We start from the raw sequence: 57117 nt of genomic DNA on the forward strand, positions 1-57117 counted from the left end.
GATGAGGATCTCGCCGTCCTCGCCGGGGGCGAGGTCCTTGCCCGGGTCGTCCAGGGAGACGATCCGCATCTCGGTGCCGGCGATGAGTTTGCCGACGGTGCCGGCGGGGGCGTCGCGCATGGCGTCGAGGGGGACGACGTGGGTGCCGGGGGACAGTTCCGTCATGCCGTAGGCCTGGCCGAGGGGCGGCAGGTTCAGGCGGTCGGCGCAGGCGGCGGCGAGGTCGGCGTCGAGGGGTGCGGCCGCGCTGATGACGTACTTCAGGGACGACAGGTCGTACTGGGCGACCGCCGGGTGCTTGGCGAGGGCGAGGACGATCGGCGGGGCCACGTACAGGCCGGTGATGCGGTGGGTCTGGATGGCGGCGAGGAAGGTGTCCAGGTCGAAGCGGGGCAGGACGACGACGGTGGCGCCGTGGCGCAGGGGCGCGTTCATCAGGGCTGTGAGGCCGTAGATGTGGAAGAAGGGCAGGACGGCGAGGATGCGGTCGCCGGGGCCGGCCGAGATCGCGGGTTCGAGCTGGGCGAGGTTGGTGGCGATCTGCCGGTGGGTGAGCATGACGCCCTTGGGTACGCCGGTGGTGCCGGAGGAGTACGGCAGGGCGGCCACGTCCTCGGCCGGGTCGATGTCCACCTGGGGTTCGGGGGCGGCGGAGGCGAGCATGTCGATCAGTGAGCGGTGCCCGGGCGCGCTGTCGCAGACGAAGATCTCCTGGATGCCGCCCGCGAGTTCGGCGGCGCGGCGGGCGGTTTGCAGGAACGGTGAGGCGGTGACGATCCAGCGGGCCGCGCAGTCGCCGAGTTGCTTGGCGAACTCGTCGGCCGTGGCGAGCGGGTGCACGGTGGTGACGGAGGCGCCCGCGCGGGTGGCGGCGTAGAAGGCGAGGGGGAAGGCGACGGTGTTGGGGCTGTGCAGGGCCAGTACGTCGCCCTTGCGGACCCCGGCCTCGGCGAGGGCGGCGGCGACGCGCCGGTGGAAGCGGCGAACCTGCTCGTAGGTGAGGGTGGTGCCGTCCGTGCCGTCGATCAGCGCGGGCTGGTCGCCGAACGCGGCGGCGTGGCCCAGGACGGCGTCGTGGATGGGGAGTTCTACGGGCGGGACGTCTGCGTACTCGCTGCGGAACATGGTTCCTCCAAGGCGGCGGCCTAGTACGACTTGGGCAGGCCCAGGGTCTGGTGGGAGACGTAGTTGAGAATCATCTCCCGGCTCACCGGGGCGATACGAGCCACGCGTGAGGCCGTGATGAGCCGGGCGATGCCGAACTCGCTCGTGAGGCCGTTGCCGCCGAGGGTCTGCACCGCCTGGTCGACGGCCTTCACGCAGGCCTCCCCCGCCGCGTACTTGGCCATGTTGGCGGCTTCGCCCGCGGCCGTGTCGTCGCCCGCGTCGTAGAGGTGGGCGGCCTTCTGCATCATCAGTCGGGCCAGTTCGAGCTCGATGTGGGCCTGGGCGAGGGGGTGGGCGATGGCCTGGTGGGCGCCGATGGGGGTGTTCCAGACGGTGCGGTCGCGGGCGTACTCGACGGCTTTCGCGAGGGCGTACCGGCCCATGCCGATCGCGAACGCGGCGGTCATGATCCGCTCGGGGTTGAGCCCGGCGAACAGCTGCAGCAGGCCGGCGTCCTCGTCTCCGACGAGGGCTTCGGCGGGCAGTCGTACGTCGTCCAGGACCAGCTCGAACTGCTTCTCCGCGCTGTGCAGTTCCATGTCGATGCGGCGGTGGGTGAAGCCGGGGGTGTCGCGCGGGACGATGAAGAGGCAGGGCTTGAGGCTGCCGGTGCGGCCCTCTTTGGCGGACACTGTCGCCGTGCGGCCGACGATCAGGGTGGCGTCCGCGATGTCCACGCCGGAGACGAAGACCTTGCGGCCGGTGAGGAGCCAGTCCGTGCCGTCGCGGCGGGCCGTGGTGGTGATGCGGTGGCTGTTGGAGCCGGCGTCCGGCTCGGTGATCCCGAAGGCCATCAGGCGGGAGCCGTCCGCCAGTGCGGGGAGCCATTCCTGTTTCTGGGCTTCCGTGCCGTAGCGGGCGATGACCGTGCCGCAGATCGCCGGGGAGACGATCATCATGAGGAGGGGGTTGCCGGCGGCACCCAGCTCTTCGAGGACGAGGGAGAGTTCGGTGATGCCTCCGCCGCCTCCTCCGTGGGTTTCGGGGAGGTTGACGCCGATGTAGCCGAGTTTGGCGGCTTCCTGCCAGAGGCTCTTGGTGTCGTGCGGGTGGGTTTTGGCGAAGGAGGAGACCGCTTCGCGGAGTGCCCTGTGTTCTTCGGATTCGATGAGGGTGGTCATGGTGCTCCTTCGCCTGCGGGTCGTGTGTGGCTGGTCGCGCTCACGCGGTGGAGCCGCATATCGATGCAGCCCCGCGCCCCTTAAGGTCGGCTGCTCTCCACCACTGCCAAGAGCGCGCCCATCTGCACTTGCTGTCCTTCGGTCACCGGCACCGCCGTCACCGTCCCCGTCGCCGGGGCGGAAATGACGTGTTGCATCTTCATCGCTTCGAGCCACACCAGCGGTTCGCCCCTTTCCACACTCGATCCGGTGATGAGACTCGGCGCCAGCTTGACGACCGTTCCCGGCATCGGGGCCAGGAGGGAGCCGGGGGCGTGCTGGGTCTCGGGGGCGGGGAAGCGGGGCAGTTCCGTGAGGGTCGTGGTGCCCACGTGGACGCGGTCGCCGTAGCGGGCCACCTCGAAGCGGCGTCGTACGCCGTCGATCTCCAGGACGACCAGCGCCGGGTCGGCGTGCACGACCTGGACGCCCTGGGCCGTGAGGCCGGTGCGCCCGTGTGTGTACTCGACCTCGATCTCCTCGCCGCCCACCGCGTACCGCTTGCGCTGTGGCTGGGAGGGCAGGTTGCGCCAGCCGCCGAAACGGGAGCGGGTCCGTGCCTCGGCCAGCGCCGCCGCCAGTGGGGCGTGGGGATCCGCCGTCGAGGTGGTCAGCTCGGCGAGGTGGCGGTCGTAGAAGCCGGTGTCCATGCGGGCGGACGTGAACTCCTCGTGGCGCAGGGAGCGGACGAGGAGGTCGCGGTTGGTGGCCGGGCCGTGGACGGTGGTCCGTTCCAGGGCGCCCGCGAGCCTGCGGATCGCCTCCGCGCGGGTGGGGGCGTGGGCGACGATCTTCGCGAGCATGGGGTCGTAGTGGACGCCGATCTCGTCGCCGTCGTCGTAGCCGGTGTCCAGGCGGACGCCGGGCGGGACGGTCAGGCGGTGCAGGGTGCCGGTCTGCGGGGTCCAGTCGGTGGCGGGGTCCTCGGCGTAGAGGCGGGCCTCGACGGCGTGGCCACGCGCGTGTGGCGGCTCGGGGGCGAGGGCGGCGCCCTCGGCGACCCGGATCTGCTCGGCGACCAGGTCGAGGCCGAAGACGGCTTCCGTGACGGGGTGTTCGACCTGGAGGCGGGTGTTCATCTCCAGGAAGTGGGCGTGGCCGTCGGCGACGAGGAACTCGACGGTGCCGGCGCCGACGTAGGCGACCGAGCGTGCCGCGCGTACGGCGAGCGCCCGCAGTGCGTCGTCCAGTGACTCGGGGAGTCCGGGCGCCGGGGCCTCCTCGATCACCTTCTGGTGGCGGCGCTGGAGGGAGCAGTCGCGGGTGCCGAGCGGCCATACCGTGCCGTGGGTGTCGGCGAGGATCTGGACCTCCACGTGGCGGCCGTTCTCGACGTAGGGCTCGACGAACACCTCGCCGTCGCCGAAGGCGCTGGCGGCCTCGGCGCGCGCGCTGTCCAGGGCGGTGTCCAGCTCCTCCAGGCGGCGCACGACGCGCATGCCGCGCCCGCCGCCGCCCGCGGCCGCCTTCACCAGAACCGGCAGGTCCGCTTCCGCCACCTCACCCAGCGGTGCGAGTCCCATCAGCTCCTTCGCGCGCGTCTTGGAGGCCATCGCCTCGATGGCCTCGGGCGGCGGCCCGATCCAGGTCAGGCCGGCGTCCAGGACGGCGCGGGCGAAGTCGGCGTTCTCGGAGAGGAAGCCGTAGCCGGGGTGCACGGCGTCCGCGCCCGCGCTGACGGCGGCCTTCACCACCAGGTCGGCGCGCAGATACGTGTCGGCGGGCGCCGCGCCCGGCAGCCGTACCGCCGTGTCGGCCACGCGCGTGTGCAGGGCGTGCTCGTCGGCGTCCGAGTGCACGGCGACCGTGCGGATGCCCAGCTCACGGCAGGTGCGGAAGATCCGGCAGGCGATCTCGCCCCGGTTGGCCACGAGGACAGAAGCGATCACTGGTTTCCTCACATCCGGAAGACGCCGAAGCCGCCGCGCGCACCCTCGTACGGCGCCGTGTGGATGGCTGACAGGCACAGTCCGAGGACCGTGCGGGTGTCGCGCGGGTCGATGACGCCGTCGTCGTAGAGCCGCCCGGACAGGAACATCGGCAGGGACTCGGACTCGATCTGCTGCTCCACCATGGCGCGCAGGGCGGCGTCGGCGTCCTCGTCGTACGGCTGTCCCTTCGCGAGCGCCGACTGCCGGGCGACGATCGACAGCACGCCGGCCAGCTGCTGGGGCCCCATCACGGCCGACTTGGCGCTGGGCCAGGCGAACAGGAAGCGGGGGTCGTAGGCGCGTCCGCACATGCCGTAGTGCCCGGCCCCGTAGGAGGCGCCCATCAGCACCGACAGATGCGGCACGCGGCTGTTGCTCACCGCGTTGATCATCATCGCGCCGTGCTTGATGATGCCGCCCTGCTCGTACTCCTTGCCGACCATGTACCCGGTGGTGTTGTGCAGGAAGAGCAGCGGGATGTCGCGCTGGTTGGCGAGCTGGATGAACTGGGCGGCCTTCTGGGACTCCGCGCTGAACAACACCCCCTGGGCGTTGGCGAGGATGCCCACCGGGTAGCCGTGCAGGGAGGCCCAGCCGGTGGCCAGGCTGGTTCCGTACAGGGGTTTGAACTCGTCGAAGTCGGAGCCGTCGACGATCCGGGCGATCACCTCGCGCGGGTCGAAGGGGGTCCTGAGGTCGCCGGGGACGATGCCGAGCAGTTCCTCGGCGGAGTACTTGGGGGGCGCGGCCGGCCCGGGATCGCCGTACGCCTTGCGGTGGTTGAGGCGGGCCACCACGCGCCGTGCCTGGCGCAGGGCGTCCGCCTCGTCGACGGCGAAGTAGTCGGCGAGTCCCGACACGCGTGCGTGCATCTCCGCACCGCCGAGGGACTCGTCGTCGCTCTCCTCGCCGGTGGCCATCTTCACCAGGGGCGGACCGCCGAGGAAGACCTTCGCCCGCTCCTTGACCATGATCACGTGGTCGGACATGCCGGGGATGTAGGCGCCCCCGGCCGTGGAGTTGCCGAAGACGACGGCGACGGTCGGGATGCCGGCCGCCGACAGCCGGGTCAGGTCCCGGAAGACGGCACCCCCGGGGATGAAGATCTCCTTCTGCGACGGCAGGTCGGCGCCGCCCGACTCGACCAGGCTGATGCAGGGCAGCCGGTTGGCGAGGGCGATGTCGTTCGCCCGCAGGGCCTTCTTCAGCGACCAGGGGTTGCTGGCGCCCCCGCGCACGGTCGGATCGTTGGCGGTGATCAGGCACTCCACGCCCTCCACCACCCCGATCCCGGTGACGAGCGAGGCGCCGACCGCGTAGTCGCTGCCCCAGGCGGCCAGCGGCGACAGTTCCAGGAAGGGTGTGTCGGGGTCGAGGAGCAGTTCGATGCGCTCGCGCGCGAGGAGTTTGCCGCGCCCCCGGTGCCGCTCGACGTACTTCGGGCCGCCGCCGGCGAGGGCCTTCGCGTGCTCGGCGTCGAGTTCGGCGAGCTTGGCGAGCATGGTCTCGCGGTGGGCGCGGTAGTCCGGTCCCCGGGTGTCCAGGGCGGAGGTGATGACCGTCAAAGCAGGGCCTCCGGGATGTCCAGGTGACGGGAGCGCAGCCATTCGCCGAGCGCCTTGGCCTGCGGATCGAAGCGGTGCTGCGCGGCGACACCGGCGCCGAGGATGCCCTCGACGACGAAGTTCAGGGCGCGCAGACGGGGCAGCACATGGCGGGTCACGGTCAGCTCGCGGATCTCCGGGAGGAGTTCACGCAGGCGCTCGACGGTCAGCGTGTGGGCGAGCCACCGCCATGCCTCGTCCGTACGGACCCACAGCCCGACGTTGGCGTCCCCGCCCTTGTCCCCGCTGCGGGCGCCGGCGACCAGGCCCAGGGGGGCCCGGCGCGTGGGCCCCGCCGGCAGGGGGGCGGGCAGGGGCGGCTGCGGCACCTCGTCGAGTACGAGGGTGTCGGCGGCCGGGGCCACGGGGATCCGGTGTCCGTCGTCGAGGACGGCCAGCTGGGCGACCTCGTCCTGGGGGACGTGAGAGGCCTCGAAGACGCCGTACGGGGATCCCTTCCCGGGCGGGGCGAGCACATGGAAGCCGGGGTAGCTGGCGAGGGCCAGTTCCACGGCCGCGCCGCTCAGCGCCCGCCCCACGACGCCCTGTTCAAAGTCCCGTACGACGAGCCGCAGCAGGGCGCTGGCCTCCTCCTCGCTGTCGGCGTCGGGCCGGTCGGTCCGGGCGAGTTCCCACCGCACCTCGGACGGCCGGGACTTGGCGAACGCGTCCGCCATCTGCTCCCGCACGAGTTCCGCCTTGGCCTCGATGTCGAGGCCGGTGAGCACGAAGACGACCTCGTTGCGGAAGCCGCCGAGCCGGCTCCGGCCGACCTTGAGCGTGGGCGGCGGGGCCTCGCCGCGCACCCCGGTGATCCGCACCCGGTCGGGCCCGTCCTGGGTGAGCCGTACGGTGTCCAGCCGGGCGGTGACGTCGGGACCCGGGTACCGGGCGCCGCCCGTCTCGTAGAGCAGCTGCGCGGTGACCGTGCCGACGTCGACGAGGCCGCCCGTCCCGGGGTGCTTCGTGATCACGCAGCTGCCGTCCTCGTGGAGTTCGGCGAGCGGGAAGCCGGGCCGGCCGAGGTCCCTGCCGCCCTCGGCGAAGAAGGCGTAGTTGCCGCCCGTGGCCTGTGCCCCGCACTCCAGGACGTGCCCGGCGACGACGGCGCCCGCGAGCCGGTCGTACTCCCCGGGCCCCCAGCCGAAGTGGGCGACGGCGGGCCCGGTGACCAGGGCCGCGTCCGTCACGCGCCCGGTGACGACGACGTCGGCGCCCTCGCGCAGACAGGCGGCGATGCCGAAGCCGCCGAGGTAGGCGTGGGCGGTGAGGCTGCCGGGGTACCGGTCGGTGAGGTCGTCGCCCTCGACGTGCGCGACGCGTACGGGGACGCCGATCCGGTCGGCCAGCTTGCGCACGGCGTCGGCGAGTGCGGCGGGGTTGAGGCCGCCGGCGTTGGTGACGATCCGTACGCCCCGCTCCCGGGCGAGCCCCAGGGACTCCTCCAGCTGCCGCAGGAACGTGCGGGCGTACCCGGCGGACGGGTCCTTCAGACGGTCGCGGCCGAGGATCAGCATGGTGAGTTCGGCGAGGTAGTCGCCGGTGAGGACGTCGAGTTCGCCGCCGGTGAGCATCTCGCGCATCGCGTCGAAGCGGTCGCCGTAGAAGCCGGAGGCGTTGCCGATGCGGAGCGCGGTCACCCGGCGGCTCCCTTCGGGGAGCGGCCTTCGCCGGGCGGGCCCGCGAAGGCCTGGGCGATGTCCAGCCAGCGGTCGGCGTCCGGACCCTCGGCGTCCAGGGCGAGGTCGGCGCGGTGGGCGCGCTGGGTGACCAGAAGGCAGAAGTCGAGGGCGGGGCCGCTGACGCGGTCCGTGGCGTCCTCGGGGCCGTAGGTCCACACCTCGCCGGAGGGGGCGGTGAGTTCCACGCGGAACTCCTCGAAGGGCGCGGGCAGTCCGTGCACGCCGAAGGCGAAGTCCCGGGTGCGGACGCCGAGGCGGGCGATGTGCCGGAGCCGGTCGGTGGGTGCGGGCGTGACGCCCAGCGCGTCCGCCACGTCGAGGCCGTGGGCCCAGGTCTCCATGAGGCGGGCGGTGGCCATGGAGGCGGCGGCCATGGGCGGCCCGTACCAGGGGAAACGTGCCCCCGGGGGTGCCGCGCGCAGGGCGTCCTGGAGGGCCTCGCGCCCGGCCCGCCAGTGGGCGAGCAGCTCCGCGGGCGGCTTCGCGGCGCCTTCCTCCGCGCCGTTGTCCACGAAGTCGCCGGGCGCGGCGAGCGCCTTCTCGACCTCACGGGCGAAGGCGTCGTGATCGGTCACGGCCAGCACGGAGGAGTGGTCGGTCCAGGCGAGGTGCGCGATCTGGTGGGCGACGGTCCAGCCGGGGGCAGGGGTCGGGAGCCTCCACTGCTCGGGCTCCAACTCGGCCATGAGCAGGTCGAGTTCGTCGCTTTCGGCGCGCAGGTCGTCGAACACGGGCGTCGGGTCGGCCATGGGGTGGAGCATGGCAGGGGGCCCAGAAACAATCAAGCATGCTTGCATTAATTCCCGGGCGACGCCCAGGCGCTCCTACGCCTTCGCCTTCCCCCGCCCCACCTGGGTCCGCACCGCCCCCATGCTCGCCGCGACGACGAGGCCGATCGCCGCCACCTCCATGACGGAGAGGGCCTGCCCGAGGACGAGGAATCCCGCGGTGGCGGCGAGGGCCGGTTCGAGGCTCATCAGGACGGCGAACGTGGACGCGGGCAGCCGCCGGAGAGCCAGGAGCTCGAGGGTGTACGGGAGGACGGAGGACAGCATCGCCACCGCGGCGCCGAGGCCCAGCGTCACGGGATCGGCCAGCTTCGCGCCCGACTCGGCGATCCCCAGCGGCAGGAACAGCAGCGCACCGACCCCCATCGCCAGCGCGAGGCCGTCGGCCTGCGGGAAGCGGCGGCCCGTGCGGGCGCTGAAGACGATGTACGCCGCCCACATCGCACCCGCGCCCAGGGCGAACGCGACCCCCAGCGGGTCGAGGTCGCCGAAGCCGCCGCCGAGCAGGAAGACGCCGGCCAGGGCGAGGCCTGCCCAGATCAGGTTCAGCGCGCGGCGCGAGGCGACGACCGACAGGGCCAGCGGGCCGAGCACCTCCAGCGTCACCGCCGGACCCAGCGGGATACGGGCGACGGCCTGGTAGAACAGGCCGTTCATCGCGGCCATGGTGACACCGAAGACGATCACCGTCCCCCAGTCCGCCCGGGAGTGCCCCCGCAGCCGGGGCCGGCAGACGACGAGCAGGACGACCGCCGCCACGAACAACCGCAGCGCCACGACGCCCAGCGCCCCGGCCCTCGGCATCAGCATCACGGCCAGCGCGCCCCCGAACTGCACCGAGACACCCCCGGCGAGCACGAGGCCGACGGGGCCGAGGGAGCCGAAGCGGTTCGGGGCGCCCTGCGGAACGGGGGCGGCGACAGGGGCGGTGGTGGCGGCTTCGGGGGTGGTCACGGGCGGTCCAAGGGTTCGTACGTCCATCACGATGAACTGTCGAGTCCACAGTAGTGGACTGCGTCAGGCGTGTGAACCCGTTATGCCACTGTCTCGGGCGTGAGACGTCAGCTGCCGGACGCCCAGTACTGCTCGTACTGAGTTCCGTGGGTCTCGTGGGTCTCGTGGGTCTCGTGGGTCTTGTAGGTCTCGTAGGTCCCGTAGGTCCCGTACGCCTCGTACGCCGGCGGAGTCCAGGCCTGCGGGTCGTACCCGTGGGCGTAGGAGTCGCCGTACGCGGTCGGGTACGCCGCCGCCACCGGCACTGCCACCGGCACTGCCACCGGCTGTTCCACGAACAGCGGCAGCCGCAGCTCGCCCGTGTCCATGACCGCGTTGTTCTGGGAGCGGTGCAGACGGGCGTACGCGCCGCCCCTCGCCAGCAGTTCCTCGTGGCGGCCCGTCTCCACGATCCGTCCCGCGTCGACGACCAGGATGCGGTCGGCGTCGGGAGCGAGGTTGAGATCGTGGGTGATCATGATGGTCGTACGGCCGGTCATCAGGCGCCGCAGCGGCTTGACGATCCGCCGGGCGGCCATCGAGTCCAGTCCCGTCGTCGGCTCGTCCAGGACCAGGACCGGCGCGTCCCGCAGGATCGCGCGGGCGATCGCGAGGCGCTGGAGCTGGCCGCCGGACAGCCGGGCCGTCCCCGGGTCGATCCGCGTGTCGTAGCCCTCGGGCAGGTCGACGACGAAGCCGTGGGCGTCGGCCGCGCGCGCCGCCTCCTCGATCGCCTGGTCGCTCGCGCCGGGGCGCCCGCAGGCGATGTTCGCGCGGACGGTGTCGTGCAGGACGAGCGTCTCCTGGGGCAGCAGGGTCACGTACTCCCGCAGCCGCGCCAGCGGGAAGTCCCGCAGGGGCACGCCGTCCAGCAGCACCTCGCCGACGTCGGGGTCGTAGAACCGCAGCAGCAGCTTCGAGACCGTGGACTTCCCGGCGCCGCTCGGCCCGGTGATGATCACCAGTTCGCCCGGGCTCACCGAGAAGTTCAGCCCGTCCAGGGCCGTGCGGTCCGCGCCGGGGTAGCGGAAGGAGACGTCCCTGACCTCGACCGTGCCGTCCGGGCGGCCGGGGGCCTCGACCACGCGCCGGGGGTCCGCCACCGACGGCCGTACGTCCAGGATCTCGATCAGCCGCTCCGCCCCCGCCGTGGCCGCCGTGACCGTGAGCCCCAGCTGGGCGAGGCCCCGCACCGGCGGATAGAGGTAACCGAGGAAGGCCGCGAAGGCGAGCAGTTGGCCGAGGGTCATCCGCCCGGTGGAGATCTCCCAGGCGCCGATGCCGATCACCGCGAGCACACACACCGTCTCGATGACCTGCACGAGCTGCTCGTAGGCCTCGTTCAGCCGCGTCGAGCGGACGGAGGCGCGGAACCAGGCGTTCGCCTCCTCGTTCAGCCGCCGGCGTTCCGCGTCCCGCCGGTCATACGCCTGGGTCAGCACGATGTTGCCGAGGGACTCCTCGACCACCGACGTGATCGCGCCGTCGGCGACCCGGCCCTCCCGGGACACGTCCTTGATCGAGCCGGAGAAGCGGCGGGCGGCCAGCCAGAAGAGGGGGGCGAGGACGAAGGTGGCGGCGGCCAGGTCCCAGCGCAGCCAGAACGCGGCGGCCGCGTAGAACAGCGCGCTGAAGGCCGCCGACGCGGCGCCCACCAGGCCGGACACCACCAGCGTCTCGATGGCCTCGACGTCACTGGTCAGCCGGGACAGCAGGTCGCCCTGCCGGTGGCGCTGGAAGAAGTGCGGCGGCAGCTGCTGTACGTGGTCGAAGACGTGCTCGCGCAGCCGCATCACGAAGCGTTCGGTCGCCCAGGCGGCCAGGGAGTTGCCGGCGTAGGCCACGATCGCACCGGCCACGGCGACGCCGAGCCACTTCACGGCCGGCGCCCAGAACGCGCCGAGCGAGCCCTCGCGGAGGGCGTTGTCGGTGAGGTCGCCGAAGAGCAGGATGGCCTCGGTCTCGGCGAGCGCGGCGAGGATCGTGCACACCCAGACGATGAGCAGCCATTTTCTCAGGCCCTTGGTCAGCGGCCAGAAACGGCGGAACGCTGCGCGCGCGGGAATGGTGGGGGTGTCGTACTCATATTCTTCGTCCTCTTCGTCCACCGAGAATTCCCCTCCTTGAAAAAATCCCCCTGATTTCCAAAAGGAAAGGGGCCGACGGTGCACCGTCGGCCCCTTTTCAGCATGTCAGCGTGGGCTCAGCTGTCCTGGCCCGGCACCGGCGGAACCGGCTTGAGCTTCTTCTTGGGCTTCGGCTTCGGCGGGGGCGGGAGCTGCTTCGACTTGGGCTTGGGGGGCAGCGGGGCAAGCTTCTTGAAGCTCATTCCAACTCCTTGCGGGGATTGCGCTGTGCTTTCGTCGTTTTCGGGCTTTCCGCGTCCGGCTCCCGACATCGAGAAACGTACACGCTTCTCATCTCTGTAAACGGCAAAAAGAGCAAAGGTGCGCTGTGAATACCCTGGGAGAAGCTGGCAGTTGCTTGAGCAACCCGTGGAACCTTAATCAGTGCGGATTCCGTCCAGCGCGTCCGCCAGGACCTCCGCCAGGTGCCGGGCCCGGACCCCCGCCAGCTGCTCCAGCTGGGTCCGGCAGGAGTACCCGTCCGCGAGGACGACCGTGCCGTCGGGGGCGGTCCGCACCGCCGGCAGCAGCTGCTCCTCCGCGCAGGCCACCGACACCTCGAAGTGGCCTTTCTCGAAGCCGAAGTTGCCCGCCAGGCCGCAGCAGCCGCCGCTCAGTTCACCGGTGAGTCCGGCGGCCTCGCGCAGTCGCCGGTCGGGGGCGTCTCCGAGCACCGCGTGCTGGTGGCAGTGGGTCTGGCCGACGACCGGACGGTCCAGCCTCGGCGGCACCCAGCCCGGCGCGAACCGCTCCAGCGCCTCCGCGAAGGTCATCACGCGCGCCGCGAGGCGCGCCGCGCGCGGGTCGTCGGGCAGCAGCTCCGGGAGGTCCGTGCGCAGGGCGGCGGCACAGCTGGGCTCCAGGACGACGAAGGGCGGCTCTTCGAGGGCGTCGTACGGGTCCTCCTCACTCTCCTCCTCAGCCGCCGCCTCCCCGACGTCGACGGCGGCCGGCGTGAGGCCCCTCAGCAGCTCCTCCTCCGGCACCAGGAACGGTTCCAGCAGATCCAGGGTCCGCCGCATGACCTCCCGCGCACGGTCGAGCTGCCCCGTCGACACATACGTCAGTCCGCAGCACACCCGGCCACGCCTGGCCGTGAGCGGGTTGAAGACGTACGACACCCCGTCGCCGACGGCCGCCTTCGTCCACCGGTGCGCGGGCGGGGTGAGCACGTCCAGGCCCGCCACCTCCAGGACCCGTACGGCCGCCTGGCCGACGGACGGGGAGAGGTGCTCGGTGAAGGTGTCCGGCCAGAGGAAGACCGCCTGCCGGGGCCCGCCCGGCCGCCGTTGCCCACCCGCCTCCGCCGCCGCCCGCGCCCGCGCCACCAGCCGCCGTCCGAACCACCGGCTGAACGTCTCCCGGGCCAGCGGCGGGATGTCCCGCTCGGGCGTGATCCCGCCGGCCCGTTTCGCAGCCCACGCCAGCGGCCGCACGCGCGCGAGGGCGTTCACGAGCGCCGCCGCGCGAAGGCGGGACGCCCAGCGCAGCCACTGCGGCAGCCGGCCCATCGTGCGGTGGGCAGCCGGGCGGCGCCGGCCCGCGTAGTGGTGGTGCAGGAACTCCGCCTTGTACGTGGCCATGTCGACGCCGACCGGGCAGTCGGAGCGGCAGCCCTTGCAGGACAGGCACAGGTCCAGCGCGTCCCGCACCTCCTCCGAGCGCCAGCCGTCGGTCACCACCTCACCGGCGAGCATCTCGTGCAGCAGGCGGGCACGCCCGCGCGTGGAGTGCGCCTCCTCGCCCGTCGCGCGGAACGACGGGCACATCACGGCGGGCCCGGTCGCCGTCGTCGTACGGCACTTCGCGACCCCGACGCAGCGGCGGACGGCCGCCGAGAAGTCGCCGCCGTCGGACGGGTAGCCGAAGACCACCGGCACGGGCTCGCGCGGCAGGACCGAGAAGCGCAGACCGGCGTCCAGGGGCGCGGGGCGCACCAGCATGCCGGGGTTGAGCAGGTCGTCGGGGTCCCACACGCCCTTCGCGCGCTCGAACAGGGCGACCGTCTCCGCGCCGTACATGCGGGGCAGCAGTTCGGCCCGCGCCTGCCCGTCGCCGTGCTCCCCGGACAGTGAGCCCCCATGGGCGACGACCAGGTCGGCGAGGTCCTGCGAGAAGCGGCGGAAGCGGCCGACGCCCGGCTCCGTCAGCAGGTCGAAGTCGATGCGGACGTGGATGCAGCCGTCCCCGAAATGGCCGTACGGCGTCCCGCGCAGACCGTGCGAGGCGAGCAGCGCCCGGAAGTCCCGCAGGTAGGGGCCGAGCCGGGCCGGCGGTACCGCGCAGTCCTCCCAGCCGGGCCACGCCTCGGAGCCGTCGGGCATCCGGGTCGCCGTACCGCTGGCGTCCTCGCGGACGCGCCACAGGGCCCGCTGCCCGGCCGGGTCCGTCACGATCAGGGAGTCCACGGTGTCCGGGGCGCCCCGCACGATCGTCTCCGCACGCGCGCGTGCCTCGCGTTCCGACTCCCCGCCCGTCTCCACGAACAGCCAGGCCCCGCCCCTGGGCAGCACGGCCGCCGCCCGCGCCGGCACCAGGTCCGCGGCCATCCCCTCCACCGTCAGGGGCCGGTACGGCAGCAGTCCGGCCGCCGCTTCGGCCGCGGCGCCCTCGTCGCCGTAGCCGAGGACGGCGAGCGCACGCGCGCGTGGGGTCTCGACGAGCCGGACGACCGCCTCCGTCAGGATGCCCAGCGTGCCCTCCGAACCGCAGAAGGAGCGGGCCACGTCGGCGCCCTTCTCGGGCAGCAGCGCGTCCAGCGCGTACCCGGAGATCCGGCGGGGCAGCTCGGGGAAGCCGGTGCGCAGCCGTGCCAGATGGCCGTCCACCAGCTCCCGCAGCCCGTCCGGGGCTCCGGCCCAGCCCTGTCCGAGCCGCAGCCGCCGCCCGCGCGCGGTGACGACCTCCAGCTCGCTCACGTTGTCCGCGGTCGTCCCCCACGCCACCGAGTGCGCGCCGCACGAGTTGTTGCCGATCATCCCGCCGAGCGTGCAGCGGCTGTGCGTGGCCGGGTCGGGGCCGAAACGCAGCCCGTGCGGGGCGGCGGCCTCCTGGAGCCGGTCGAGGACGAGCCCGGGCTGCACGACGGCCGTGCGCGCCGTCGGATCCAGGGTGACCAGCCGGTTCATGTGCCGGGTGAAGTCCAGCACCACGCCCGTGCCCGTCGCCTGCCCCGCGATCGACGTGCCCCCGCCCCGTGCGACGACCGGCACCCCGTGGGCCCGGCACACCTCCAGGGCGGCGGTCACGTCGTCGGCGTCCCGGGGGGCGACGACACCCAGGGGGACACGGCGGTAGTTCGACGCGTCCATGGTGACGAGCGCCCGGGAGGTGACGTCGAAGCCGACGTCCCCTTTCACGGCCTTGCGCAGCTCGGCCTCAAGCTGTGTCATGACATCCACCCAATCAGCCCACCTGTCGAACACACCGTCTCACCCGACGGACGAGGTTTCGCCGAGGTTTCCTCCACCCGATAACCTCCCCCCGTGGCTGAGATCCAGATTCCCGCTGACATCAAGCCCGCCGACGGTCGATTCGGCGCGGGCCCCTCCAAGGTGCGGACGGAAGCGCTGGACGCGCTGGCCGCGACCGGTACCTCCCTGCTCGGCACCTCCCACCGCCAGGCTCCCGTCAAGAACCTGGTCGGCAAGGTGCGCGAGGGCATCTCCGAGCTGTTCTCCCTGCCCGAGGGCTACGAGGTCATCCTCGGCAACGGCGGTTCCACCGCGTTCTGGGACGTCGCGACCCACGGCCTGATCGAGAACAAGTCGCAGCACCTCACGTTCGGTGAGTTCTCGTCGAAGTTCGCGAAGGCCGCCAAGCTCGCCCCCTGGCTGGCCGAGCCCACCGTCGTCTCCTCCGACCCGGGCACGCACCCCGAGGCGCGGGCCGAGGCGGGCGTCGACGTCTACGCCTTCACCCACAACGAGACCTCCACCGGTGTCGCCGCCCCGCTGAAGCGGGTCGCGGGCGCCGACGAGGGCGCGCTGGTCCTGGTGGACGCCACCTCCGGCGCCGGCGGCCTCCCGGTCGACATCGCCGAGACGGACGTCTACTACTTCGCCCCGCAGAAGTCCTTCGCCTCCGACGGCGGCCTGTGGATCGGTGTGTTCTCCCCGGCCGCGATCGAGCGCGCCGAGCGGATCCACGCCTCCGGCCGCCACATCCCGGAGTTCTTCTCGCTCCCCACGGCGATCGACAACTCCCGCAAGAACCAGACGTACAACACCCCGGCCCTCGCCACCCTCTTCCTGCTGAACCAGCAGCTGGAGTGGATCAACGGCCAGGGCGGTCTGGCGTGGTCCACGGCCCGTACGAAGGACTCCTCGGCGCGCCTGTACGGCTGGGCGGAGGAGTCGAAGCACGCCACCCCGTTCGTCACCGACCCGGCCAAGCGCTCGCAGGTCATCGGCACGATCGACTTCAGCGACGACATCGACGCCGCCGCGATCGCCAAGGTCCTGCGCGCCAACGGCATCGTCGACACCGAGCCCTACCGCAAGCTCGGCCGCAACCAGCTCCGGGTCGCGATGTTCCCGGCGATCGACCCGGCGGACGTCGAGGCGCTGACGAAGTGCATCGACTACGTGATCGAGAAGCTCTGACCGCTTCCGCTACGACGTGAAGGGCGCCCGGCGAACACCGGGCGCCCTTCTCGTTTCAGCTCGGCCGCGAAAGCCGAGACAGCTCAGCCGCGAAAGCCGGGTCGGCTCAGCCGCGGAAGCCGAGCAGCCCGTGCAGGGTGTCGCCGCCCGCCGCGGTGGCCGGCTGCTGCGTGCTCAGCGCGGACTGCGACGTGCTCGGCGGCACGGGGTCGGCGGTCTTCTTGCAGACGGCGTCGGCCACGCCGCTGCCGCGCGGCACCGTGCCGTCGGTGAGGTACTTCGCCAGGTACTTGTCCAGGCAGGCGTTGCCGCTCAGCGTGATGCCGTGGTTGCCGCCGCCCTGCTCGACGACCAGGCTGGAGCGCTTGAGCAGGCGGTGGACGGCGACGCCGCCCTGGTAGGGGGTGGCCGCGTCGTTCGTCGCCTGGAACAGCAGCACCGGCGGCAGCTTGCTGTTGGCGACGTTCACCGGCTTCATCGACTTCGTGGGCCAGAAGGCGCACGGCGCGTTGTACCAGGCGTTGTTCCAGGCCATGAAGGGGGCCTTCGCGTACACGGACCAGTTGTCCTTGCGCCACTGGTTCCAGTCGCGCGGCCAGGAGGCGTCACGGCACTGCACAGCGGTGTAGATGCTGTAGCCGTTGTCGCCGGAGGCGTCGATCGCCGCGAAGTTCTCGTACGCCTCGACCAACGGCTCGGCGTTCTTGTCGTTCACGTAGGCCGCGAACGCCTCGGCGAGATAGGGCCAGTAGCCGTTGTAGTACCCGCCGGGTATGAAGGTGTCCTCCAGCTCGGAGGCGCCCACCTTGCCGCCGGCCGGGGTCTTGGCGAGCTCCGCCCGCATCGCGTACCACTCGGCCTCGATCTTGGCCGGGTCGGTGCCGAGCTTGTACGTGCTGTCGTACTTGGCGATCCACTTCATCAACGCCTTGTGACGGGCGTCGAAGGCGTAGTCCTGGGAGATGTTGGCGTCGTACCAGACCCCGCCCGGGTCGACGATCGAGTCCAGCACCAGGCGGCGCACCCGGGTCGGGAAGAGCTTGGCGTAGACCTGGCCCAGGTAGGTGCCGTACGAGTAACCGAAGTAGTTGATCTTCTTGGCGCCGAGCGCCTTGCGGATCTGGTCCATGTCCTTCACGGCGTTGACCGTGTTGATGTACGGCAGGACGTCCGCGTACTTCGTACCGCAGGCCTTGGCGAAGGACTTGGCGCGCGAGAGGTTGGCCTTCTCGATCGCGGGCGTGCCGGGCACGGAGTCCGGGCGGACCGGGTTGAAGTAGCCCGGCTTGCAGTCCAGGGCGGGCTTGCTCTTGCCCACGCCGCGCGGGTCGAAGCCGATGACGTCGTACTGGGCCGCGACCGTCTTGGGCAGCGAGGAGGCGACGAACCCGGCGAGGGTCAGGCCGCTGCCGCCGGGGCCGCCGGGGTTGACCAGCAGCGGGCCCTGGTACTTGCGCGCGGTGTGCGGGACGCGGGACAGGGCCAGGGTTATCTTCCGGCCGTTCGGCTTGGCGTAGTTCAGCGGCACCTTCACCGACGCGCACTGGAGGGTCGGGTAGTCGTCCGTGGCGCACTTCTTCCAGGTGACCTTCGCCGCCTGGACGGCCTGCGCGGACTGCGACGTGGTGGCCTCGGCCGGGACGGCCGTGAGTGACCCGGCCAGGACGACGGTCGCGCCGCACAGCACGGCTGTGCTTCTTCTCATGAAGTTCCCTCAAGGCATGGGGGGTTGGGTAAGGACCGCAAGGTTCACGACCCTGGCGGGATCCTTTCGAAGAAGCACGTCTGAAAGTAGCGTTTCGACCGAAGATTTAAATTTCCTTTGAACCGAGGGGCGCCTGACGGGTCACCAGCCGGGCGCCCCTCGGAGTCTCACTCGCCGGCGATGAGCTTTTCGTACGCCTTGGCGTCCAGCAGGCCGTTGGACGAGGCCCCGGCCTTGACCTTGATCTTGACGAACCAGGTCTCGTACGGCTCGCTGTTGATCTCCTCGGGCTCCGAGGAGATGTCCTGGTTGACCTCGACGACCTCACCTTCGAGCGGACTGAAGATCTCGGACACCGCCTTGACCGACTCGACGGTGCCGAAGGCGTCGCCCACGGCGAGCTTCCTGCCGACCTCGGGCAGTTCGACGAAGACGATGTCGCCGAGGTTCTTCTGGGCGTGGTCGGTGATGCCGACGGCCGCGACGCCGTTGGCCTCGGTGCGGACCCACTCGTGGTCCTGGGTGTAGCGGAGATCGGCGGGCACGTAGGACATGGCAGCTCCATGGGCCGTGGTGATGCGGTCGGCAACAGCCTGGGGCACCGGCCCGCGAAGGCGTGTATTTCGGGCATGCCGGTCCACCATGCGGGTGACGATCACTCCATTCACCGGGCGGCCGAGGCGGGCAGCCCTCACGCCGCCGTACAGCTCACGCTCGGCACTCCCCCGCCCCCGGGCGCGCCTCCGAAGCCGAAGGACGCCGAGGCACCCACGGCGACGGTGCCGTTGTGCGAGGCGTTGACCGCCGTCACGGTCGCCCCGGCCTGGGTGTACGAGGCGTTCCACATGGTCGTCACCTGCTGGGCGCCGCTCCAGGTCCAGGTGACCTTCCACGAACCGATCGCGGTCGTCCCGGTGTTGGTCACCTTCACCTCGGCGTTGAAGCCGCCGCCCCAGTCGCTGGTGACGGTGTAGGCGGCGGAGCAGGCGGCCGTGCTACCGCCGCCGCCTCCGCCACCTCCGCCGCCGGTGCTCGGGAAGCCCGGCGCCTTGACACTCGCCAGGTACCCGTCCTTCACCGTGTCCACGGTCTGCCAGTCGTCCTTCAGGATCCCGCCGGTGTCACCGGAGTTGGGGTTCCAGGACCAGAAGGTCCAGTGGAAGGAGTCGGAGCCGTACGTCGACGTCGGCCGCAGGTAGCTCACCAGCGCGGCCAGCCACTGCTGGTCGACGGTCGACTGCAGCGTCGTGCCGAACTCGCCCACCCACACGGGCGCGATGTTCTGCTTGAAGATGTAGCCCCAGTACTTGTCCCAGATCCCCGGCATGTTGGCGGGGAACGCCGGGTCGCTGAACCAGCTCTGCTGGGCCACGCTCGTGGCGTAGTCGTGGGCCGAGTACACCACCCGGTTGGCCACGTTCAGCTGCACCGGGTACTGCGCGACCCCCATCAGGTTGCCGCCCCACCAGCCGGAGACGCCGTTGAAGGTCTGCACGCCCTCGACGAGGACCAGCAGATCGGGGTTGACCGACAGGACCGCGTTGCCGGCCCGCTGCGCGGCCAGCCGCCAGTCCGTCGCCGTGTCCCCGCAGCCCCAGCAGGCGGGGTCGTGGGGCTCGTTGTGCAGATCGATCCCTACGACGGTGTTCTGGCCCAGGTAACGCGCCGCGAGCGCCTTGAGGTTGGCGATCCACGTCGACTCGGGGACGGCCGAGGTGTACCAGAGCGCCGACTGCCCGCCCGCGTCCGGGCGGTGCCGGTCGAGGATGACCTTGAGGCCGTCCTGACCGGCGTACGAGACGATCTTGTCCAGGACGCCCAGTGAGCTGAGACCTTGCAGGTCGGCGTTCTTGCCGCCGCTGAAATCGATGCTGTTGGGGACGGTCGAGCTTTTGAAGATGTCGTCGCTGTACGGGATGCGGATCGTGTTGTAGCCCAGCGACTTCATCTGGTCGATCATGCTCTTGTAGTCGCGGGACCAGAGGCCGTGGACGACGTAGTTGCCGGTCTCGAAGCCGAACCAGTTGATTCCGGCGATCCGGACCGGCTGTCCGGCGGCGTCCAGGATCTGCCGGCCGCTGGTGTGCCAGTAGCCGGCGCCGGCGTCGGCCGCGCCGGCCTCGGCCGCGTGGGCGGACTGCGCGCCTGCCGCCAGGGGGAGCAGCAGGGCCGCGACGGCGGCGCACAGCACTCTGCGGAGGTTGCGGAACATGGCGTTGCTTCCTCTCGGGGGCGGCGCGGGCCCGGAACATGGGAGCGCTCCCACACGCCGCGCTCCCTCCAGAGAACCGACAGTGCATGAACGCGTCAAGGCACGCGGCAGCGGCGGCACCGGGAAAGGGTGCCGCCGCCGGGGCCGGGGCCGGGAACGCTCACCGGCCGAGCTTCTGGAACCTCCGTACCGCCAGCGGCAGGAAGATCGCCGTCAGGAGCGCCGGCCACACCCCCGCCATCAGCAGCGCGTGCTGCTCGACCCAGGAGTCACCGCCGCCGACCGGCGTCCCGAACAGGTCCCGGGCGGCCGCGGCCGTGGACGAGATGGGGTTCCAGGCGGCCACGAAACCCAGCCAGTCGGGCATCAGCTGGGGCGCGACGAAGATGCTGGAGATCATCGTGAGCGGGAAGGCCACCGCGAACAGACCGCCCGCCGCCTCCGGGTTGGGCACGATCAGACCGAGCCAGACGCCGACCCAGATCAGCGCGAACCGCAGCCAGAGCAGCAGCCCGAACGCGGCGAGGAAGCCCCAGCCGCCGTCCGGCCGCCAGCCCATGGCCAGTGCGGTGAGCATCATGATGCCCAGCTCGGCGCAGGCGACGAGGAGATCGGTGAGGCCCCGGCCGGCGACCACCGCCGAGGACGCCATCGGCATGGACCGGAACCGGTCGATGACCCCTCTGGTGGAGTCGTACACCACCACGGTCGCCGTGTTGATGAAGCCGAAGGCCATCGTCATCACGAACATCCCGGGCATCAGGAAGTCCTTGTAGTCCCCGCCTCCGGGCACGGTCATCGCGCTGCCGAAGACATAGCCGTACAGCAGCACGGAGAGGATCGGGAAGCCCAGCTGCCAGGCGACGTTGACGGGCTGGCGCTGATAGTGGGTCAGACCGCGGCGGACGATGTTCCAGCTGTCGGAGAGCAGCCAGTGGACCCGTCCCCGGGTGCCGTCGACGAGGGTGCTCGTGCTCATGCCGCCGCCTCCTTCTCCGCGCGGTGTCCGGTCAGGCGCAGGAACACGTCGTCGAGGCTCGGCCTGCGCAGTCCGAGGTCCTCGGCGCGGACACCCTCGTCGCGCAGGGCGCGGGCGACCTCAGTGAGCGCGGCCACCCGGTCGGTGACCGGGGCGTGCACCCGCAACTCCCCCTCGTCGGCCTCGGGTTCGCCGTCCGTGACGCGGGCGACGACCTTCACCACGGCGGGGATCTCGGACCGCTCGGCGACGACGACCTCGATCCGGTCGCCGCCGACGGTGTCCTTGAGGCCGTCCGGGGTGTCGTCGGCGATGGCACGGCCGCGGTCGATGACGGTGATGCGGGAGGCGAGCCGGTCGGCCTCCTCCAGGTACTGGGTGGTGAGCAGCACGGTGGTGCCGCCCGCGACCAGCGCCCGTACGGACTCCCAGACCTCGCCCCGGCTGCGGGGGTCGAGACCCGTGGTCGGCTCGTCGAGGAAGAGGACGGCCGGGGCGAGGATCATCGAGGCGGCGAGGTCGAGGCGGCGGCGCATGCCGCCGCTGTAGCCGCCGACGCCCTTGTCGGCGGCGTCGGTGAGGTCGAAGCGTTCGAGGAGTTCGGCGGCGCGCGCCTTGGCCCGTTTCCCGCCGAGGTGGAACAGGCGCCCGAACATCTCCAGGTTCTGCCGACCGGTGAGCACCTCGTCCACGGCCGCGTACTGGCCGGTGAGCCCGATCCGGGCGCGCACCTCGTGCGGCTGCCGGGCCACGTCGAGCCCGGCCACCTCCGCGCGACCCCCGTCCAGCCGGACGAGCGTGGACAGGATGCGTACGGCGGTGGTCTTTCCGGCGCCGTTCGGTCCGAGCAGGCCGTGCACGGTGCCCTCGCGGACGGTCAGGTCGAAGCCGTCGAGGGCGTGTTTGTCGCCGTAGCGCTTCTCCAGTCCCTCGGCGCGCACGGCGTGTCCGTCGGCCATCGGTCCCCCTTCTGGTCGTCTGTGCGGCGGTGTCGTAACTGGGTACACCGTACCCGATTGCGCGTACACCGTACCCAGTATTTTTTCCCGGAACTAAGCTGCACCCATGACGAGCGGTACGGAGACCAGCGGCAGCGGGGACATCACGCGCACCCTCGAGCTGCTGTGGGACACCGGGCGGCGGCCCGGGCGCGGGCCCAAGCCGGGGCTGACGCTGGAGCGGATCGTGGAGACGGCGGTCGAGGTCGCCGACCGGGACGGGATCGCCGGGGTCTCCATGCGCCGGATCGCCACGGAGCTGGGGACGGGCGCGATGTCCCTCTACCGGTACGTCCCCGGCAAGGCCGAGCTGCTCGACCTGATGCTGGACCGGGTCCAGCGGCCCTCCGACAACCCCGCCGACCTGGGCGACGGCGGCTGGCGGTCCGCCCTGGAGGCGATGGCCCGCGCCACGCTCGCGCTCTACCGGCGCCACCCCTGGCTGCTGGACGTCAACCAGTCCCGCCCGCTGCTCGGCCCGAGCGCGCTGGACGGCATGGAGAAGGTGCTCGACCGCATCCGCCCGATGGGCCTCGCCGACCCCGAGCTGGTGTCGGCGGTCCTCATGGTCGACGGGTACGTCGTCGGGGCGGCGCGCACACAGGTCTACCAGGAGGCCGCCGAGCGCACCTCGGGCATGACGACCGCCGACTTCTACGCGGCCCAGGCCCCGTTCCTGGAGGAGGTCATGGCCACCGGCCGCTACCCGGTGCTCGCCTCCCTCGCCGAGGACACCTGGAGCCCCGCCTTCGACCACTTCGAGTTCGGGCTCCAGCGGATCCTGGACGGGCTGGAGGTCCTCGTCGCCCGGCGGCGGGCGTGACGGGGGATCAGTTACGGCGCCGCAGTCGGCGGAAGCCGAAGAGGGCGGCGAGGACGGCGGCCACGGCCAGGGCGCCGAGCTTGACGTTGCCGGTCGTCGCCGAGGATCCGGAGGACCCGGAGGCGGAGTCCGCACCGCCCTTGCCCGACGGTGACGCGGAGGCGGCGCCCTCGGGAGCGTCCTCCGCCACCACCGAACTGCCCGTCCCCTCACTGCCGTACATCAGCTTGCTGCCGTCGGCGGAGTAGCTGATGGACTCCCCCTGCCGCTGCAGGGGCACGTCGAGCCGGCCCTCGCGCTTGATGTCGCCGCCGTTCCAGTCGTAGAGGATGCCGCCGAAGTAGCCGCGTACGGCGAGCTGGGTGCCGTTCGGGGAAAAAGCGGCGTCGGTGGCCCACAGGTCGACGGTGGCGACGGGCTTGAAGACGTTCGTCCCCGACGCGGACAGCTTGGCGGGCCCTTCGTAGAGATGCCCGCCGTCCTCCTGCTTGTCGATGATGTAGACGCGCCCGGTCTCGGGGTGGACGACCATCGACTCGGCGTCACGGGACCCGTCCGAGTACTTCACGACGTACTGCGTGGCGCGGATGGTCTGGTCTTTGAGGTCCTTGGGCTCGGGCAGCTGATAGATCCACACATAGGGCCAGGTCACGCCGTCGTTGTCGCCGATGTCACCGACGTAGATCTGGTTGTCGGGCCCGATGGCGACGGCCTCGACGTCCCGCTGTTGGCCCACTCCGCTCAGGGTGATCCGCGCGACGGTCTCGCCGGTGCCGCTGTCGACGGCGTAGAGGTAGCTGCCGCTGTCCTGGTCGTTGTGCGTCCAGTAGATGCCGGGGTGCTGCCGTGAGGCGGCCAGGCCGCTGGACTCGGTGATGCGCTGGTCCTCGATGGTGAACCCCTGGTCGCCCTTGCCGTCGGCGGCGGAAGCGGTGGCGGGCACGGCGAAGGCACCCACGAGGAAGGTCGCGGCGAGGAGGACTCCGGCGCGGCGGGCGAAGGGTCGGCGCATGCACTCAAGCCTGCCATCCCGCTCGGGCGTTCAGTGACCGTGGCCGGTCTCACACGCCAGGAGCCACCTTGATCCCCCATGATGAGCGGATGCTCAGGTTCATGCCCGTAGGCGACTCGATGACGATCGGCAGCGCGGGCGAACACACCTGGCGTTACCGCATGTGGCAGCACCTGTGCGCGACGTACGGCGGCCCGTTCACCCTGGTCGGCCCGCGCGAGACGCTCCACGACAAGACGACGGACGCCCCCACGTCGTACGCGTACGCCGACCCCGGCTTCCCCCGCGCCCACCTGGCCGGCTGGGGCGAGGGCTGGCTGCACATGGCCCCGCTGATCGGCGAGGCGGTCCGCACGTCACGGGCGGACGTCCTGCTCGTGTCCCTGGGCCTGATCGACCTCGGCTTCTACACCAACGCGGAACAAACGGCCGAGAACACCCGCGCGTTCGTGGCCGCGGCCCGCTCGGCCAACCCCCGGATACGCATGGTCTGGCTCCCGGTGATCCCGAACATCCGCGCCGCGAACGACGAGCCCTTCGCCACCCAGGTCGCCCTCTTCAACGAACTCCTCGCGAAGACCGCGGCGGACCTGGACGAGCCGGCCTCCCCGATCCTCCTGGCCTCGATCCCGGAGGCCTGGGACATCCACACCGACACCTACGACGGCACCCACCCCAACGGCAACGGCGAACACCGACTCGCGGCGGCCTTCGCCGAGGCGATGCATCAGGGCTGGGGGCTGGGCGAGGAGTACGGCGACTGAACGGCCCGCGCCAGATACTCGGCGCAGGGTCCGACCCGGTCCCGCAGATCGTCCCACCCCTCCTCGGCCTCCCCCAGATAGATCGCCCGCGCCCGCGCCAGCACCGGCCGATGCTCCTCCGGCAGCCGGGCCAGCACCCAGTCGGCGGCGGCGTCCTTGGACCGTACGGCGCCGGTCGCGAGGGTCGTCCGGATCCGGGCCAGGGTGAGCAGCACGTTGCGGGTGTCGTGGGCCAGGTCCGCCATCAGCTCCGGCACCCCCGCGGTGATGGCGCGCACCAGGTCGTCGTACGGGACGGGGTCGAGGACCTCGGCGGGCGGGGGCCCGTACAGGGGCGTGTCGCCGAGCAGGGTCATGGTCAGGAGTGGCGCGAGGTCGGGCATGGGCTCCGGCTCGGGGACGGTCCCGCGCTCGTAGTCGCCGCGCAGCCAGTCGCCGTAGAGGAAGTCGCAGACGGGCGGGTACCGCCAGGGCCGTACCTCCGACCGCACGACGACGGTCAGCTCGACGTACCGCCGCCCGTCGCGGCCGGAGAGGACGAGCAACTCGTCGAGCAGCCGCCGCCTCTGGCGGGTCGTCAGCGACTTCCGCGCGACGACCAGCACGTCGACGTCACTGTGCGGCCGGAGTCCGCCGAGGACGGCTGAGCCGTGGAGGTAGACGCCGAGGAGCAGGTCGTCGCCGAGGGTGGTGCGGACGAGGTCGAGGAGTTGGTCGGTGGTGGGGCCTTCTGGCATATGCGTCTCCCGCCGTGTCCTGGTCACCGTGCGTATCGTTGTACTGCGCGGCGGCACCCGTCCGTGGGGGCAGCCGGGGAGGAGCGCCAGATGACCGTCCTGGAAGACAGGATCGAGATCGACATGGCCGATGAGAACACCGAGCGCTTGGACGACTGGTTCGAGCGACTCGAGCGGATGCCCGTCCCCGAGGGATTCAAGGTCGAGATCGTCGGGGGCTGCGTCTACATGACTCCACAGCGGGACATCCACTGGGAAACCATCCGCGAGATCCTCTGGGCCCTCGAGGACCACTTCGGGAGGCGGCAAGCACGGGTTTTCTCTGATGTCCGGGTCGACTTCCCCGGTAATCAGAACGGCTTCTGCCCTGACGTGGCCAAGTTCCGCGACGGTGCGACGAAGAACGAAGAGGGTCGCTGGCGATACGAGGACATCGAGTTCGTCGGAGAGGTCATCTCCAAGGGGACGGCACCCAACGACTACGGCCCGAAGAAGACGGCCTACGCGGTCGCCGAGATCCCGGTGTACCTCATTGCCGACCCCTACAAGCGCAGGTGCACCGTTTACACCGAGCCCAAGGACGGGGAGTACAAGTGTGAGCTACGCGTCGACTACGGAACCGACGTCGACATGACCACCACCCCCCTCGGCCTCACCCTCAAGACCGACGACTTCCCCCGCGACTGACCGGTTCCCCTTGCATGGAGCGCACTCCAAGACGTTGGCTTGGGCTCCATGAAGTACACGCAGCTCGGACGTACCGGACTCAAGGTCAGCCGACTCGTCCTCGGCACCATGAACTTCGGCCCGCAGACCGACGAAGCCGACTCCCACGCGATCATGGACTCGGCGCTGGACGCGGGCATCAACTTCTTCGACACCGCGAACGTGTACGGCTGGGGTGAGAACAAGGGCCGTACGGAGACGATCATCGGGAACTGGTTCGCGAAGGGCGGCGACCGGCGCGACAAGGTCGTCCTCGCCACCAAGGTGTACGCCAACATGGCCGCCGACGACAACGCCTGGCCCAACCACGACAAGCTCTCCGCGCTCAACATCCGGCGGGCCGTCGACGCCTCGCTGAAGCGGCTGCAGACCGACCACATCGACCTCTACCAGTTCCACCACGTCGACCGCAGCACTCCCTTCGAGGAGATCTGGCAGGCCATCGACGTGCTGGTGCAGCAGGGGAAGATCCTCTACGCCGGGTCGTCCAACTTCCCCGGCTACAAGATCGCCCAGGCCAACGAGATCGCCGCCCGGCGCGGCGGCACGATCGGCCTCGTCAGCGAGCAGTGCCTCTACAACCTCGCCGAGCGCCGCGCCGAGATGGAGGTCATCCCGGCCGCGCAGGAGTACGGGCTCGGGGTCATCCCCTGGTCGCCGCTGCACGGCGGGCTGCTGGGCGGGGTGATCAAGAAGGAGGTCGAGGGCGGACGCCGAGCGTCCGGACGAGCCGCCGACACCCTGGCCAACCCCACCGAGCGTGCGCGGATCCAGGCCTACGAGGACCTCCTCGAGAAGCACGGCGTCGAACCCGGTGAGGCCGCCCTGGCCTGGCTGCTCACCCGCCCCGGAGTGACCGGCCCGATCGTCGGCCCGCGCACGGCCGAGCAGCTGGACTCCGCGATCCGGGCGGCCGAGCTGGAGCTGAGCCAGGAACTGCTGGAGGGCCTGGAAGAGATCTTCCCGGGCCCGGGCCCGTCACCGGAGGCCTTCGCCTGGTAAGGCGGGTGCTGTTCGGTCTTGAGGGGCGCGGGGCCGCATCAATGTGCGGCTCCGCCGCGGGGCGCGACCAGCCACAAACGGCCCGCACCCGGCGTGCGACGCGCAGTCCCCCGACGCTCCCGCCTGCTCAACCGCTACTTACCGAGCGCCGCAGCCAACGCGACGACAACGAACATCAGAACAAGCGCACCGGCCATGATCCGGTTCCGGGTCTTCGGGTCCACACCCCGAGCCTAACCGGCCCCGCCGAGCGCCCACCGACCGACCGGCTCGTAACGGGGCTGCTCCCCCGGCACCCCGGACCGCGGCAGGTTGCTGCGGACCAGCACCAGCTCCCCCACGGTCCAGGTACGCCCCTGGAACGCGTGCAGTGCCTCGACGTACGGCCGCACGTCCACCGCGTTCCGGCTGCGGGCCACCGTGAGGTGGGCCTTGTAGCGGCGGTGCTCCCCCATGTCCAGGCCCGCCTTCCGCGCCGCGGCCTCCGCCCGGTCGGCGAGGAGCCCCAGCGCCGGCAGGTCCCCGCCCGCCCCCGCCCACAGGGCCCGCCCGTGCCCGAACTGTCCCCCGCTCCGCACGGACAGCTCGAAGGGGGCGCTCCGGTGCGCGGCCCGCTCCAGCCGGGCCGACAGGTCCGGTACGACGTCGTCGTCGACCTCGCCGTAGAAGGCGAGGGTGAAGTGCCAGCCGGGGCGGCCGGTCCAGTGCAGCCCGTCCGCACCGGGCAGCGTGTGCAACAGCGCGACCTCGGAGGCGAGTTCGTCGATGACATCCTGCGGCGGGAGCACGGCGGCGAAGAGTCTCATACGGACCACCCTGCCACCATGGGGGCATGGAGATCACCATCAGGAACGGCGGTCCGGACGACGTCCCCGCGATACTCGGCATGCTCGACAGCTGCGTGGAGTGGCTGGTCGGACAGGGGCGCACGGGACAGTGGGGGATCGAGCCGCTGTCCGGGAAGCCGAAGACCGTGGAGTCGGTCGCCCGGTACGCGCGGGAGGGCGAGGTCTACATCGCCGAGATCGACGCCGTGCCGGTCGGCGCGCTCACCCTCACCGACGGGCCCGGCCCCTACCTCGCCCACCTGCGGCCGCCCGGCGAGCCCGAGCGGTACATCCACTGGCTCGCCTCCGACCGCCGTTTCAAGGGCCACGGCGTGGGCAGCGCCCTGCTCGCGCACGCCGCCGACGAGACCCGGTCGGCCGGGGTCGCCCTGCTGCGGGTGGACTGCTACGCCGGTGACGACCGCAAGCTCGTCGCGTTCTACGAGGCCAACGGCTTCGTCCCGACGGAGGCGTACACGGCGCAGGGCGACTGGCCGGGGCAGGTGCTGGCGCGCCGGGTGTAGGCACGTACGGGAGGGGGCGGTCAGGCCACGGACGCCAGCTCCTCGCCGTCCTTCAGGCTCTCCTTCGGCACGAACCGTACCCGCGGATGCCCGTCGTTCCAGCCCACCGACAGCCGTAGGTTGCCGACGCGGGCCAGGATCAGGCCGATGGTGACCGCGGCCCCCGCGGCGATCGCGCCGCCCACCGCGAGGCCGGCGCGGACGCCGTACGCGTCGGTGATCCAGCCCGCGATCGGCGCGCCCACCGGGGAGCCGCCGAGGAAGACCATCATGTAGAGGGCCATGACGCGGCCACGCATGGCCGGGTCGGTGCCCATCTGGATGCTGGTGTTGGCGGTGACGTTGATCGTCATGCCGAACATGCCGATCGGCGCCATGAGCAGGGCGAAGAGCCAGAGGGAAGGGGCCGTCGCGGCGAGCAGCTCGACCGCGCCGAACAGCACCGCCGCGGCGATCATCACCCGCATCCGGGCCGTGCCGCGCCGGGCGGCGAGGAGGGCGCCGGCCAGGGAGCCGACCGCCATCAGCGTGTTGAAGAGGCTGTAGGAGCCGGCGCCGGCGTGGAAGACGTCGTCGGCGAAGGCGGAGAGGTAGACGGGGAAGTTGAAGCCGAAGGTGCCGACGAACCCGACGAGGACGATCGTCCAGATCAGGTCGGGGCGGCCGGCGACGTAGTGCAGTCCCTCCCGCAGCTGGCCCTTGCCGCGCGGTGCGCGCTCGACGACGTGCAGGTCGCGGGCCCGCATCAGCAGCAGGCCCGCTATGGGGGCGACGAAGGACAGGCCGTTGAAGAGGAACGCCCAGCCGGTGCCCACGCCGGTGATCATGAGGCCGGCGACGGCGGGGCCGACGAGACGGGCGGACTGGAAGTTCGCGGAGTTCAGACTGACCGCGTTCTGCAGCTGGTCCGGGCCGACCATCTCGGAGACGAAGGACTGACGGGCCGGGTTGTCGACGACCGTGGCGAGGCCGACGGCGAAGGCGGCCAGGTAGACGTGCCAGACCTGGACGTGGCCGGAGAGCGTGAGCGCGGCCAGCGCGATGCCGGTGACGGCCATCGCGGACTGGGTGACGAGCAGCGTGGGGCGCTTGGGCAGGCGGTCGACGAGGACGCCGCCGTAGAGCCCGAAGAGCAGCATGGGCAGGAACTGCAGGGCCGTCGTGACGCCGACGGCCGTGGCGGAGCCGGTGAGGCTGAGGACCAGCCAGTCCTGCGCTATGCGCTGCATCCAGGTGCCGATGTTGGAGACGACCTGGCCGGCGAAGAACAGGCGGTAGTTCCTGACCTTCAGGGAGCCGAACATCGAGGACTTGCGGGTGGTTCTGGGGGTGGGCGGGGTGTCGTGGGTGGTCGGTGCGGGTGCGGAGTCTGCTCCGGGTCCCGTACTCAAAAAGGTTCGCCTCCTCGGGTACTGCGGCTTACAGGTGTGCGAGCTTCTCCAGCACGGGGGCGGCGGCGCGCAGTTTCGCCCACTCGTCCTCGTCCAGGCCGTCCACCAGGGTGGCCAGGAAGGCGTTCCGCTTGCGGCGGCTCTCCTCGAGCATGGCCTCGGCCTGCTCGGTCTTGGTGACGACCTTCTGGCGCCGGTCCTCGGGATGCGGCTCCAGCCGGACCAGGCCCTTGGCCTCCAGCAGCGCCACGATGCGGGTCATCGAGGGGGGCTGGACGTGCTCCTTGCGGGCGAGCTCGCCGGGTGTGGCGCTGCCGCAGAGGGAGAGGGTGCCGAGCACCGACATCTCGGTGGGGCTCAGCGACTCGTCGACCCGCTGGTGCTTGAGCCGACGGGACAGCCGCATCACGGCGGACCGTAGCGAGTTCACGGCGGCTGCGTCGTCGCCATGGGTGAGGTCAGGCATCTCTTTAGCGTAACTCATTACTCTGGCTAAACAAGCTGGGGCGCGCCAGGATTCCCGTGAGCCTGGCCACGGAAACCCCATCGTCACTCGAACGAGTGAGGAGGACGCGGAAAGTCACTGACGTGTGCCACCGGCCCGCGACCCTCGTCTCATGGGGACCACTGTGCTCAGTCTGCGGATAGACCATGAACTGCTCGAACGGCTCCGACAGCACGCCGCCAAACGCGGAATGAGCGTCCAGGACTATGTCGTCCGGACGCTCATTCGCGATGACTTCGACCAGCGGTTCCAGACCGCCGTCGAGGAGACGGAGAAGTTCTACGGGCACACCTGACCGGCCTCACGGCCGTCAGGTGAGACCGAGGGCCGGCATCAGGTAGTAGAACGCGAAGACCGCGGAGACCACGTACATCGGGACCGGGATCTCGCGGGCCCGGCCCACCGCCAGACGCAGCAGGACGAACGTGATGAAGCCCATGCCGATGCCGTTGGTGATCGAGTAGGTGAACGGCATCATCACCATCGTGATGAAGGCGGGCATGGCGATCGTGTAGTCGGCCCAGTCGATCTCCTTGACCGAGTTGGCCAGGATCAGGAAGCCCACCGCGAGCAGCGCGGGAGTGGCGGCCTGTGACGGGACCATGGTGGCGACCGGCGTGAGGAACAGCGCGACGGTGAAGAGGCCGCCCGTGACGAGGTTCGCGAAGCCGGTGCGGGCGCCCTCACCGACACCGGCCGTGGACTCCACGAACGCGGTGGTGGCGGAGGAGGAGCTGGCGCCACCGGCGGCGACGGCGAGACCGTCGACGAAGAGGACCTTGTTGATGCCGGGCATCTCACCGTGGGCGTTGGTCAGCTTCGCCTCGTCGGAGACGCCCATGATCGTGCCCATCGCGTCGAAGAAGCACGACAGCAGCACCGTGAAGACAAACAGGACACCGGTCAGCACGCCGACCTTGCCGAAGCCGCCGAACAGGCTGAACTCGCCGATGAGCCCGAAGTCGGGGGTGGCGACCGGGTTGCCGGGCCACTCGGGCGTGGTCAGACCCCAGGAGGGGATGGTCGCGACCGCGTTGAGGACCAGCCCGAGCACGGTCATCGCGACGATCGAGATGAGGATCGCGCCGGGCACCTTGCGGACGATCAGGGCCAGCGTGAGCAGGGCGCCCAGGATGAAGACCAGGACCGGCCAGCCGGTGAGGTGACCGTCGGCGCCGAGCTGGAGCGGGACGGTGGTGTGGGCGGCGTCCGGGATGCGGGTGACGAAGCCGGAGTCGACCAGACCGATCAGCATGATGAACAGGCCGATACCGATCGAGATCGCCTTGCGCAGACCGTACGGGACGGCGTTCATGACGCGCTCCCGCAGGCCGGTCGCGACCAGGAGCATGACGACGAAACCGGCCAGGACGACCATGCCCATGGCGTCCGCCCAGGACATCCGCGGGGCGAGCTGGAGGGCGACGACCGAGTTCACGCCGAGCCCCGCCGCGAGCGCGATCGGCACATTGCCGATGACGCCCATGAGGAGCGTGGTGAAGGCCGCGGTGACACAGGTGGCCGTGACCAGCTGACCGTTGTCGAGCTGGTGACCGTACATGTCCTTCGCGCTGCCGAGGATGATCGGGTTCAGCACGATGATGTAGGCCATCGCGAAGAAGGTGGCGAAACCGCCGCGGATCTCGCGGGACAGCGTGCTGCCGCGCTCGGAGATCTTGAAGTAGCGGTCGAGTGCGCCGTAGGCGGGCCTGGCTCCCGGCGTTTCAGGGGCGGGGACCTTGGCGGGGGCCGAGGTGGGCATGTATTTGGTGTTTCCTACGAAGAGAAGTGGTCAGACGCAAACGGTTTCAGTATGAACATATAACGTTGGGATCGGCCATCTGCGCGCGTAGATGTGACCACCTCGTAAGCTGGGCCCATGGCGAAGTGGACCCCCAAGCACGAGGCGCCGGAGCCCCTGGAGGGCCCTGTGGTCGCGACCATCACCGGCGGCACGATCCTCTGGTTCGTCCTCTTCCTCGTCCAGCTCCCCTTCTACGGCTGGTTCGACGACCACGGCCATCTGTGGTGGCTGTGGACCTGCCTGGCCGGGGGCGGGCTGGGGCTGATCGGCGTCTACTACGTCCGCAGGCGCGACGCGGCGATCAAGCGGGCGGAGGCAGCGGCCGAGCCGACCGAGCAGGCCGCCGCCAAGCAGACGGCCGCCGAGTAGCCGTACGACCGGCGTACTACGCCCGTCCTACCCCGGCGCCGCCCCCGTCCTCCCCAGGTCGGATCTTCGGCACCTTCGGGGGGTGAACCCCCAAATCCGCACGTACCGTCGATTCCATGACCCATATCGACGCACCCGCCACCGCGCCGCCGGCCACCGGACTCACCGCGGCCGAGGTCGCGGAGCGCGTCGCACGCGGTCAGGTCAACGACGTACCCGTGCGCAGCAGCCGGTCCGTGGGGGAGATCGTCCGCGCGAACGTCTTCACCCGGTTCAACGCGATCATCGGCGTCCTGTGGCTGATCGTGCTCGTCGTCGCCCCCTTCCAGGACGGCCTGTTCGGGTTCGTCATCCTCGCCAACACCGGGATCGGGATCATCCAGGAGTGGCGGGCCAAACAGACCCTGGACTCCCTCGCCGTCATCGGGGAGGTCCGGCCGACCGTGCGGCGGGACGGGGAGGCGGTCCAGGTCGCCACCTCCGACCTCGTCCTCGACGACCTGGTCGAGATCGGTCCCGGCGACAAGGTCGTCGTCGACGGGGTGTGCGCCGAGGCGGACGGGCTGGAGATCGACGAGTCGCTGCTGACGGGTGAGGCGGACCCGGTGGTGAAGCGGCCGGGCGACCAGGTGATGTCGGGCAGTTTCGTGGTCGCGGGCAGCGGCGCCTTCCAGGCCACCAGAGTCGGCCGCGAGGCCTACGCCGCCCAGCTCGCCGAGGAGGCCTCCCGCTTCACCCTCGTCCACTCCGAGCTGCGCTCCGGCATCTCCACGATCCTCAAGTACGTGACGTGGATGATGATCCCGGCCGCGATCGGGCTGATCGTCACCCAGCTGTTCGTGAAGGACAACGACCTCAAGGGGTCCATCGCCCGGACCGTCGGCGGGATCGTCCCGATGGTCCCGGAGGGCCTGGTCCTGCTCACCTCCGTGGCCTTCGCGATCGGCGTGATCCGGCTCGGCCGCAAACAGTGCCTGGTGCAGGAGCTCCCCGCCATCGAGGGCCTCGCCCGCGTCGACACCGTCTGCCTGGACAAGACCGGCACCCTCACCGAGGGCGGCATGGACGTCACCGGGCTGCGCACCCTCGACGGCGCCGACGAGACGTACGTACGGAAGGTGCTCGGCGCGCTCGGGGAGTCCGACCCGCGGCCGAACGCCTCCCTGCGGGCGATCATCGACGCCTATCCGGACGCCGAGGAATGGCGCTGCACCGAGTCCCTCCCCTTCTCCTCCGCCCGCAAGTACAGCGGCGCCACCTTCAGCGAGGGCAACGGGGAGACCAGCACCTGGCTGCTGGGGGCGCCCGACGTGCTGCTGGACGACGGCGACCCGGCGCTCGCCGAGACCGGGCGGCTCAACGAGCAGGGCCTGCGCGTGCTGCTGCTCACGCGCGCCGTACGGGACCTGGACGATCCCGACGTCGCCAAGGGGGCCGGGCCGGCCGCCCTCGTCGTCCTGGAACAGCGGCTGCGGCCCGACGCGGCCGACACCCTGCGCTACTTCGCCGAGCAGAACGTCCACGCCAAGGTCATCTCCGGGGACAACGCGGTGTCGGTGGGGGCGGTGGCCGCCAAGCTGGGGCTCAGCGGCCGTACGGTCGACGCGCGGCGGCTGCCCGCCGAGCGGGAGGCGATGGGCTCGGCCCTCGACGAGGGCACGGTGTTCGGGCGGGTCACCCCGCAGCAGAAGCGGGACATGGTCGGAGCCCTGCAGTCCCGGGGGCACACGGTCGCGATGACCGGCGACGGCGTCAACGACGTGCTCGCCCTCAAGGACGCGGACATCGGAGTGGCGATGGGCTCGGGCTCCGAGGCCACCCGCGCCGTCGCCCAGATCGTGCTGCTGAACAACAGCTTCGCCACCCTGCCGTCGGTGGTGGCGGAGGGCCGGCGGGTGATCGGCAACATCACCCGGGTGGCGACCCTGTTCCTGGTGAAGACGGTCTACTCGGTGCTGCTGGCGCTGCTGGTGGTGTGCTGGCAGGTCGAGTATCCGTTCCTGCCCCGGCACGTGACCCTGCTGTCCACCCTCACCATCGGCGTCCCGGCCTTCTTCCTCGCCCTCGCCCCCAACACGGAACGGGCCCGGCCGCACTTCGTACGGCGCGTGATGCGGTACTCGATCCCGGGCGGGGTGGTGGCGGGCGTCGCCACCTTCGTGACGTACCTGACCGCCCGTCACTACTACACCGGCGAGGGTGCCCTGGACGCGGAGACCAGCGTCGCGACCCTCACGCTGTTCCTCATCTCGATGTGGGTGCTGGCGATCGTCGCCCGGCCCTACACCTGGTGGCGGGTGCTGCTCGTGGCCTCGATGGGCGCGGGGTTCCTGCTGGTGCTGGCGGTGCCGTGGCTGCAGGACTTCTTCGCGCTGAAGCTGGTGGGGATGACGATGCCGTGGATCGCGGTGGGGATCGCGGGGGTGGCGGCGGCCGCCCTGGAGTTGGTGTGGAAGTGGGTCGACCGCCGTTTCCCCGCCTGAGGAGGCGTACCGCTTACTGCACGTCGACGAAGTCGCCCGCCGAGTTCACCGGCGAGGTGGTCGTGGTGCCCGCGAAGCTGTAGCGGAAGTAGCCGTCCGCCGACGCCGTGACCGTGGTCTTCAGGGTGCCGGTGGAGCTGGTCTTGATGGTCTTCAGGGTGGTGTAGGTGGTCGTGCCCGCCTTCCTGAACTGCAGCTTCACGTACTGGTACGCATACCCGGCGTACTTGTTGGTGTCCCAGTTGGCGCGGGCCAGCTTGCCGGTGACCGTGATGGTCCTGCCCTTCTTCACCGGCTCCGGGGTGGCGTCGGTGGTGAGGGTCGCCTTGCGCTGGATGTGGGTGGTGCCGAAGCCGGCCTGCCAGGTGAGCCCGCCGCTGTCGCCCGCGGCGAGGGCGCCGATCTTCCAGGTGCCCGCCGCGCTGTTGGTCAGGTCGTCGTCCGCGGAGGTCGCCGGACGGAACTGGATCTTGGCGGTGCAGTTCAGGACCGTCGAGGAGGCGGCCGTGCAGGTACCGGGGTCGTCACCGAGGACGATCTCGGCGTTCTCGTCGAGCGTCGTGCCGCGGTAGAGGACCGGGCCGCTTTCGAAGGAGCTCGCGCTGAGGGTGGCGGGCTTGGTGACGGTGTACGACGCGGAGACCGTGACCGTCGTCGTGGGACCGACCACGATGGCCTTGCCGCTGTTGACCTTCACGGCGGAGAAGGTGACGGCGGGACCCGCGGGAGCGGCCTGCGCGGCCGGTACGGCGAGAGCGGAGAGGGCCACGGCGCCGGAGGCGGCGAGGACGATGGCGCGTATGCGCATGTGCGTTCCCCATGAGGAGAGAAGTGATCTCGGGAGTCTGTTGACTCACTCAGTAGATCCGTGACGCATGGGGCGAGTTGTGCGAAGAGAGGTAAGGAGAGGGTAGGGGGACGGAAAGAGGACGGCCGTCCCCCGGTGGCTCCGGGGAACGGCCGTTCGCTGCCTGGGTTCTGCGTCCTACCGCACGTCGATGAAGTCGGCCGCGGAGTTGACCGCCGAGGTGGTCGTGGTGCCCGCGAAGACATAGCGGAAGTAGCCGTCGGCGGACGCCTTGACCGTGGTCTTCAGCGTGCCGGTGGAGCTGGTCCTGATGGTCTTCACGGTGGTGTAGGTGGAGCTGCCCTTCTTCTTGAACTGCAGCTTCACCGACTGGCTCGCGTAACCGGCGTACTTGTTGGTGTCCCAGTTGGCGCGGGCCAGCTTGCCCGTGACCGTGATGGTCTTGCCCTTCTTCACCGGCTCCGGGGTGGCATTGGTGGTGAGGGTCGCCTTGCGCTGGACCTTGGCGGTGCCGAGGTTGCTCTTGATGACCGGGTTGTCGTCGCTGAGCGAGGCGGCGACGGCGCCGATCTTCCAGCTGCCCGCCTGGGCGTTGGTCAGGTCGGCGAACTCCTCGTCGGTGGACTTCGGGCGGAGCTGGATCTTCGCCGTGCACTTGAGGACCTTGGCGGAGGCCGACGTGCAGGTGCCGGGCTCGTCGCCGACCAGGACGTCCTTGTCGGGGGTGTTCTCGCTGAGGGTGGTACCCCGGTAGAGGACCGGGATGGTGAGGGTGGTGTCCGGGTCCAGGTCGACCGAGCCGGTGACGGTGTACGAGGCACTGACCGTGACCTTGGCCGTGGAGCCGACCACGATGGGCTTGCCGCTGTTGACCTTCACGCTGGAGAACGTGTAGGTGGTCGCCGCCGGAGCGGCCTGCGCGGCCGGCACGGCGAACGCGGAGAGGGCGACGGCGCCGGTGGCGGCGACGACGAGGGCGCGTATGCGCATGTGCGTTTTCCTCAGTGTTCGAAAGACGTGGGTCTCGAGGGACGTGGGACTTACTTGACGTCGACGAAGTCACCCGCGGTGGTGACCGCCGGGGTGGTCGAGGTGCCCGCGAAGCTGTAGCGGAAGTAGCCGTCCTGCGCCGCCTTGACCGTGGTCTTCAGGTTCCCGGTCGAGTTGGTCTTGATGGTCTTCACGGTGGTGTAGGTGGAGCTGCCCTTCTTGCGGAACTGCAGCTTCACCGGCTGGCCCGTGTAGCCGTGGTACTTGTTGTCGTCCCAGTTGGCGCGGGACAGCTTGCCCGTGACGGTGATGGTCTTGCCCTTCTTCACCGGCTCGGGGGAGGCGTTGACGGTCAGCTTGGAGTAGCGCTGGAGCTTGGTGGTGGCGAGGTTGTCCTGCTCGGCGTAGCCGACCTTGGACCAGTCGATGTCCTCGAACTCCCGGCCGAGCTGGTCGTTGAAGTCGTAGACGTAGCCGCCGGCCTTCCAGGTGGTGGCGTCGACGTTGTTCAGCTCCTGGGACGGAAGGACGTCGATGGTCCCCTTGCAGGTGGCGGTGGTGGTCGAGGTCACCGTGCAGGTCGGCCAGTCGTCGCCCCAGAGGCGGTTCGCGGCGTTGACGTAGTCGGCGCCGCGGTAGATGTCCACATCCAGGAAGACGTCCGGGGCGGTGATGTCGAGGTCCGCGGAGTGCGTGACCTTGTACGTCACCGGGACGGTCACCTTGTTGGTGGTGCCCGCGACGATCGGCTTGCCGTTGTTGATCTTCACGCTGGAGAACGTGAGGTCCAGCGGGTACGGCTCGGCGGCGTCGGCGGTCGTGCCGGTGTACGCCGTCTTCCCGGAGGCGGCCCACGCCGCCTTCTGGATGTCTTCCTTGCCGTAGGAGGAGCCGCCGGCGGCCTGCGCGGCCGGCACGGCGAGAGCGGAGAGAGCCAGGGCGCCGGTGACGGCGGCCACGGTGGCACGGATGCGCATGCTTTCCCCCGGTGGATAAGAGGACCCTGGCGGTGGGCGTTCCCAACGGCTCGTCGTCGCACAGGACCCAAGTGAGTGTGGAGCCTGTTGGCTCGTCGAGTCAGATCCGCGGCGGGTGTGAATGGTTGTACGAAGTGATGAAGATTTTCTGACGGACCATCCGCTGCCGGCCCTCCTGCGCGAGAGGGCCCGTCCCGGGGTCGCCCGGGACGGGCCCTCGTCCGCCGATGCCCGGGGTGCTAGACCTTCGGCCACATCGACTTGCCGGCCGCGAGTGCGCCCTTGCCGTCACCCACGTACAGGCGCAGGTCGCCCGCGGTGGTCACAGCGGCGAGATCGCCCTTGCCGTCGCCGTCGAAGTCGCCGCCTGGAGCCCGAGGCGGACTGATCGCCCCCATGGCGTGGCCGAAGGGCCGCCCCACCGGAGCCTCTCCGGTGGGGCGGCCCTTCTCGTGTGCCGGGCTCAGTCGAACCAGCGGTCCCGCGCCAGCTCCCCCGTCCGGGACGGATCCTCCAGCAGCGCCGCCACCTCGAAGCGCCGCGGCCACTGGCCCGCCGCCCAGGCGAGGCCCGCGGCGACGCCCTCCAGGGTCGCGGCGTGCAGGACGCCGTCGTTGGTCAGGCGCCAGTCGATCTCGACGCCGTCGACGACGAGTTCCTCGTGCTCGACGTAGGTGGCCGGGGTGCGCGCGCCGAGGAGGACCCGTACCGACTCCGGTACGGCGTGTTCGGTGCCCTCGGAGTCGACCGAGCCGGTGACGGACTCGCTCAGACGGCGGACCTGGAAGAGTTCGGCCAGCTCGGCGGCGCGGGACGGCCGTACGGGCAGGAGGGGGACGCCCTCCGTGAAGGGGAGCAGGTCGGGCGAGTCGACGACCACCGCGTCGGCGGCGTCCACCACCTCCACCCGGCCGTCGACGACCGCCCGCAGGTCGTCGGGGAGGGTCACCTGCTCGGGGTCCAGCTCGGCCAACGCGCCGTACAGCCCGTGCAGTTGGGCGGCGCCGACGGGCCGGTCGGGGTCGGCGAGCCGCTCCAGCAGCTCGGCCGCGCCGCCCGGCTCGTCCAGCAACGCCGCCACCGAGGTCCGTACGCCCAGCGCCCGCAGGACCTGCTCGTCGTCGAAGCCGGTGGCGTCGGCCTCGTCGTACAGGCCGTGCAGGAGGGGGTCGCCGCCGGCCGCCAGCAGACCGGCGGGGCGGCGGCCGTCGAGGACCGGGTGGCCGCGCAGCCACCAGGCTGTGTACGGGCGTACGACCTCGTGGGTGCCGTCGGGGAGGAGGATGCGGACGGGCTGGGTGAGGGCGTCGCGCAGGGGCGGCTGGGCGAGCAGGGCGAGGGCCTGCGGCCAGCGGTCGTCGTCGACGAGGTCGAGGTCGCGGACGGCGACGAGTTCGGTGGCGACCGGCGGGACCGGCGAGTCGGGGAAGCGGTCGAGGATGTCCTCGGACCAGACGTCCACCGCGTCCAGCAGGCCCGCGTCGTCCGGCTCGGCGAAGTCGCCCTCGCGCGGCTCCAGTTCGTCGGGGTCGAGGACCACGTCCGTGGCGCGGACCAGCGCGAAGTTGGCCAGGACACCGCACGCGGCGAGCGGGCCCTCCCCCCACTTCTCCGCCAGCTCGGCATCGACGAAGGCCAGTTCGTCCTCGCGGATGACGGAGGCGAACGGGCTTCCGGGGAAGACGAGTTCGCCCGCCGGGACGAGTTCCCCGTCCTCGTCGGGCAGGGCCAGCGCGCCCAGCCACGGCTCGTCGCCGGACTCCAGGCCCGCGTCGCGGACGAGGGTGAGGACGGTGTCGGCGAGCTCCTCGGCGTCCGGGGTGTCCTGCTCGTCCCAGGCGCCGCCGTCGTCGTCCAGGGAGGCGGCGACCGCGGCCCGCACCTGCGGGGTGGTCAGCACCGCGCGGGGCGTGGCGGGCAGGGCGCCGAGCTTCTCCAGGAGGGGGTGCGCGGCGTCGGGGTGGGCGACCTTGAGGCCGAGGCGGGCGAGGACGTCCGGGTCGGCGCTCGCCGCGTCCGGGGTCGGCAGGAGCACCTGGCGGGGGCCAATGGTCGTCCGGCCGTCGGCCAGGGGAACCGGCAGCCCGGAGAGCCGGTCGGGGTCGACGCCGGCGAGGCTGTCGTAGAGCCGGTACCACCAGTCCGGGTCCTTCTCCAGGCCGGCGAGGCGGTCGATGGCGTCGGAGAGCGGGATGCGGGCGACGCCCAGGGTGCGCAGCTCGACGCGCCGCTCGAGACCGGCGGGCAGGAGGGTCGGCAGCACCTCGGCGAGGACCCGTACGGTGTCGGCGCCCGCGCCCTCGACCACCTCGGCGTCCCGGGGGCGCAGGGCCTCGGGGAGGTCGTCCTCGTCCTTGACGGGCGTGACGGCCGGCGGCAGGAAGGCGGTCCGGGGCAGACGGTCCAGGACGGCCCGGCGCAGGGCCCCGTCCAGCTCGCCCTTGCCGAGCGGACCGGGCACGAGGTCGATGACGCCGGGGGTCACCGGCCGCCATTCGGCGAGGAGTTCGGCGTAGGCGTCGGCCGCGCGCTGCACGAGGTGCTCGGTCAGCGGGCCGGGCGCGGCGTGCCGGCGGGTGGTGTCGAGCGGGAAGGACGCGATGAGCAGGGCGGGCACGCCGAGGGGCTCGTCGCTGGGGGTGGGGGCGTGCACGACGGGGCTGGTGCGGGGGCGGGCGGGGGCGCCCTGCTCGTCGACGGGCACGGCCCAGGTGACCGACCAGTGCGGCCGCAGCCGCTCCTCGACGGGGCGGTCGGCGAGCAGGTCGGGGGTGAGGGGGCCGTGCGCGGCGGTCGTACGCCAGCGGGTGGTGCCGTCCCGGGAGTCGTCGACGACGGTCAGGGCGCCGTCGATGGAGCGGCTCAGGGTGCGGGGGGCGCCGCCGTCGATCTCGATCACGACCTCTTCCAGGCCCGGCAGGGCGAGCACGAGGGCGTCGTCGACGGCGGTGAGGAGACGCTCGGCGAGGTCGGCGGCGGCCGTGTCGCGCAGCGGGAGGATGACCGCGGTGTCGTACGGGTCCGGGGCGGTGCCCTGGGCGGCGAACGGGAGACGCAGCAGCGGGACGTGTCCGTCGCGGCGGCGGATCTCGTCGCCGAGGCCGGGGCTGTGGCGGGCGGTGTCCTGGGCCAGTTCGCGGGCCTCCGGCAGGGACCAGCGGACACCGCCGTGCCGGCCGACGACGGCGGGCTCGTCGGTGACGGCGAGGACGGCGGCGAAGCCGACGCCGAAGCGGCCCACGGCCGACTGATGGGTGTCGCGCTTGGCGGAGGCGCGCAGGGTAGCGAGGGACTCGACACCGGCCGCGTCCAGCGGGGCGCCGGTGTTGGCGGCGACGAGGACGCCGTCCTGGAGGGTGAGACGCAGCCCCCCGGGGACGCCCGCCCTCGCCGCCGCGTCGGCCGCGTTCTGGGCGAGCTCCACGACGAGACGGTCACGGTAGCCGCCGAGGACGAGATCCTCCTCGGCGTTGGCGTCCTCGCGGAAACGAGCGGGACTGGTGGCCCAGGCGTCAAGTACACCGCGGCGCAGACGGGCCGTCCCGAAAGGATCGGCGCCTTCGGGGGCGGGCCGCACGAACTTGCTCACTGTCACTCTCCTCATCGGGCGTGACCACGAAGGTACCGCGAGCACGCACACGGCCCGTCCGGCGTTCGATGACGAGACTCCTCAGGGCGACGGGGGCCGGGGGCGAAGCCCTGGAGGGCCGGGGTCTGGGGGCGAAGCCCCGGGGCCGGGCCAGGGCCCGGGCGCAAAGCCCCGGCCGGGCCGGGGTCTGGGGGCAAAGCCCCCGGAGGACCGGGGGCTGCGGGCGAAGCCCCGGAAGGCCGGGGGCCAGGCGCGAAGCCCCGGAGGCCGGGGGCTGGGGGCAAAGCCCCGGCCGGGCCAGGGCCCGGGCGCAAAGCCCCGGCCGGGCCGGGGTCTGGGGGCAAAGCCCCGGCCGGGCCGGGGTCTGGGGGCAAAGCCCCCGGAGGACCGGGGGCTGCGGGCGAAGCCCCGGAAGGCCGGGGGCCAGGCGCGAAGCCCCGGAGGCCGGGGGCTGGGGGCAAAGCCCCGGCGGGACCGGGGGCTGGGCGCAAAGCCCCGGCGGGACCGGGGGCTGGGCGCAAAGCGGCGGGACCGGGGGCTGGGCGCAAAGCCCCGGCGGGACCGGGGGCTGGGCGCAAAGCCCCGGCGGGACCGGGGGCTGGGCGCAAAGCCCCGGCGGGACCGGGGGCTGGGCGCAAAGCCCCGGCGGGACCGGGGGCTGGGCGCAAAGCGGCGGGACCGGGGGCTGGGCGCAAAGCCCCGGCGGGACTGGGGGCTGGGCGCAAAGCCCCCGGAGGACCGGGGGCTGCGGGCGAAGCCCCGGCGGGACTGGGGGCTGGGCGCAAAGCCCCCGGAGGACCGGGGGCTGCGGGCGAAGCCCCGGCGGGACTGGGGGCTGGGCGCAAAGCCCCCGGAGGACCGGGGGCTGCGGGCGAAGCCCCGGAGGCCAGGGTCCAGGCGCGAACCCCCGGAAGGCCAGGGTCCAGGCGCGAACCCCCGGACGGCCGGGGCCGGGAGCAAAGTCCGGGGGCCGGGGGCGCAGCCCTCAGGGACGCGCGCCCCGTGCAGCCGTGGCCGAGAACCGCCTACGAGTGTCCCAGTTCCGCCGCCGCCTCGTCGGAGACGGGCGGTACCGAGCCCGAGTCCGCCGCCGGGCGCAGCGGGAAGGGGTCCACCCTCGTCTCGTCGATCACCGGCGGAGCCGGCTGCGGGGTCTTCGGCATGACCGCCGCCTCCGAGTGGCCGCCGCAGCCGTACGCCAGCGACACCACCCGGCCGTCCGCCGGGGAGAACTCGTTGGCGCAGACGCCGAAGGCCTGGCCGAGGGAGCCGCCGATGTGCTGGAGGAAGCCGCAGCTGACGCAGGTCGCGGGTGCCGCCTGGGCCATGGGGGTCTTGGCCCCGTAGGACTCCTCCCAGCGGTCGGCGGCGGTGTGCAGGCCGTACCGGGAGAGGACCCGGGCGCGGCGCAGGCCCAGCTCCTCCGCGAGCGCCGAGATCGAGCCGCGCGTCGGAGCCGTGGGCAGGGCGGCCGGCGGGGCCGCCGTCACCTCCGCGTCCTCCGCCTCCACCAGTTCCGCCATCTCGTGCGAGACGGGGGAGTTCGGCGGCGGCTCCTCCTCGCCCGACCAGCCGGGCTCCAGGCGCAGGTCCTCGGCGTCGGTGGGGAGCAGGTCGCCCGGGCCCATGTCGCCGGGGCGCAGCCGCTCGCTCCAGGGGACCCACTCGGGGGCCAGGACCGCGTCCGGGCCGGGCAGGAGCACCACCTCGTCCAGGGTCACGATCTTCGCGCGGGAGGCCCGCGCCACCGTGGCCGCCCAGCGCCAGCCCCGGTAGCCCAGTTCCTTGCACTCGAAGAAGTGCGTGACGACCCGGTCACCCTCGGAGAGCAGGCCTACGTGCTCGCCGACCACGCCGGGCGCGGCGGCCTCCTCGGCTGCGGCGCGGGCGAGGTCGACGGCCTCGGCGCACAGGCGGTCGGGGGTGCGGCTTCGCGTGGTCGCTGCGCTCACAGGTATCGCTTCTCTCCTACGCCGTCTCTCGGGTGCGCCGGCCTGAAGGCTGCGGGTGCGGACGGAGCGGACCAGGGGACCGCGTCGACGTCCGCGCCCGATCGCGCTCGGGCGCACCTGCTGTCATCCATTCTGCGGGATGTCCGGGAGGCGCGCGGCCGAGAACAATCGCCACGGCGCGCTACGCACGCTACCTGTTCCCGGACGCTCGGCCTACACCGACGGGATGTTTCTCCCCGCCGGTCCGCCTCCATCCGGTCACCGGATCCCCTCCATCCGCGCGGTAACCGCACTACGCACGCCTTTCTCGGGGCACTATGACGGAGTGGCAGCCGCGAAAGCACCCCAAGGTGCCACCGGGACCGGTGGGACGAAGGGGTTCAAGGGGAGGAGCCGGATCAGCGGTTCGGGCCGGGGCGGGTCCGTCCGCGCGGTCGGCCGTGCCCTGCACCTCCCGTTCACCGGCACCGCCCGCGGCATCAGGAAGGCCACGCACGCGCACGGCGCCGGGGAGTCCGGCCTCGGCAAGCTGATCGAGCTGCACGCCGTGAACGGCGCCGGGGACGTGATGATCACGGTCGCCCTCGCCTCCACCGTCTTCTTCTCCGTGCCCACCGACGAGGCCCGCGGCCGCGTCGCGCTCTACCTCGCCATCACCATGGCGCCCTTCACCGTCCTCGCCCCCGTGATCGGCCCCCTCCTCGACAAGCTCCCGCACGGCCGCCGGGCCGCCATGGCCGGCGCGATGCTGGCCCGCGCCCTGCTCGCGCTGATCATCGCCGGGGCGGTCGCCACCGGCGGCATCCAGCTGTACCCGGCCGCGCTGGGCGTGCTGGTCGCGTCGAAGGCGTACGGCGTCGTACGGAGCGCCGTGGTCCCGCGCCTGCTCCCGCCCCGCTTCTCGCTGGTGAAGGCCAACTCGCGCGTCACCCTCGGCGGGCTCCTCGCCACGGGGGTGGCGGCTCCGGTGGCGGCCGGGCTGCAGGCGATCGGGGAGCGCTGGCCGCTCTACGGCGCCTTCGTGATCTTCATGGCGGGTATGTTCCTGTCCTTCTCGCTCCCGCCGAAGGTGGACTCGGCGAAGGGCGAGGACGTGGCGCTGCTCGCGGCGGACGAGCAGCATCTGCACGGCCCGCACCGGCAGCCGGTCAAGCGCCCCGGCCTGCGGACCGTCGGCATCGCCGTCACCCACGCCCTCGGCGCCAACGCGGCCCTGCGCTGGCTGTCCGGCTTCCTGACCTTCTTCCTCGCCTTCCTGCTGCGCGAGCATCCGCTGACCGGGTCCAGCGCGGCCGTGTCGCTGGGCATGGTGGTCGTCGCGGCGGGCGCGGGCAACGCGCTCGGTACGGCGGTGGGGGCCTGGCTGCGGTCCCGGGCGCCGGAGATCATCATCGTGACGGTGCTGGCGTTCGTGCTGGGCGCGGCGATCACGGCCGCGGTCTTCTTCGGCGCGTTCCTGGTGGCGTGTCTGGCCGCGTGCGCCGGGTTCTCGCAGGCGCTGGCCAAGCTGTCGCTGGACGCGCTGATCCAGCGGGACGTGCCCGAGCTGGTGCGCACCTCGGCGTTCGCGCGCTCGGAGACCATGCTGCAGATGGCCTGGGTGCTGGGCGGCGCGATCGGCATCGTGATGCCGCTCAACGGCACGGCGGGCCTGTGCGTGGCCGCCGGGGTCCTCGCGCTCGGCTGGGTCACCACGGCCCGCGGCCTGCTGAGCTCGGCCCGCCACGGCGGCCACACCAAAGCCCGCGTGGCGTAACACACAGCCACGCCGCCCCCCACGTAGAGAGACCGCCGGACGTGCCCGATAGCCTTCGCCCCATGACCTCGATGCCCCGCGGCATTGCCGCTGATGCGCACAGCGCTGTGCGACGCCGCCGCGCCGTCGCCGCCGCCGGCGCCGTTTCCGCCGGACTGCTCGTCCTGTCGGCCTGCGACAAGCCGACGCCGATCTCCACGCTCACCGTCGGCCGCACCTCGGTCAGCTCCGAGGCCACCTGCGGCGGCGAGGGCGAGACCCTCAACGCCGCCGCGCTGACGAAGTGCCTCGCCGACAAGGACATCAAGTCCATCAAGGTCGACCCGGACGAGACCGTCCGCTTCGGTGTCGACCCCGACATCGCGGACAAGCGCTGGACGATCCTGATGAACGGTCAGCCGCTCACCGAGGACAGCGACAAGACGTACCGCACGATCCCGGGCAGCGTGTTCTTCAACGCCCAGTACGGCGCCCAGGGCGACTCGACCCTGGTCACCATCAAGGCCGGCGACGGCAAGAAGGACAGCCAGACCGCGACCGGTCTGTGGTCGTTCAAGCTGGAGAAGGACGACTAGTCACGTCCTCCGCCCGCATCCTCGTGGCCACCGCGGTCCCCGCCGAGCGGGACGCGGTGGCACGGGCGTTCCCGCAGCCCGGCCGGCCGGTGTTCGGGCCCGGTGTGGAACTGCATCGCGTCGACGACACCTTCGACCTGCTCGCCGCGGGCGTCGGCCCGGCGCTCGCCGCCGCGTCCGTCGCGGCCGCGCTGACCGCCGCCAGGCTCCAGGACACGCCGTACCACCTGGTCGTCTCGGCCGGCATCGGGGGCGGGTTCCTGCCCGAGGCCCCCGTCGGCTCCCTGGTCGTCGCCGACCGGATCACCGTCGCCGACCTGGGCGCGGAGAGCCCGGACAGTCCCGGCGGCTTCCTGCCGGTCACCGAGCTGGGCTTCGGCAGGGTCACCCATTTTCCGCCCAGGTCCCTCACCCGGGGCGCGGCGGCCGCCACCGGGGCCGGCCTCGGCACGATCCTGACCGTCTCCACCGTCACCGGCACCGCCGCCCGGGCCACGACCCTGCGCGAGCGCCACCCCCGGGCCCTGGCGGAGGCCATGGAGGGCTTCGCGGTCGCCGAGGCGGCCGACGCGCACAGCGCGGCCGTCCTGGAGATCCGCGCGGTCTCCAACCCGGTGGGTCCCCGTGACCGTGCCGCCTGGCGCATCGGCGACGCCCTGGCGGCCCTGACGGAGGCCTTCGGGAAGCTCGCACCCTTCCTGGAGAGTTGGAACCGACATGACCACCAGTGAGCAGCCGCTGCGGATCGCGTACTCCCCCTGCCCCAACGACACCTTCGTCTTCGACGCCCTCGCCCACGGCCGCGTCCCGGGCGCACCGGTCCTGGACGTGACGTTCGCGGACATCGACATCACCAACGGCATGGCCGAGCGCGGCGAGTTCGACGTACTGAAGGTGTCGTACGCCGTGCTGCCGTACGTCCTCGGCGAGTACGCGCTGCTGCCGTGCGGGGGCGCGCTGGGCCGGGGCTGCGGCCCGCTGGTGCTGACGAAGGAAGCGGGGCTGGACCTCACCGGCCGGACGGTCGCGGTCCCGTCCGAGAGGTCGACGGCGTACCTGCTGTTCCGGCTCTGGGCGGCGGACACCGTGCCCGGCGGGGTCGGCGAGATCGTCGTCATGCCGTTCCACGAGATCATGCCGGCCGTGCGGGACGGCAAGGTCGACGCGGGGCTCGTCATCCACGAGGCCCGCTTCACCTACCAGAACTACGGCCTGCACAAGCTCGCCGACATGGGCGAACACTGGGAATCCACGACCGGCCTGCCGATCCCCCTGGGCGCGATCATCGCCAAGCGCTCGCTGGGGTCCGAGACCCTCACCCGGCTCGCCGACTCGATCCGCACCTCCGTACGCGCCGCCTGGGACGCCCCCGAGGTCTCCCGCCCCTACGTCATGGAACACGCCCAGGAGATGGACCCGTCCGTCGCCGACCAGCACATCGGCCTGTACGTCAACGAGTTCACAGCGGACCTGGGCGAGGACGGCTACGCCGCCGTACGGGGGTTGCTGACACGCACGGCGGCCGAAGGGCTGGTGCCCGCCCTCGGACCCGAAGCACTCGCCTTCCCCTGACCCACCGGGCCACGCCAGCCGCCGACGGAGTCGGCACAGCCGCCCGCAGCCCGCGAAGCGGCGCAAGGACGGCAGAAAAAGATGCCGCCGCCGTACGGGGGTTGCTGACACACACGGCGGCCGAAGGGCTGATGCCCGCCCCTCGGACCGGATGCGCTGGAGTTCCCCTGAGCGGTCAGACGTCCAACTGGTCGGCGACCGCCCGCAGCAGGCCGGCGATCTTCTTGCCGGAGGCCTTCTCGGGGTAGCGGCCCTTCTCGAGCATCGGCGTGATGTTCTCGAGGAGGGTCGTCAGGTCCTGCACGATGGAGGCCAGTTCGTCGGGCTTCTTGCGCTGGGCCGCGGCGACCGACGGGGTCGGGTCGAGGAGGACGACGGAGAGTGCCTGGTCGCCGCGCTGGCCGGCGACGACACCGAACTCCACTCGCTGGCCCGGCTTCAGTGTCTCGACTCCGGCGGGGAGGACCGAGGAATGGACGAAGACGTCACCGCCGTCGTCGCGGGAGAGAAAGCCGAAGCCCTTCTCGCTGTTGAACCACTTGACCTTGCCGGTAGGCACGTCTGTCCTCGTCCTCGTACTCGTCGGAAACTTGCTTCTGGAAAAATCAGTTCTGGAACGGCTCTTGATAGCAGTCGGGCGGGTCGTCCATGACCCGCCGGTACCAAGGCTAATGGTCTTCGGGCGGGTGACAAGACGTCGCCGGGTTGTTCCTTCGCGCTGGGAACTACCCTGGTCCGGTGCGTGACAAAACCCAAACGAATTCCGCCGCTCCCGGTGACCGACTGATCCGTGCCGGCGCCATCGTGTTCTTCGTCGGCGCCGTGGCCACCCTCGTCACGGTCGCCCCGCTGTTCTTCGGTACGACGCCTTTTCCGACGTACATGTTCGGACTGAGCATGCTCATGGGCGTCGGGTTCCTGGTCGCGGGCGCGGGTGTGCTGCGGTCGGCCGCGGCGGGGCGGCGTCAGGCGCGGGCCGGAAGTCAGCCCTCGTAGTCCGCGAACCACTCCCCGAACTGGTTCAGATCGTCGAGTACGACGTCCGCCCCGGCCTCGGTCAGTTCCGCCGCGCTGCACGGCCCCGTGGCCACGGCGACGGACAACGCCTCCGCGAGGCGTGCGCCGCGTACGTCCCCGACATGGTCGCCGACGTAGACGGACGCACCGTGCTCGCGCAGGGCCTCCGCCTTCCGCTCGGCCCACAGGTTGCCGATCACCGCGTCGGGCGCCATGCCCAGGTGCCGCATGTGCAGCTTGGCGTTGGGCTCCCACTTGGCGGTGACGACTATGACGCGGCCGCCGGCCGCCTGTACGGCGGTGATCGCCTCCCGCGCGCCGGGCATCGCGAGCGTGCCGGTGACGGCGTACTCCGGGTAGATCTCGCGGTAGAGGTCGGCCATGGCCGGGATCTCCTCCGCCGCGAACCAGTACGCCATCTCCTCCTCCAGCGGTGGCCCCAGCCGTGTGACCACCAGGTCGGCGTCGACGTACGTCCCCGTCCGCGCGGACAGTTCCACCCAGCAGGCGCGGATGCCGGGCCGGGAGTCGATGAGGGTCATGTCGAGGTCGAAGCCGACGGTGAGGGCGGGAGCGGGAGCGGCGGTCATGGGGGCCATTCTGCCGGTCCGGTGTACCCGCCCTATTTCTGCCGCTGGGACCGCCAGACCAGGAACAGCGCCGACGCCACGGCCGCGCCCCGGACCACCCACGGCCAGGTCTCGGCGATCGCGTCGTTCATGTGGCCCTCGGCGATGGGCGCACCCCAGCGGCCCTCGCCGCGCCCCCACAGCCACACCACCCCGGCCGCGACGGACAGCCCCGGCAGCCATACGACCGCCAGCTTGGTCTCCCGCTCGGTCAGCCGGCGCGAGACGTACGCGACGGCCCACCCGGCCAGCAGCACAAGCAGGTTGCCGAGCACCGCGCCGACGACGAGGGCACCGGCGGCGAGCAGCAGCAGGGGGTTGCTCCAGCCGCCGCCGGAACGCAGGGAGGGCAGGAGCCGGCGCCGGCCGGCGGGGGCCGCCGCCGCGTCACCGGCCGGTTCCTCCGCCTCCGCGGCCGGCTCCTCCTCGGGCTCCTCCTCCTTCTCGCGCCGCGGCGGCTTCAGCATGTCCGGGATCTCGACCCCGCCGACGAACCCGGGCACTTCGTCCCCGCCGCCGAACGGATCCGACTCCCGCCACCACTCGGGCACGTCCACGTCGTCGCCGAGCGCACGCCCCCCGCTCCGGGGCGGCGGCAACGGCACGTCCGAGGACGGGAAGGGGGATTCGGACGGGGGCGAGGGGGCGGCGGGTGTGCCCGGGCGGGGCCGGGGCACCCGCCGCCGCAGGCCCTTCGGCCGCGGCGGGTCCTCGTCGGCCCGCTGTACGGGCACGGAGGGCGCCGGTGCCCGCGGCGCACCGCCCTCCCCGTCGGCCGCCGCGGTGACGACGTCGTCCGGGCTGCCGAGACGGTCGATGATCCGGCGGACGGCGGCGGGCGAGTCGACGGCGGCCTTGGCCCGGCGCCGGTCGATCTCGTTGCGCAACTCGGACACGAGCCGCATCCGCGTGGCCGACGACAACTGCCGTTGCTGGGCGACATCGCCGACGCGGCTCAGATACTCGTAGACGACCTGGTCGCTCTCGATCCCCACGGGGGAGACGCTATCGCGCAGGCACGACCATCCAGCCCAGGCCGGCACTTCAGGGCCGAAGAGGGGCCTGGGGGCACAGCCCCCAGGGACGGTCACCCCCACCACGTCGGCTCGACCGCCGGAGGCAACCCGCTAACGTGGGCAAGATGAGCACCGAGGACCACCCGGCCCCCCGGTCCCTCGCGGAAGCGCTCCGCGCCAGGGACGACGCCTCCCTGGCCACCCTCCTGCGCAGCCGCCCCGACCTCATCACCCCGGTCCCCACCGACCTCACCCAGCTCGCCACCCGCGCCGGCACCCGTGCCTCCGTGGTCCGCGCGCTGGAACGCCTCGACCGCTTCGCCCTGCAGACGGCGGAGGCCCTGGCGGTGGCGGCGGACCCGGCGTCGTACGACGAACTGCTCGGCCTGATGGCCGGGGACGCGCGCGACCCGGACGTGTCGGCCGCGCTGCCCGCCGCCCTGGCAACCCTGCGCGAGCAGGCCCTGGTCTGGGGCGCCGACGACCGTCTGCGGCTCGTCCGCACCGCCCGTGAGCTGCTCGCGCCGTCGCCGCAGCATCCGTCCCCGACGGGGCTGGGGCCGAGTGTGCGGGAGGCGACGGCGGGGATGTCGCCGGGGCGGATCCAGGAGATCGTGGCGACGGCGGGGCTGCCCTCCACGCACGACTCCGTCTCCGCCGTCGACGCGCTGACCGCGCTGTTCACACACCGGAGGCGGATGAGGAAGCTGCTCTCCGAGGCCCCGCCCGAGTCCCTGGAGGTCCTGGAGCGACTGGTGTGGGGCCCGCCGTACGGCCAGGTCACCCATGACCCGGCCCCCCGGCTGCGCCGACTGCTCGACCGCGGGCTGCTGCTGCCGACGACACCCGGCACGGTCGTCCTGCCCCGCGAGGTCGCCCTGCATCTGCGGGCGGGCCGCGCACACCGTGCGCCCGAGCCGCTGCCGCCCGCCGTGGAACCGGCCGCCACGCATCCTCCACAGGTTGTGGACACGACGGCGGCCGGACAGGCGTACACCGCGCTGGCGACGGTGGAGGAACTGCTGAAGGACTGGGACGAGGGCGGGCCGGCGGTGCTGCGGGCCGGCGGGCTGAGCGTGCGGGACCTGAAGCGGACCGCCGTCGCCCTCGACGTACCGGAGCCGGTCGCGGCCTTCTGGGTGGAACTGGCCTACGCGGCCGGGCTGATCGCGTCCGACGGCGAGGCCGACGAGCGGTACGCGGCGACCCCGGCCTACGACGAGTGGCTGGAGCGTCCGCCCGCCGAGCGGTGGGTGCGGCTCGCCGAGGCATGGCTGGCGGCGACGCGGACGTCCGGGGTGGTCGGCGGGCGGGACGCGAAGGAGCGGGCGTTGTCGGCGCTCGGCCCCGGGCTGGACCGGTCGGCCGCGCCGGAGGTACGGCACCGGGTGCTGGCGCTGCTGGCCGGTCTGCCGGAGGGCTCCGCGCCGGAGGCGGGGGCGGTGCTGGCCCGGCTGCGCTGGGAGCGACCGCTGCGCGGCCCGCAGAGCGGCCCGGCCCCTCAGGGCGAGGACGATCTGCGGTCCCGCCTCGCCCGCTGGACCCTGACCGAGGCCGAACTGCTGGGCGTGACCGGGCGCGGCGCGCTGTCGGCGCAGGGCCGCGCCCTGATCGGCGTGTCACCGGCCGCCCGAAGCAGACGCACGGAACCGCGGGGCCCCGGCGACAAACTGCCGGTCCACCACCACCGTACGGCCGCCCCGCTCGCCCCCCTCTCCCCGCCCGAGCGGGCCGTGGCCGCCGCGGCCGCCGCCCGTCTGCTGGCCCCGCTGCTGCCCGAGCCCCTGGACCACGTGCTGCTCCAGGCGGACCTGACGGCGGTGGCCCCCGGCCCGCTGCGGCGCCCGCTCGCCGAGGTCCTGGGTGTCCTCGCCGACGTGGAGTCCAAGGGCGGCGCGACCGTCTACCGCTTCACACCGGGCTCCGTACGCCGTGCCCTGGACGCCGGCCGCAGCGCCTCCGACCTGCACGCCTTCCTCGCCGCGCACTCGCGTACACCGGTGCCGCAGCCGCTCGCCTATCTGATCGACGACGTGGCGAGGAAGCACGGCCATCTGCGGGTCGGCGCGGCCTCGGCGTACGTCCGCTGCGACGACGACACCGTCCTGAACGAGATCCTCGCCGACAAGCGGGCCGCTGCCCTGCGGCTGCGCCGGCTCGCACCGACCGTGCTGGCCGCCCAGGCCGACCCGGGCACCCTCCTGGAGGGCCTGCGCGCGATGGGCTACGCGCCCGCCGCCGAGTCCGCCGAGGGCGATGTCCTGATCACCCGCGCCCACGCCCACCGCACCCCGCCCCGCACGGCCCCCGAGCCGGTGCCGGAGGGCCCGCCGGTCCCCGACGGCACGCTCCTGACGGCGGCGATCCGCGCGATCCGGGCGGGCGATCTGGCGTCGACGGCCCCCCGCAAGCCGACGAACACCACGGCCCCGCTCGCCCCCGGCGAGCTCCCCCGCACCAGTTCCGCCGAGACCCTCGCCACCATGCAGGCCGCCGTCCTCACCGGCGAGGCCCTGTGGATCGGCTACGTCAACGCCGAGGGCACCGCCAGCCAACGCGTCATCGCCCCCGTACGGGTCGAGGGCGGCTTCGTCACGGCGTACGACCACACGGCGGACGAGGTGAGGACGTATCCGCTGCACAGGATCACGGGGGTGGCGGAGTTGGCGAACGACTGACAACCCACTCAGCAATCCCCCACCGGCGCATCCGCGGCCAGCCCGAAGTGCACCCGGGCCGCCGTCTCCAGCCCGGCGGCACTCATCGCGTCGTCGAGCCGCGCCTCGGCGAACACGCTGAAGTGCTTCTCCTCCCAGTCCGCGTACCCGGCCCCGTCCGGCGGCTCCTCCTGGGCCACGACGCGATAACCCCCGCTCTCCCCCTCCCGCTCCAACCGCATCACCTGCGGATGGTGCGAGCCACCGCACTCCAGCAACGCGCCCTCGCGCACCCCGTACTCCACGCACAACGTGTCGACCCCCGCCCGCACCCGGCCGTCGTCCTCCCGCAGGTCCAGTGCCGACGCCTCGCAGAACCACTTCGCCCTCAAGGCGGGCTCGCTCTCGCCGTATCCGTCCCCCTGGGACTGTGCCAGCAGCCGCGCCTCGATCGCGGGCCGTACGTCCGCCCACAGCCCGGCGTCCACCCCGGCACCGGTCGTCGTCCCCCGCGCCCACGCCCCGGTCGCCACCAGCACCACCACGGCCCCTACACCGGGCCCCCAGACACGTACGGAAGTCACCACCCCGCTCCTCCCCCGGCCGCACGGCCGCCGAAGGACTAGACAGCGCTGGGCCGCTCATGGTTGCCCGGCTCTTCCTCCGGCCGCGCCAGGGCCCGCCCCATCTCCTCGGCGAACCGCCGCCCGGCCGGAAGGAGTTCACCACTGCCGAGGAGCGTGTCGACGGCGCCCCGGGTGTGCCCGTGCCAGGTGGCGTGCTCCCGCTCGGCCCGGAGATCGGGTGCGGCGGCGGTCCGTTCGGTGTGCCAGAAGTCGCAGACGCCCAGATGGGCGTACGTCCCCTGGAGGAGCGCGTCCAGCGGGCGGGGGTCGGGGCGCCAGGGGGCGTGGTAGCGGGCCGGTGACACCGGGCCGTGCAGCGGGACCAGGTCGAGCAGGGCGCCGAGCTGGACGTGCAGGAACTCATGGACCAGGGTCAGTGCGAACAGCACCGGATCGCCGGGCAGGGAGAGGGCGACGGCGCCGTAGGCCCGGCGGGCCGCCGAACTCACCGAGGTGCCGCCGGGGGCGGGTCGCAGCGGCACCAGGGTGGTCAGACAGGCGGCGACGGCCTTGGCGTGCCAGGGGTGGCGGCGGACCAGGATCCGCCAGGCGCCGTCCAGCGCCCGCTGCCAGCGGTGCACCTCGTCGGCGGTCTGCGCGGCGGCCGGCGGGTGACCGTGGCTGTCGCGGAAGGGGCCGCGGTCGGCCAGCCGTACGCGCAGCACGGCGCCGTCGCACTCGGTGCGCAGCAGATGCGGGCCGGACAGCGCGGCGGGTCCGCCGTGGACCAGTTCGCCGAACCAGGACAGGGCGGGGCGGCCGCCGTGGGCACACTCGGCGAGTGCGCGGGCCAGGCCCTCGTCCAGGTAGGGGTGGAGCATCGTCTCCTCCCAGCGGTCCGGGTCCTCGCGGTGCATCCGGGTGAGTCTGCGGTACGGCTCGTCGAAGCCGGCGGCCGCGGGCAGCGAACGGCGTACGGCCACCGTCAGGAGCATGCGTTTGCTGAGCTGGCCGCGCCGCAGCGCCGCCACGGCATCGGCGCCGCCCCGGGCGCGGGCGACGGCGTCGAACATCTCCGGGGCCAGGGCGTGCGCGGGGAGGCCGTCGGCGGCGGAGGGGCGGGGGCGGGAGTCGGAGGGCGGTACGGGCACTGCGGGCTTGCTCCTCGCGGGTGGGACGGGTGTGGCGCCGTCAGCTCGGAACCGGTTGTGCCGCCGTGCCGAGTGCCGTGACGTCCCTGCGGAGGCGGTCGGCGACATGGTCGACGAGGACGGCGAGGTCCGGGCAGTAGACGGACGGGGCGGCGAACGGGTTCGGCCCTGCGTCGGGGTGGTAGCGGTGCGCGTACAGCCCGCCGCCGCAGACCGCCGAGCGGGGGCAGGCCGCGCAGACGGGGGCGAGACCGGCCCGCCCGCGCTGGCGGGCCCGGAACGCCTCGTGCCGGGCGGCATCGGCGAAGGTGTGGTGGAAGACGTCCAGACCGGTGGCGGGGGCTCCCGGGTAGGTCACCTTCAGCGAGTCGGCCTGCTCCATGGTGCCGTCGGTCTCCACCACGACGAGGTCGACGGGGGCAAGGCCCACGGCCTCGCTGTTGGCGGTGCCGCCGAGCAGCAGGACCGCGATCTCCTCGAAGAGGCGGATGCCGGTCTCCCGGCGGGGCGCGTCGGCCCAGCGGTCGAACACCGCGCACAGCCACCGCGCGTAGGGCACCGGCCCGGCCGGGGCGGTGCCGGGTGCCGTGCGGGGCGGGACGGCTCGGGCGGTCAGGCCGGGCGGCGGGGTGTGCCAGGTGGCGTGCGGCAGGAGCAGGTCCAGCCGGGGCGGGGAGAACTCCAGCAGGGCCTCGTAGGTCTCCACCGGGTCGGCGGCCAGGTCGATGGTGCACAGCACGCCCGCGTACACCTCGCGGTAGGGGCCGGCGAGGAGCCGCAGCGCCCGTGCCACATCGGCGTGACTGCCGCGGCCGTCGGGGCGTCGGCGGTGGCGGTCGTGGGTGGCGGCGGTGCCGTCGATGCTGACGCCGACGCTCACCGCGTGGTCCCTCAGGACCGGCAGCAGGGCCGGGTCCTCGGCCAGCCGCAGGCCGTTGGTCTGGAGCTTGAACACCGGGCGCGCCACCCCCTCAAGGGCGGCGGTGAGCTCGTGCAGCATGGCGTCCAGCCGCGCGGCCCCCACCAGCAGCGGCTCGCCGCCGTGCAGCACGACATGGACCTCGGACAGGTCGTGGGCGCGGGCGTGCTCGGCGATGAGTGCGGCCGCGCGGCGCACGGTGCCGGGGTCCATGAACCGGGGCCGGTCGCGCCAGCTCTGGTCCGCGGACTCGTAGACGTAGCAGTAGTCGCACGCGAGGTTGCAGCGGCTGTGGATCTTCAGCAGGAACTGCCGGAAGGGAACCATGGGCCAGCCTCGCTCGATCGCGCCGGTGCCGGAGCCGCTCCCGCCGACGGCCGGGTCGACACGGGAACGGGGGGCTTGGCGGGTGGCGGCATCCTACAGCCCGTCAGCACCCGGGCACGCCGGGTCGCAGAACGGCCGGGCCCGCCGTCCGTCTCAGGTGGTCGGCGGCTCGATGTCGGAGTCGAGGCGGACTCCGTGGGTGATCGCCAGTGTCGTCGGGTGATCGGCGCCCAGGGTGCGCCTGGCGCGTTCCAGGGCGTCCCTGTGCAGTGCGTCCGCCTCCGCCGCACGGCCCAGGGCGCGCAGGCTGAGCGAGAGGTTGGAGGTGATGCCGATGACGTCGTAGTGGTCGGGCTCGAACGCGGCCAGCAGTCCCTGCCGGGCCCTGGTCTCCAGGTCGGCGGCCTCCCGGGTACGGCCGGCGGTCACCAGGTCGTTGGCGTGGTTGAGCATGCAGATGAGGGTGTGCGGATGCGACTCGCTGAGGACGGTGCGCAGTTGCTCCGTGGTGCGGCCCGAGAACGCGAGGGCCTCCTCGGTGCGACCGATCAGCCTCAGGTACACCGCCATGTTGCTGGCGCAGACCAGGGTGACCGGGTGTTCCTCGCCCAGGTAGTCCTTGTAGCGGCCGAGGGCCCGCTCGGCCAGCTCCAGGGCCTGTGCGGTGTCGCCGAGCGCGGCGAGGTCGCTGGCCAGGCTGCAGGCAGCGGCGAGGGTGTCGTAGTGGTCGGCGCCGTGGGCCACGAGGTACCGGTTGTAGATGTCCTGGTCGATGTCGAGGGCCTCGGCGTAGCGGCCGTCCCGGCGCAGCGCCACGGCCAGGTTCTTGCGGGCCCGCAGGGTGTCGCTGTGTCCGTCGCCGAGGACCTGCTGGTAGAGGCGGGTGGTCGTCTCCAGCAGGCGCAGCGCCTCGCCCAGTTCTCCGGTCTCGCGCAGGTCGCGGGCCAGGTTGTTGGCCAGGTTCAGGGTGCGCGGCTTCATGGTGCCCTGGTTCTGCCGCTGGCGTTCGTAGGCCGAGCGGTGCAGGCCCAGGGCGGCCGTGCGGTCGCCGGCCAGGTACTCGGACATGCCCAGGTTGTTGGTGTACATCAGGGTCCGCTGGTGGTCCTCGCCGAACTCACGGAGCGCCACCTGGTAGGTGTTGCGGTCCAGTTCGCGGGCCTCCTGGTAGCGGCCGAGGGCACGCAGGTCGGCGCCGACGTTGCCGGCCGCGGCGAGGGTGGCGGGGTACTCGTCCCCCTTGGTGGCGGTGAACCGCCGCAGTACGTCGGAGTCGAGCTCGTACGCCTCCACGAGCCGTCCCTGCGAGCGCAGCACGTTGCCGAGCTGGGTGCGCAGCAGCAGGGTGTGGACGTCGTCGGAGCCGCCGCCCGGGAAGTCCGGCCGCGCCCAGCGGTCCAAGGTGCGGGTGGCGAGGTCGTACGCGGTGCCGTAGAGGCTGCGTTTCCACAGGTAGCGCACCGAGTCGATGATCAGTTTGCGGACCTCGGGGTTGGGGTCGGCGGACGCGCGCGACGGCTCAAGGTGCGGGAGGAGTTCGTCGTACTCGTCCCAGTCGGCGGTGGCCTCCGGGTTGCCGGGGTTGGCGCCGGCGAGTGCGGCGTGCACCACCGCGCGCAGTTCCATCCAGCGCTGGGTGGAGACTCCGTCCCGGATGACCGCCTGGACCAGCCGGTGCACGGTGAGGGTCTCGCTGCCCT

49 protein-coding genes (2 of these 49 only partly in view) are annotated in these 57117 nt (G+C 72.1%); 15 read left to right on the forward strand and 34 right to left on the reverse strand.

Annotation, left to right across the window (positions count from 1 at the left end; all coding sequences use genetic code 11):
- The 10 genes from ACIRF9_RS16700 to ACIRF9_RS16745 form a co-directional block, all read right to left on the reverse strand.
- Window positions 1-1125 carry the 5' portion of a 4-coumarate--CoA ligase family protein gene (locus tag ACIRF9_RS16700; protein WP_403821811.1) on the reverse strand. 444 nt of this gene lie to the left of the window's left edge, so only the first 1125 of its 1569 coding nucleotides appear in the window; the start codon lies at window positions 1123-1125; its stop codon lies beyond the left edge, outside the window.
- 20 nt (window positions 1126-1145) lie between these two features.
- Entirely contained in the window at window positions 1146-2288 is a 1143-nt protein-coding gene (locus ACIRF9_RS16705; RefSeq protein ID WP_403821814.1) for an acyl-CoA dehydrogenase family protein, read from the reverse strand.
- An 80-nt stretch (window positions 2289-2368) separates the two neighbouring features.
- Window positions 2369-4216: a biotin carboxylase N-terminal domain-containing protein gene (locus ACIRF9_RS16710; protein WP_403821817.1), complete on the reverse strand. Its 1848-nt coding sequence runs from the start codon at window positions 4214-4216 to the stop codon at window positions 2369-2371.
- A gap of 8 nt (window positions 4217-4224) precedes the next feature.
- On the reverse strand, window positions 4225-5823 hold the full coding sequence (locus ACIRF9_RS16715; RefSeq protein ID WP_403821819.1) for an acyl-CoA carboxylase subunit beta: 1599 nt from the start codon (window positions 5821-5823) through the stop codon (window positions 4225-4227).
- Window positions 5820-7502, reverse strand: coding sequence for an acyclic terpene utilization AtuA family protein (locus ACIRF9_RS16720; RefSeq protein WP_403821822.1), 1683 nt, complete (start codon window positions 7500-7502; stop codon window positions 5820-5822). Before ACIRF9_RS16720 ends, ACIRF9_RS16715 begins: the two co-directional genes overlap by 4 nt.
- Window positions 7499-8293 (reverse strand): TIGR03084 family metal-binding protein, encoded by a 795-nt coding sequence (locus tag ACIRF9_RS16725; RefSeq protein ID WP_403821825.1) that lies wholly within the window; start codon window positions 8291-8293, stop codon window positions 7499-7501. Before ACIRF9_RS16725 ends, ACIRF9_RS16720 begins: the two co-directional genes overlap by 4 nt.
- Window positions 8294-8368: 75 nt before the next feature.
- Window positions 8369-9313, reverse strand: coding sequence for an EamA family transporter (locus tag ACIRF9_RS16730; protein WP_403821828.1), 945 nt, complete (start codon window positions 9311-9313; stop codon window positions 8369-8371).
- Window positions 9314-9393: 80 nt separating this feature from the next.
- A complete protein-coding gene (locus ACIRF9_RS16735; RefSeq protein ID WP_403821831.1) occupies window positions 9394-11433 on the reverse strand; it encodes an ABC transporter ATP-binding protein in 2040 nt (679 codons plus the stop codon).
- A 95-nt stretch (window positions 11434-11528) separates the two neighbouring features.
- The gene (locus ACIRF9_RS16740; protein ID WP_403821834.1) at window positions 11529-11654 is read right to left on the reverse strand and encodes a hypothetical protein; all 126 of its coding nucleotides are present in this window, start codon (window positions 11652-11654) and stop codon (window positions 11529-11531) included.
- A 174-nt stretch (window positions 11655-11828) separates the two neighbouring features.
- Complete coding sequence (locus ACIRF9_RS16745; RefSeq protein WP_403821837.1) at window positions 11829-14843, reverse strand: FAD-binding and (Fe-S)-binding domain-containing protein; 3015 nt, start codon at window positions 14841-14843, stop codon at window positions 11829-11831.
- A gap of 93 nt (window positions 14844-14936) precedes the next feature.
- Here ACIRF9_RS16745 and serC point away from each other — a divergent pair, with 93 nt between their 5' ends.
- The gene (serC, locus tag ACIRF9_RS16750) at window positions 14937-16055 is read left to right on the forward strand and encodes a phosphoserine transaminase (protein ID WP_403821840.1); all 1119 of its coding nucleotides are present in this window, start codon (window positions 14937-14939) and stop codon (window positions 16053-16055) included.
- A 106-nt stretch (window positions 16056-16161) separates the two neighbouring features.
- Here the strand turns inward: serC and ACIRF9_RS16755 are convergent, their stop codons facing one another.
- The 5 genes from ACIRF9_RS16755 to ACIRF9_RS16775 all read right to left on the reverse strand — a co-directional run bounded on the left by ACIRF9_RS16755 (window position 16162) and on the right by ACIRF9_RS16775 (window position 21910).
- Window positions 16162-17760: an alpha/beta hydrolase gene (locus ACIRF9_RS16755; RefSeq protein WP_403821843.1), complete on the reverse strand. Its 1599-nt coding sequence runs from the start codon at window positions 17758-17760 to the stop codon at window positions 16162-16164.
- Between the two features lie 167 nt (window positions 17761-17927).
- Window positions 17928-18314 carry a glycine cleavage system protein GcvH gene (gcvH, locus tag ACIRF9_RS16760; protein ID WP_403821846.1) on the reverse strand — a complete coding sequence of 129 codons (387 nt, stop codon included), beginning with the start codon at window positions 18312-18314 and terminating at the stop codon, window positions 17928-17930.
- A gap of 137 nt (window positions 18315-18451) precedes the next feature.
- A complete protein-coding gene (locus tag ACIRF9_RS16765; RefSeq protein ID WP_403821849.1) occupies window positions 18452-19972 on the reverse strand; it encodes a cellulase family glycosylhydrolase in 1521 nt (506 codons plus the stop codon).
- 160 nt (window positions 19973-20132) lie between these two features.
- Window positions 20133-20951, reverse strand: coding sequence for an ABC transporter permease (locus tag ACIRF9_RS16770; RefSeq protein ID WP_403821852.1), 819 nt, complete (start codon window positions 20949-20951; stop codon window positions 20133-20135).
- On the reverse strand, window positions 20948-21910 hold the full coding sequence (locus ACIRF9_RS16775) for an ATP-binding cassette domain-containing protein (RefSeq protein WP_403821855.1): 963 nt from the start codon (window positions 21908-21910) through the stop codon (window positions 20948-20950). Before ACIRF9_RS16775 ends, ACIRF9_RS16770 begins: the two co-directional genes overlap by 4 nt.
- Window positions 21911-22016: 106 nt before the next feature.
- Here ACIRF9_RS16775 and ACIRF9_RS16780 point away from each other — a divergent pair, with 106 nt between their 5' ends.
- A complete protein-coding gene (locus ACIRF9_RS16780; protein WP_403821858.1) occupies window positions 22017-22772 on the forward strand; it encodes a TetR/AcrR family transcriptional regulator in 756 nt (251 codons plus the stop codon).
- Window positions 22773-22779: 7 nt separating this feature from the next.
- Here ACIRF9_RS16780 and ACIRF9_RS16785 read toward each other — a convergent pair whose 3' ends face one another.
- Window positions 22780-23784, reverse strand: coding sequence for a WD40 repeat domain-containing protein (locus ACIRF9_RS16785; RefSeq protein ID WP_403821861.1), 1005 nt, complete (start codon window positions 23782-23784; stop codon window positions 22780-22782).
- Between the two features lie 89 nt (window positions 23785-23873).
- On the opposite strand from ACIRF9_RS16785, the gene ACIRF9_RS16790 reads away from it, so the two are divergent.
- Window positions 23874-24548 carry a GDSL-type esterase/lipase family protein gene (locus ACIRF9_RS16790; protein ID WP_403822441.1) on the forward strand — a complete coding sequence of 225 codons (675 nt, stop codon included), beginning with the start codon at window positions 23874-23876 and terminating at the stop codon, window positions 24546-24548.
- Here the strand turns inward: ACIRF9_RS16790 and ACIRF9_RS16795 are convergent.
- The gene (locus ACIRF9_RS16795; protein WP_403821864.1) at window positions 24512-25285 is read right to left on the reverse strand and encodes an aminoglycoside adenylyltransferase family protein; all 774 of its coding nucleotides are present in this window, start codon (window positions 25283-25285) and stop codon (window positions 24512-24514) included. The genes ACIRF9_RS16790 and ACIRF9_RS16795 overlap by 37 nt on opposite strands.
- A 90-nt stretch (window positions 25286-25375) precedes the next feature.
- Here ACIRF9_RS16795 and ACIRF9_RS16800 point away from each other — a divergent pair, with 90 nt between their 5' ends.
- Complete coding sequence (locus ACIRF9_RS16800) at window positions 25376-25972, forward strand: Uma2 family endonuclease (RefSeq protein WP_403821867.1); 597 nt, start codon at window positions 25376-25378, stop codon at window positions 25970-25972.
- A gap of 48 nt (window positions 25973-26020) precedes the next feature.
- A complete protein-coding gene (locus tag ACIRF9_RS16805) occupies window positions 26021-27013 on the forward strand; it encodes an aldo/keto reductase (RefSeq protein ID WP_403821870.1) in 993 nt (330 codons plus the stop codon).
- A gap of 233 nt (window positions 27014-27246) precedes the next feature.
- Here ACIRF9_RS16805 and thpR read toward each other — a convergent pair whose 3' ends face one another.
- On the reverse strand, window positions 27247-27819 hold the full coding sequence (gene thpR, locus ACIRF9_RS16810) for an RNA 2',3'-cyclic phosphodiesterase (protein WP_403821873.1): 573 nt from the start codon (window positions 27817-27819) through the stop codon (window positions 27247-27249).
- Window positions 27820-27845: 26 nt separating this feature from the next.
- Here thpR and ACIRF9_RS16815 point away from each other — a divergent pair, with 26 nt between their 5' ends.
- Window positions 27846-28364, forward strand: coding sequence for a GNAT family N-acetyltransferase (locus ACIRF9_RS16815; protein WP_403821876.1), 519 nt, complete (start codon window positions 27846-27848; stop codon window positions 28362-28364).
- Between the two features lie 20 nt (window positions 28365-28384).
- On the opposite strand, the gene ACIRF9_RS16820 is transcribed toward ACIRF9_RS16815, so the two are convergent.
- A complete protein-coding gene (locus ACIRF9_RS16820; RefSeq protein WP_403821879.1) occupies window positions 28385-29755 on the reverse strand; it encodes an MFS transporter in 1371 nt (456 codons plus the stop codon).
- A gap of 28 nt (window positions 29756-29783) precedes the next feature.
- A complete protein-coding gene (locus tag ACIRF9_RS16825) occupies window positions 29784-30221 on the reverse strand; it encodes a MarR family winged helix-turn-helix transcriptional regulator (RefSeq protein WP_133912015.1) in 438 nt (145 codons plus the stop codon).
- A gap of 151 nt (window positions 30222-30372) precedes the next feature.
- On the opposite strand from ACIRF9_RS16825, the gene ACIRF9_RS16830 reads away from it, so the two are divergent.
- A complete protein-coding gene (locus ACIRF9_RS16830; protein ID WP_403821882.1) occupies window positions 30373-30555 on the forward strand; it encodes a ribbon-helix-helix protein, CopG family in 183 nt (60 codons plus the stop codon).
- Between the two features lie 15 nt (window positions 30556-30570).
- Here ACIRF9_RS16830 and ACIRF9_RS16835 read toward each other — a convergent pair whose 3' ends face one another.
- Window positions 30571-32022 carry an NCS2 family permease gene (locus ACIRF9_RS16835; RefSeq protein WP_403821885.1) on the reverse strand — a complete coding sequence of 484 codons (1452 nt, stop codon included), beginning with the start codon at window positions 32020-32022 and terminating at the stop codon, window positions 30571-30573.
- Window positions 32023-32139: 117 nt separating this feature from the next.
- Here ACIRF9_RS16835 and ACIRF9_RS16840 point away from each other — a divergent pair, with 117 nt between their 5' ends.
- Window positions 32140-32433, forward strand: coding sequence for a DUF2530 domain-containing protein (locus ACIRF9_RS16840; RefSeq protein WP_403821888.1), 294 nt, complete (start codon window positions 32140-32142; stop codon window positions 32431-32433).
- Between the two features lie 116 nt (window positions 32434-32549).
- Entirely contained in the window at window positions 32550-34916 is a 2367-nt protein-coding gene (locus tag ACIRF9_RS16845; RefSeq protein WP_403821891.1) for an HAD-IC family P-type ATPase, read from the forward strand.
- A 13-nt stretch (window positions 34917-34929) separates the two neighbouring features.
- Here the strand turns inward: ACIRF9_RS16845 and ACIRF9_RS16850 are convergent, their stop codons facing one another.
- From ACIRF9_RS16850 to ACIRF9_RS16875, 6 genes are all read right to left on the reverse strand, one after another.
- The gene (locus tag ACIRF9_RS16850; RefSeq protein WP_403821894.1) at window positions 34930-35724 is read right to left on the reverse strand and encodes a hypothetical protein; all 795 of its coding nucleotides are present in this window, start codon (window positions 35722-35724) and stop codon (window positions 34930-34932) included.
- 177 nt (window positions 35725-35901) lie between these two features.
- The gene (locus ACIRF9_RS16855) at window positions 35902-36714 is read right to left on the reverse strand and encodes a hypothetical protein (protein WP_403821897.1); all 813 of its coding nucleotides are present in this window, start codon (window positions 36712-36714) and stop codon (window positions 35902-35904) included.
- Window positions 36715-36764: 50 nt separating this feature from the next.
- On the reverse strand, window positions 36765-37691 hold the full coding sequence (locus ACIRF9_RS16860) for a hypothetical protein (protein WP_403821900.1): 927 nt from the start codon (window positions 37689-37691) through the stop codon (window positions 36765-36767).
- A 239-nt stretch (window positions 37692-37930) separates the two neighbouring features.
- A complete protein-coding gene (locus tag ACIRF9_RS16865; RefSeq protein ID WP_403821903.1) occupies window positions 37931-38113 on the reverse strand; it encodes a hypothetical protein in 183 nt (60 codons plus the stop codon).
- Window positions 38114-38154: 41 nt separating this feature from the next.
- Complete coding sequence (locus ACIRF9_RS16870) at window positions 38155-41280, reverse strand: sacsin N-terminal ATP-binding-like domain-containing protein (RefSeq protein ID WP_403821906.1); 3126 nt, start codon at window positions 41278-41280, stop codon at window positions 38155-38157.
- A 1025-nt stretch (window positions 41281-42305) separates the two neighbouring features.
- The gene (locus ACIRF9_RS16875) at window positions 42306-43232 is read right to left on the reverse strand and encodes a DUF3027 domain-containing protein (RefSeq protein WP_403821909.1); all 927 of its coding nucleotides are present in this window, start codon (window positions 43230-43232) and stop codon (window positions 42306-42308) included.
- A gap of 325 nt (window positions 43233-43557) precedes the next feature.
- Between ACIRF9_RS16875 and ACIRF9_RS16880 the strand changes: the two genes are divergently transcribed.
- The 4 genes from ACIRF9_RS16880 to ACIRF9_RS16895 all read left to right on the forward strand — a co-directional run bounded on the left by ACIRF9_RS16880 (window position 43558) and on the right by ACIRF9_RS16895 (window position 47135).
- Entirely contained in the window at window positions 43558-44988 is a 1431-nt protein-coding gene (locus ACIRF9_RS16880; protein WP_403821912.1) for an MFS transporter, read from the forward strand.
- Window positions 44989-45050: 62 nt separating this feature from the next.
- On the forward strand, window positions 45051-45563 hold the full coding sequence (locus ACIRF9_RS16885) for a DUF2771 domain-containing protein (protein ID WP_403821915.1): 513 nt from the start codon (window positions 45051-45053) through the stop codon (window positions 45561-45563).
- 23 nt (window positions 45564-45586) lie between these two features.
- Window positions 45587-46294, forward strand: coding sequence for a futalosine hydrolase (locus ACIRF9_RS16890; RefSeq protein WP_403821918.1), 708 nt, complete (start codon window positions 45587-45589; stop codon window positions 46292-46294).
- Window positions 46281-47135 carry a 1,4-dihydroxy-6-naphthoate synthase gene (locus ACIRF9_RS16895; RefSeq protein ID WP_403821921.1) on the forward strand — a complete coding sequence of 285 codons (855 nt, stop codon included), beginning with the start codon at window positions 46281-46283 and terminating at the stop codon, window positions 47133-47135. The genes ACIRF9_RS16890 and ACIRF9_RS16895 overlap by 14 nt, the downstream gene beginning before the upstream one ends.
- A gap of 175 nt (window positions 47136-47310) precedes the next feature.
- Here ACIRF9_RS16895 and ACIRF9_RS16900 read toward each other — a convergent pair whose 3' ends face one another.
- Window positions 47311-47694: a cold-shock protein gene (locus ACIRF9_RS16900; RefSeq protein ID WP_385069837.1), complete on the reverse strand. Its 384-nt coding sequence runs from the start codon at window positions 47692-47694 to the stop codon at window positions 47311-47313.
- Between the two features lie 179 nt (window positions 47695-47873).
- On the opposite strand from ACIRF9_RS16900, the gene ACIRF9_RS16905 reads away from it, so the two are divergent.
- Window positions 47874-48131, forward strand: coding sequence for a hypothetical protein (locus ACIRF9_RS16905; RefSeq protein WP_403821924.1), 258 nt, complete (start codon window positions 47874-47876; stop codon window positions 48129-48131).
- Here ACIRF9_RS16905 and ACIRF9_RS16910 read toward each other — a convergent pair.
- Both ACIRF9_RS16910 and ACIRF9_RS16915 read right to left on the reverse strand, forming a co-directional pair.
- Window positions 48119-48742 (reverse strand): HAD family hydrolase, encoded by a 624-nt coding sequence (locus tag ACIRF9_RS16910; RefSeq protein WP_403821927.1) that lies wholly within the window; start codon window positions 48740-48742, stop codon window positions 48119-48121. The genes ACIRF9_RS16905 and ACIRF9_RS16910 overlap by 13 nt on opposite strands.
- 32 nt (window positions 48743-48774) lie before the next feature.
- Window positions 48775-49776: a hypothetical protein gene (locus ACIRF9_RS16915; RefSeq protein ID WP_403821930.1), complete on the reverse strand. Its 1002-nt coding sequence runs from the start codon at window positions 49774-49776 to the stop codon at window positions 48775-48777.
- 146 nt (window positions 49777-49922) lie between these two features.
- On the opposite strand from ACIRF9_RS16915, the gene ACIRF9_RS16920 reads away from it, so the two are divergent.
- The gene (locus tag ACIRF9_RS16920; RefSeq protein ID WP_403821933.1) at window positions 49923-52475 is read left to right on the forward strand and encodes a helicase-associated domain-containing protein; all 2553 of its coding nucleotides are present in this window, start codon (window positions 49923-49925) and stop codon (window positions 52473-52475) included.
- Between the two features lie 8 nt (window positions 52476-52483).
- Here ACIRF9_RS16920 and ACIRF9_RS16925 read toward each other — a convergent pair whose 3' ends face one another.
- From ACIRF9_RS16925 to fxsT, 4 genes are all read right to left on the reverse strand, one after another.
- Entirely contained in the window at window positions 52484-53038 is a 555-nt protein-coding gene (locus ACIRF9_RS16925; protein WP_403821936.1) for a hypothetical protein, read from the reverse strand.
- Between the two features lie 38 nt (window positions 53039-53076).
- A complete protein-coding gene (locus tag ACIRF9_RS16930) occupies window positions 53077-54171 on the reverse strand; it encodes an aKG-HExxH-type peptide beta-hydroxylase (protein WP_403821939.1) in 1095 nt (364 codons plus the stop codon).
- 40 nt (window positions 54172-54211) lie between these two features.
- A complete protein-coding gene (locus ACIRF9_RS16935) occupies window positions 54212-55417 on the reverse strand; it encodes an FxsB family cyclophane-forming radical SAM/SPASM peptide maturase (protein ID WP_403821942.1) in 1206 nt (401 codons plus the stop codon).
- 153 nt (window positions 55418-55570) lie between these two features.
- Window positions 55571-57117, reverse strand: partial view of an FxSxx-COOH system tetratricopeptide repeat protein gene (fxsT, locus tag ACIRF9_RS16940; protein ID WP_403821945.1) — the end only. It continues 2473 nt past the right edge of the window; 1547 of the gene's 4020 nt are visible here — the last part of the coding sequence; its start codon lies off the right edge, out of view — the gene reads right to left on this strand; the stop codon is at window positions 55571-55573.

Source organism: Streptomyces sp. NPDC096132 (assembly GCF_044763345.1).
Classification (GTDB): domain Bacteria; phylum Actinomycetota; class Actinomycetes; order Streptomycetales; family Streptomycetaceae; genus Streptomyces.

Bases quoted from the DNA above. Each gene is read 5' to 3' on its own strand.
- ACIRF9_RS16825 (WP_133912015.1), bottom strand. From the start codon at position 30,221: ATGCCTGACCTCACCCATGGCGACGACGCAGCCGCCGTGAACTCGCTA.
- ACIRF9_RS16705 (WP_403821814.1), bottom strand. From the start codon at position 2,288: ATGACCACCCTCATCGAATCCGAAGAACACAGGGCACTCCGCGAAGCG.
- ACIRF9_RS16765 (WP_403821849.1), bottom strand. From the start codon at position 19,972: ATGTTCCGCAACCTCCGCAGAGTGCTGTGCGCCGCCGTCGCGGCCCTG.
- gcvH (WP_403821846.1), bottom strand. From the start codon at position 18,314: ATGTCCTACGTGCCCGCCGATCTCCGCTACACCCAGGACCACGAGTGG.
- ACIRF9_RS16775 (WP_403821855.1), bottom strand. From the start codon at position 21,910: ATGGCCGACGGACACGCCGTGCGCGCCGAGGGACTGGAGAAGCGCTAC.
- ACIRF9_RS16730 (WP_403821828.1), bottom strand. From the start codon at position 9,313: ATGGACGTACGAACCCTTGGACCGCCCGTGACCACCCCCGAAGCCGCC.
- ACIRF9_RS16795 (WP_403821864.1), bottom strand. From the start codon at position 25,285: ATGCCAGAAGGCCCCACCACCGACCAACTCCTCGACCTCGTCCGCACC.
- thpR (WP_403821873.1), bottom strand. From the start codon at position 27,819: ATGAGACTCTTCGCCGCCGTGCTCCCGCCGCAGGATGTCATCGACGAA.
- ACIRF9_RS16740 (WP_403821834.1), bottom strand. From the start codon at position 11,654: ATGAGCTTCAAGAAGCTTGCCCCGCTGCCCCCCAAGCCCAAGTCGAAG.
- ACIRF9_RS16725 (WP_403821825.1), bottom strand. From the start codon at position 8,293: ATGGCCGACCCGACGCCCGTGTTCGACGACCTGCGCGCCGAAAGCGAC.
- ACIRF9_RS16920 (WP_403821933.1), top strand. From the start codon at position 49,923: ATGAGCACCGAGGACCACCCGGCCCCCCGGTCCCTCGCGGAAGCGCTC.
- ACIRF9_RS16745 (WP_403821837.1), bottom strand. From the start codon at position 14,843: ATGACACAGCTTGAGGCCGAGCTGCGCAAGGCCGTGAAAGGGGACGTC.
- ACIRF9_RS16935 (WP_403821942.1), bottom strand. From the start codon at position 55,417: ATGGTTCCCTTCCGGCAGTTCCTGCTGAAGATCCACAGCCGCTGCAAC.
- ACIRF9_RS16780 (WP_403821858.1), top strand. From the start codon at position 22,017: ATGACGAGCGGTACGGAGACCAGCGGCAGCGGGGACATCACGCGCACC.
- ACIRF9_RS16910 (WP_403821927.1), bottom strand. From the start codon at position 48,742: ATGACCGCCGCTCCCGCTCCCGCCCTCACCGTCGGCTTCGACCTCGAC.
- ACIRF9_RS16895 (WP_403821921.1), top strand. From the start codon at position 46,281: ATGACCACCAGTGAGCAGCCGCTGCGGATCGCGTACTCCCCCTGCCCC.
- ACIRF9_RS16860 (WP_403821900.1), bottom strand. From the start codon at position 37,691: ATGCGCATCCGTGCCACCGTGGCCGCCGTCACCGGCGCCCTGGCTCTC.
- ACIRF9_RS16805 (WP_403821870.1), top strand. From the start codon at position 26,021: ATGAAGTACACGCAGCTCGGACGTACCGGACTCAAGGTCAGCCGACTC.
- ACIRF9_RS16885 (WP_403821915.1), top strand. From the start codon at position 45,051: ATGACCTCGATGCCCCGCGGCATTGCCGCTGATGCGCACAGCGCTGTG.
- ACIRF9_RS16815 (WP_403821876.1), top strand. From the start codon at position 27,846: ATGGAGATCACCATCAGGAACGGCGGTCCGGACGACGTCCCCGCGATA.
- ACIRF9_RS16845 (WP_403821891.1), top strand. From the start codon at position 32,550: ATGACCCATATCGACGCACCCGCCACCGCGCCGCCGGCCACCGGACTC.
- ACIRF9_RS16850 (WP_403821894.1), bottom strand. From the start codon at position 35,724: ATGCGCATACGCGCCATCGTCCTCGCCGCCTCCGGCGCCGTGGCCCTC.
- ACIRF9_RS16770 (WP_403821852.1), bottom strand. From the start codon at position 20,951: ATGAGCACGAGCACCCTCGTCGACGGCACCCGGGGACGGGTCCACTGG.
- ACIRF9_RS16855 (WP_403821897.1), bottom strand. From the start codon at position 36,714: ATGCGCATACGCGCCCTCGTCGTCGCCGCCACCGGCGCCGTCGCCCTC.
- ACIRF9_RS16785 (WP_403821861.1), bottom strand. From the start codon at position 23,784: ATGCGCCGACCCTTCGCCCGCCGCGCCGGAGTCCTCCTCGCCGCGACC.
- ACIRF9_RS16800 (WP_403821867.1), top strand. From the start codon at position 25,376: ATGACCGTCCTGGAAGACAGGATCGAGATCGACATGGCCGATGAGAAC.
- ACIRF9_RS16790 (WP_403822441.1), top strand. From the start codon at position 23,874: ATGCTCAGGTTCATGCCCGTAGGCGACTCGATGACGATCGGCAGCGCG.
- ACIRF9_RS16835 (WP_403821885.1), bottom strand. From the start codon at position 32,022: ATGCCCACCTCGGCCCCCGCCAAGGTCCCCGCCCCTGAAACGCCGGGA.
- ACIRF9_RS16830 (WP_403821882.1), top strand. From the start codon at position 30,373: ATGGGGACCACTGTGCTCAGTCTGCGGATAGACCATGAACTGCTCGAA.
- ACIRF9_RS16840 (WP_403821888.1), top strand. From the start codon at position 32,140: ATGGCGAAGTGGACCCCCAAGCACGAGGCGCCGGAGCCCCTGGAGGGC.
- ACIRF9_RS16755 (WP_403821843.1), bottom strand. From the start codon at position 17,760: ATGAGAAGAAGCACAGCCGTGCTGTGCGGCGCGACCGTCGTCCTGGCC.